This window comes from Aequorivita aquimaris (assembly GCF_001573155.1).
Lineage (GTDB): Bacteria > Bacteroidota > Bacteroidia > Flavobacteriales > Flavobacteriaceae > Aequorivita > Aequorivita aquimaris.
The window spans coordinates 57672-115342 of the sequence record NZ_JRWG01000002.1 but is presented as its reverse complement, the minus strand read 5'-3'; the positions used below and the strand labels follow the sequence as shown (position 1 = coordinate 115342).

Sequence of the window (57671 nt, the reverse complement as noted above, 5' to 3'; positions counted from 1 at the left end):
ATCTACTTTACAGCTTAAAGCCTTGAAAACTGTAGCAAAATTAATGCGCCTCCAACCAATTCTCACCCACACCCAAGTCAACATCCAATGGAACGCTCAGCGTATAAGCATTTTCCATTTCGTGCTTTACCATGATTTTTAGTTTTTCGAGTTCGGGCTTATAGGCATCAAAAACCAATTCATCATGCACTTGAAGCAGCATTTTGCTTTTGTAATTTTCTGCTTCCAACTTTTTGTGAATGTTGATCATCGCAATTTTAATAATGTCTGCCGCACTTCCCTGGATTGGAGCGTTCACGGCATTTCGCTCTGCGGCACCACGTACTACTTGGTTGCTTCCGTTGATGTCTTTTAAATAGCGTCTTCTTCCCAAAACGGTTTGTACATAGCCGTTTTCGCGGGCAAACTGAATTTGTTCACTTATAAAATTCCGAAGTTTTGGATAGGTTTTATAATAGGTGTCAATCAAATCCTTCGCCTTTGTTCGGGACAGGTCGGTTTGGTTGCTGAGGCCGAAAGCTGAAACGCCGTATATAATCCCAAAGTTTACGGTTTTGGCATTGCTTCGTTGCTCCCGTGTTACTTCACTTAAAGGTACATTGAACACTTTTGAAGCCGTGGAGGCGTGAATATCCTCGCCATTTTTAAAGGCTTCAATCATATTGTCCTCTTCGCTCAACGCGGCAATAATGCGGAGTTCTATCTGACTATAATCCGCTGCCATCAAAACGTAATCCTCGTTTCTTGGGATAAATGCCTTTCGCACCTCACGCCCGCGTTCGGTTCGGATTGGAATATTCTGCAAGTTCGGATTGTTGCTGCTCAAACGGCCCGTGGCCGCGACGGTCTGCATATAATCTGTGTGAACCCTCCCAGTGGATGGTTCCACCTGCCCCGGAAGCGCATCAACATAGGTGCTTTTCAGTTTGGTGAGCCCTCGGTATTCCAAAACATCGCGGATTATTTTATGGTCTTTCGCCAAATAGGAAAGCACATCTTCTGCAGTTGAATATTGCCCCGTTTTGGTTTTTTTCGGCTTGTCTATCAGCTTCATTTTTCCGAAGAGAATATCGCCCAACTGTTTTGGCGAAGCAATATTGAATTCTTCCCCGGCTTCTTCGTAAATGTTTTTTTCAAGCTGAAGAATATCTTTGTCCAATTCTTCGGAAAGTTTTTTTAGGAAATCTTCGTCCAAATTGATGCCCTCCAATTCCATAGCCGCCAAAACACGTAGTAACGGCACTTCAATTTCGTCAAACAATTTTTGGGTATTTGCCTCGCCCAGCTCTTTTTCAAAATGCTCTTTTAATTGAAAGGTTACATCAGCATCCTCAACGGCATACTCGGTTTGCTTTTCAATGGCAACGTCTCGCATATTCAATTGGTTTTTGCCTTTTTTGCCAATCAATTCCGTAATTGAAACAGGGGTGTAGTTGAGGTAGGTTTCGCTCAAAACGTCCATATTGTGCCGCATATCTGGATTTATAAGATAATGCGCGAGCATGGTGTCGAACAATTTTCCTTTTACCGAAATATTATATTTCGCCAAAACCTTGATGTCGTATTTCAAATTTTGACCAATCTTCTCAATGGATTCGTCTTCAAAAAACGGACGTAGTGCTTCCAAAAGCTGTTGCGCTTCTTCTTTATTTTCTGGAAACGGAATGTAAAACCCTTTTCCCTTTTCCCAAGAAAAAGCAATGCCGACAAGTTCTGCTTCCAACGGATTCAAACTTGTGGTTTCTGTATCAAAACACACACTCTTTTGCTTCATCAAATTCTGAAGAAACAACTTGGTGCCCATTCCCGCTTGTACGGTTTGGTAGAAATGTTCGGTATTTTCAATAGTAGCACGGGAATTATAGCTTTTTATTTCTTCGGCTGCTTCGCCATCGCCGCCAAAAAGTGAAAATTGACCACTGCCTGCGGACGAAGCGGTTGTTTTTTTCGCGGTTTCAGAATTTGAAATCTGCGTCACTTTTTCCGCAGCGCCTTCTTCTGAAAACAGTTTTAAAAACTGCTCTTTCAATCTTCGGAATTCCAGTTCCTCAAAAATCTGTTGCACTTTTTCGCCGTCGGGCATGGAGAGTTCATAATCTTTTTCATTGAAAGTAACATCGCAAGTGGTGCAGATTGTGGCGAGTTTTTTGGACAGAAGTCCCAACTCGGCATTTTCTTCCACCTTTTCCCGCATTTTGCCTTTCAGCTTATCGGTATTTGCTAAGAGGTTTTCCATTGAGCCGAATTCCGCAATGAATTTTTTTGCGGTCTTTTCGCCTACGCCCGGTAGGCCGGGAATGTTATCACTGGCATCGCCCATCATTCCCAGATAATCAATTACCTGTTCCGGTCGCTCTACGCCAAAACGTTTTTGAACTTCCGGAATGCCCCAAATTTCAATGGCGTTGCCCATACGCGCCGGACGGTACATAAAAATATTTTCGGTTACCAGTTGCCCAAAATCCTTATCGGGCGTAACCATAAAAACTTGGTAGCCCTGTTTTTCTGCCTGTTGCGCAAGGGTGCCGATAATATCATCAGCCTCCAAACCTGATAGTTCCACGCATGGAATGTGCATTGCCTTAATTATTTCTTGGATAATCGGGATGGATTGACGGATTACGTCAGGCGTTTCATCTCGGTTTGCTTTGTAATCCGCAAACATTTCGGTGCGTTCGGTGCTTCCGTCCTTGTCGAAACAAACGGCCAAATGGTCGGGGCGTTCGCGGCGGATAACATCAAAAAGCGAATTGAGAAACCCCATAATGGCAGAAGTGTCCTGCCCTTTTGAGTTAATAGTTGGATTTTTTATAAGTGCGTAATACCCGCGAAAAATAAGGGCGTAAGCATCGAGAAGGAAAAGGCGTTTTTGGGTGGACATTTTGGATTTTTTAGACGAATTCCAAAACTACAAAACTTCTTCAATGGTGCGAAATTAATTGAATTGCAATTCGTATTTTTCCGCCCTAAAATATTTCAGATGAAAAAATATTCCCTAGTAATCCACGGCGGCGCCGGAACACTTGTAAAGGGCTTGATGACCCCGGAAAAAGAGGAAGCGTATAAAATTGCCTTAAATGAAGCGCTTGAAAGGGGCTATGCAATTTTAGAAAATAACGGGTCGGCGATGGATGCGGTGGAAACTGCCGTAAACCATTTGGAGGATTCCCCCCTTTTCAACGCGGGAAAAGGCAGTGTTTTTACCAATGATGGCACCCACGAAATGGACGCCGCAATTATGGATGGAAAAACGCTGGATGCAGGTGCAGTTTCTTTAATTACGGGAATTAAAAACCCAATTTCCCTGGCGCGGGATATTATGGAAAAGACAGATCACGTTTTTTTGGCGGGCGAAGGCGCGATGCGTTTTGCGAAAAGTTTGGATTATAATTTAGAGGCTCCCGAATATTTCTATGATGAACACCGCTACCAGCAATGGCAAAATATAAAGGACAGCGACAAGTTTCAGTTGGACCACAGTATGAAAAAGGAAGGCAAGTTTGGCACCGTGGGCGCAGTGGCCTGTGATAAAAACGGGAATATTGCCGCCGCAACCTCAACCGGAGGGATGACCAACAAGCGTTGGGGCCGTGTAGGCGACAGCCCAATGGTTGGTGCCGGAACCTATGCTAACAATAAAACCTGTGCCGTTAGCTGTACGGGCAGTGGTGAATACTTTATCCGTGGCGTGGTGGCGTATGATGTTTCCTGCTTAATGGAATACAAAGGAATGTCCGTGGAAGAAGCCGCTTCCGAAGTAATCAACAAAAGAGTTTTGGAAATTGGCGGTGATGGCGGTTTGATTGCCGTTGATGCCGAAGGAAACATTGCGATGCCCTTCAATACCGAGGGAATGTACCGTGCTTTTAAGACCTCCGAGGAAAGAAAGGAGATTAGTATTTATAGAGATTGATACTTCTTTTTTATAACCGGTTATTTCAACAGACAATATATAGCTAATTGCTACAAGGTTTCAACGTCTGTCATTTCCAAATGGATGGGCGAAATATGCACACGCTTCTCTTTAATGTCCAGTTTATCGCCGTTGGCCAAAATATGTGTTTTCAAATTTGTTATTGACATAGGAGAGCCCTCCGGCACCACGTCACGATTATTGTGTATTAGCCTGCGGGGGTCAAAAAGAATGACCATCCCGGAGCCTATTACTTCGCAGTTGTTTCGGTTTTTGATGACCATCCCTGTGTCTTCGGCAAGGCCGATTCCAATTTTCATGGGAAAACGAGCTACTGCTTCTGCCAGCCTTCCGAAGCGGCCGCGGCGAATAAAGTGCGAATCAATTATGAAATTTGGAATGTAACCCATACCCTTGCCCATATTAACCGCGCCTTTAGTAAAGGCTTCCTGCACGCCACCGCCGGTAATCATTTCCTCGCTCATGCACATGGCGCCCGCGCTGGTTCCGGCAATTACGAATTCTTCATTTTCGTATTTTTCCTTTATAATTTGGTTCAGCGTAGTGCCGCCTATGTACTTCACTATTTTGGACTGATCACCACCTGAAAACATAACGCAGTTGGCTTCTTTCATCAAATTGAGGAATTCGGGATTTTCAGCTTCCTCGCGGCTTCTAATATCCATGATTTTCACATTCTTGCAACCCAATTTTTGGAATGCAGAAAGGTAGTTCTCGCTCACTTCCACCGGAATACTGGATGCTGTGGGAATTACGATTATATGTGCATCTATGCCGCCACTTTCACGTACCACGCGTGCCAAAATACCCCGCTGTATATATTCCAGCGTATATCTTTCATTTTCTCCATTTCCTTTGTCTTCATTTCCACCTATGGGGATCAGTGTGCCTTTTACGCTCATGAATTTATTTGATTTGCGGGCAAAAATACGGTAATTGTTATAAAAATTAATCATATATTTATCAAATTCGAACTAAACTAACAAATCCGTCAACTTATGCGAATTAGAGAAATCAACGCCATGCGGGGACCAAATTACTGGTCTATACGCCGTCATAAATTAATTGTAATGGTTCTGGATCTGGAAGAGATGGAAGAACTTCCTTCAAACAAGATTGACGGGTTTAATGATCGGCTTAAAATGATGTTTCCCAGCATGTACAGCCATCGTTGTAGCGTGGGTGAACCGGGCGGATTTTTTCAACGTGTGGAAGAAGGCACGTGGATGGGGCATGTTATTGAACATATTGCATTGGAAATACAGACTTTGGCCGATATGGATACGGGCTTTGGAAGAACACGCGGTTATGGCGAAAAGGGCGTGTACAATGTGGTCTTTAGTTATATTGAAGAAAACGTGGGGCGCTATGCCGCCAAAGCTGCGGTCGATATTTGCAAGGCACTCATCTCGGGTGATAGCTATGATTTGGAAGCCGATATACAACGAATGCGCGAAATTCGTGAAGACGAGCGCTTAGGGCCCAGTACAGGCTCCATTGTTGAAGAAGCCGAAGCCCGTGGCATTCCGTGGATTCGTTTGAATAAATACTCCCTTTGCCAATTGGGTTACGGCGCTAACCAAAAAAGAATTCAAGCAACGGTAACTTCGGAAACCAGCAGTATTGGAGTGGAATTGGCTTGCGACAAAGAAGACACAAAATATCTTTTGGAACAGGCCGAAGTGCTCGTTCCCCGGGGTGATATTATTGGTCGCGAAAGCAGTCTGGAGGCTGCCTGTAGATACGTTGGGTTTCCCTTGGTTGTAAAACCGGTGGGCGGAAACCACGGTCGCGGAATAACGGTAAACATTAAAAATTATGAAGATGCTTTAGTGGCATTCCACGCCGCAAAAAATGTTTCTTCAAAAGTAATTATTGAAAAATACATCACTGGCGAAGATTACCGCCTATTGGTTATAAACAACGTTTTGGTTGCCGCTGCCAAACGCACCCCGGCAAATGTAGTGGGAGATGGAAAATCGACAATAAAGGAATTGGTTGATGAGGTGAACAAAGATTCCCGTCGTGGTTACGGGCACGAAAATGTACTCACAAAAATCACTATTAATGATTTAACCAAAACCATTATTGCTGCAAAGGGATATACTGAAGATTCCGTTCCTGCAAAGGGTGAAACTGTAATCTTAAAAGATACGGCAAACTTGAGTACGGGCGGTACGGCAGAGGATGTAACGGATATAGTGCATCCTTCTAACGTTTCCATGGCGGAGCGCATTTCAAAAATAATAGACCTCGACATTTGTGGAATTGATATAATGACTACCGACATAAGTAAACCGTTGGAAGAAACCGGAGGTGCAGTACTGGAAGTGAATGCTGGTCCGGGCTTTAGAATGCATTTGGCACCAACGACTGGCTTGCCAAGAAACGTTGCAGCTCCTGTGGTAGATAAATTGTTTCCGCAGCAGGGAAATACGGGACGTATTCCTATTATTGCCACTACGGGTACCAATGGCAAAACTACCACCACGCGCCTTATAGCGCATATGGCAAAAATGAAGGGATACAGAGTAGGTTACACCACCAGTGATGGCGTTTATATTCAGAATAGATTGTTGATGAAGGGAGATTGCACTGGGCCCGCAAGTGCCGAATTCGTATTAAAAGATCCTACCGTGAATTTTGCGGTTCTGGAATGTGCCCGTGGGGGGTTGTTGCGTGCGGGACTTGGTTTTAAAAAGTGCGATGTGGGCATCGTTACAAATGTTGCGGCAGACCACTTAGGACTGAAGGGAATACATACCATAGAACAATTGGCAAAGGTAAAAGGGGTAATTCCCGAAACCGTTTTGCCGGACGGCTATGCCATTTTAAATGCTGATGACGATTTGGTTTATGAAATGCGAAGAAGTATCAACTGCAACTTGGCGCTTTTTTCTATGGATGAGGAAAATCCGCGGATAAAGGCACTTCAAAAATTAGGTGGCATAACTGCTATTTATGAAAATGGATACGTAACCCTGTGCAGGGGCACGTGGAAGATGCGTATTATGAAAGCGGAAAATATTCCGTTGACGTATGGAGGGAAAGCGACGTTTATGATTCAGAACATCCTTCCAGCTGTAATAGCCGCAAACGTGCGCGGAATAGGAATTGAGGATATGAAAGTGGCTTTGGAAACTTTCATTCCCTCCGCATCTCAAACCCCTGGTAGGTTGAATCTTTTTAAATTTGAAAATTTCAGTATTCTATTGGATTATGCCCACAATCCCGCCGGAATGCGCGCGCTACAGGATTTCACCAATAATTTGGAGGCAACCGTAAAAGTGGGCATCATCGCGGGTGTAGGCGATAGAAGGGAAGAGGATACCAATGAGCTTGGAAGCATTGCAGCCGAGATGTTTGACGAAATAATTATAAGGCAGGACAAAAACCTTCGTGGAAAATCTGAGGAAGATTTAATAAAAATGCTGGATGCGGGAATTAAAATGAGGGATCCTAATAAGAAAACGACCATTATCCCTTCAGAAAAAGAAGCCATAACCCACGCCGTAAAAAATGCAAAAAAGGGCTCGCTTATAATTTGCTGTAGCGATGTTATTCCAGATGCGTTGGAACTTGTTATGAAATTTAAGGAACAGGAAAGCCGTGGCGAAATGATTTTTGCGCAATAAAAAAGCAAAAGCCGCTTCTCCTCAAAAGCGACTTTACTTTTTTAACACTGAAAATTGAAAACAATTTGATCAGGATTGATTTCGAAACAAAACTAATAGCTAACTATTACCTTATCCTTAATTCAGTATTATCAAAAAAAATTTTTAAAAAGAAAGCCGCACCTCACAGCGGCTTTCTTTTTTGTAACAACTGAAAATTTCAATTGTGAATATTTTATAATGAAGTTTATATATCATTTTCAATTATATTCAAATAATACAACAGCCATAAGCCCTAGGCACAGGCCCGCTATTTCCTTATGCGAAAGTGCTTCACTGTAAACAAACCAATTAACCAGGGAAAGTAACACGACGTTGAAAATTAAAAACAATACGGAAGCAATTACGATGTTTTTAAACGTGAAACTATAGGCCAAAAAGCTGAGACCCACCACATAAAATAGCATCCCAAAAGCAAAGTATGTTTTACTGTTGTTGATGACCCAGTTCTTCATAAACAAATCGCCAAATGTATCAAACAGCGCCCCAATGGTAATGTAAAGTATTGCATTATTCATCTTAAAAAATTTTAATTTGAAATATTCTTGGGAATCTAAAACATCTCGAATTTAGATTGTTATTAAGACAATCCTCAAATTTTTTAGTGAATGGGCTGTTTTTTTTAGTGAAGTATAATTATGATTGTTGCAATAATTGCCTAAGCTGGTTTTTTTTGGAATTACTTACGGGGATTTCCACGTTGTTTATTAGCAGAGAATCTGTCTTTAAAGATTCAATCTTCAGAAGATTGACAAAATAGGACCGATGTGTTTTCGTGAATTTTTCCGAATTCAATTGAGAGGCAAGAAACTTTAGCGTTTTTGGAACCAAATATTCCCGTTCGGAAGTTATTACATAACAATAATTGTCAAATGCCTTTAAATAAAGTATTTGTGACTGTCTGATTTTATAAAGTTCACTGTTTGCTGAAAAGGAAAGATATTCCTCGTCGTTTTTATAATTGTTCCAAGCAATTTCAATATTGCTCCTTAGGCCATTTTCGGTAAATGGTTTAACGATATAGCCCAGCGGCCGTGTTTCTTTTACTCTTTTTATGGTATGTGGGTCGGTCTGCGAGGTTAGGTATAGGTACGGAATTTCAAGGCTGTCCAATTTTTCCGCGAGATGAACACCATCTTTTTTGCCGTCCAGTTGAATGTCAACCAGTACCAAATCTGGATTTTTTTGGTTTATTTCACTAAAAGCTTCCTCAAAATTGTCAGCAGTGCCACAAATTCCATAACCGTGCTTTTTTAAAGCGGTTTCTATGGTAAAGGAAATTAATGGATCGTCTTCTACTATGTAGATTTTCAATTGGCCCACAAGGTTTTTTCTTAAAGATACTAAAGTATTTCAAACTTTTTGATGTTTAAAACCACTTCGGTTCCGTTATTTTCTGAAGACTTGTAATTCAAGGTGGCCCTTAATTTTTTCGCAAGCGTGTTCATCAGTTTTATTCCAAAGGAAGTTTCCTTAATTTCACCATTAAACCCTTTCCCGTTATCGATAACTTTTAAAACCAGGGTGTCATCTTTCTTTTTAAAATCAATAGAAAGCAAACTTTCCGAAGTAATATCCTCAAAAGCATGTTTTAGTACGTTAATTATCAATTCGTTAAGAATAAGCCCGATGGGAGTTATGGTTTCAATGCTAAGCACGATGGGTTCAATATTTAGCACATACGGTAATTTTTCTTTTTTGAATTGATGCGTCTCAAAAATATCCTTGGTCAGGGCCTCCAAATATTCCTTGCTGTCAATGCCCACTAATTGGTCTTTGTTGTAAAGCCTTTGATGTATCAAAACCATGGATCGAACCCTGTTCTGGGCTTCGCGAAGGGCAATCTGCGCTTCTTTATCAACCATGTTTTCAGATTGCAGATAGAGCAAGGATGAAACTATTTGAAAGCTATTTTTTACACGATGGTGTGTTTCCTTTAAAAGTACATTTTTCTCATCTATGGTTGCTTCCAGCAGTTTTTTCTGTTTGGCGAGGAATAAATTCTTCTTTCTGTTTTTATAAAAGAAAAATCCTAAAAACGCAGCAAATAAAAACCCGATAATAGAAAGGATGGAATACAACCTGCTCTCTTTTTCGCTGGCAATAATTTCAGCATTCTTTAGCGCTGAGGTTTTGTTGAACTCAAACTCCATTTCCTGTTGGGTCTGCTTCTTTATGTTTTTTTCATTGAAAATAGTTTCCCTTGCATCCACATACAGCTCATAATTTGCAATAGCTTCTTTGTAGTTTCCCATAGCTTTATGGGCATTGTACAAACATTCACAGGCCCTTGAAAAAACCTGTAGATTTTCAGTTGAAGAAGTCATTTCCTTAGCTTTTTTGCAATCATTGATCGCCAGGTCATATTTTTCCTGTTTAAGATAGTGATCGCCCCTATACGTAAGTGATTCGGAGAGTTTTCCGGTAATATTGCTGCTTTCATAAAAGGAAATTGCTGTATTTAAATACGGCAAGCCTTCTTCAAAATTATTCAGGTTTGTATGGGCAATGCCAATATTCAAATCTGAATTTACCAGCAATAATGGCGGCGCTTTGCCTTTTTCCTTTAATTTCTTGCCTTCAAGAAACGCCTCTAAAGCCTTTTCATACTTTTGGGTGTTTAAATACAAATCTCCCTTGTTTGTCATAAAAACACCTGCCGCTATAAAAGAGCTGTCCTGCAATGCCGCTCTATAACCCTTGTCATAGTAATAGGTTGCCTTTTCATACTCCTCCATTTGGTTATAAAAATTGGCAATGCTATTGTCCAGGGCCAGACGCTCTTTTTTATAAATTAATTTTTCGTCGGCCCGCAGACTTGTGGTATCCACTTTATCCAGAAATTCCTGTGATTTTAAAGTAAGTGCAAGTGCCTTGGGCATATCTCCTTTAAGAACATATACCCCGCCTTCTGTATTTAAAACGGAAGACCTTAAAAATGGTAATTCTTCATCCCTGATAAAGTCTTTTGATTTTTGAATGTAATAAAGCGAAGAGTCTAAATTTGTGTTGTAGTAATAATAATTGGCATAGTAATAATATGTGGTTGCAAGCAATTTGGGAACATTTGTTTTTTTTGAAATTTCCTCCGATTTCTGTATCAAAGCTAAACTTCCCGCCCCATACCGCAGTTTGCTTGTCGCCCTGCTTAAGGAAGTTATTTTTTCATCGGCAGTGGGAATTTTTTCAGTAGCTTTTAAAATGGAATCAATAGCCGCAGAATTAACTTGCCGCTCATTTTGGGAAACGCAAGCAAAGGCAATTATAAATGCTAAAACTGAAAGTGAGGTTTTCAAATTTGTTTGCTAAACTTTTTCTAAAATACATTTTTAATCCCATAAAAGATAACAACTTGCAAATTATAAAATTATAGTGTTCTTTTTGCCTTTCAAAAAACCAAAAAATAAAATATATCCATAACAAGCTATTATTAAAAACAGCGCAAACTTAAACCCAATATTATCTGTTAAAAAACCATAGGCCGGTGGAATAACCGCACCACCTACAATGGCCATACAAAGCAATCCCGAGGCTTGCGGTTTTAAATCGCCCAAGCCATCAATCGTTAAAGCAAAAATGGTCGGGAACATTATGGAATTGAACAGTCCCACCGCCAAAATGGACCACATGGAAACCAACCCATACGTATGCATGGAGATGAGCAACATAAGCACGGCCATTGCGGCAAAAATAGAAAGCACCTTTGTGGGTTTTATTATTCGGGTAAGGTAAGCGCCCACAAATCTTCCCACCATCGCGCCGCTCCAATAGAAAACCACAAAAGCACCCACAATGGCTTTATTGTCTATTTTTCCTAAATCGGTATTTAAAAGGTTTTCGGCAAGGTATTTCATCGTTTCATTTTGAAGGATTATTTCAGAAATATTCATACTCATAAAATAATTCACCAAATAACTGCCGATGGCCACTTCGGCACCAACATACAGAAAAATGCCGAGCGCCCCGAGCATAACGATTTTGTTTTTCAGCAATTTTCCGTAACCGCCCACGGGGCTTTTTTCCAAAATCTTCGGAAGTTTTATAAAAACGAACATTAAGGCCAAAAACCCAATAAAAGCAGCAATAAAAAGAAAGGGCGTTTGTACTGCGGAAGCTTCGGAAACGTAATAAGCACTGCGGTCCACATCGGTCAAAACCGAAATCTCTTCTGAAGATTTAATCGTATCACTCAACAAAAAAGACGCGCCAATCAAAGGGGCAATTGCCGTTCCCAATGAATTGAAAGCCTGTGAAAGGTTTAAACGGCTTGAAGCGCCATCTTCGCTACCCAAAACCGAAACGTATGGATTGGCGGCCACTTGCAGTACGGTTATTCCGCCAGCGAGCGTGAAATAGGCCACCAAAAAAATCCAAAAAACCCTTTCGGATGCGGCTGGATAAAAAAGCAGGCAGCCCAAGGCCATAGTAACCAGGCCTACGATTATTCCTTTTTGATACCCGATTCGAGAAAGCAAAGCTCCCGCGGGAACTGAAATTACCAAATATGCCAAAAAGAAAGCAAATTGCACCAGTCCCGCCTGAAAATAACTGAGTTCAAAAACGTCTTTTAATCGTGGAATCAAACTATCTACCAAAACGGTGATAAACCCCCAAAGGAAAAAAAGTACGGTAACGGTAATAAAGGCTGAGCGGAAGGATTTTTTTTCGGTCATGGTTGAATGATGTTATTGATGCTGTGGATACTATTGTTTTCCCTTTGTACCCTCTCCTCTTTGTGGTAAACCTATCCACCACAGAGTCACAGAGAGCAAGGTTTTTTATTTTTTATCATAAAAATCCGAAGCTATATTTTCGTTTTTATCATTTTGGTATTTTGTTACCCAAAAACCATCATGAATGGCATAGTGGCCTGTTTCCCCTTTTTTGTTCACGGCAATATAACCCACTTGAAAATCTTTATAGTTCGGACTCTTTTTAATAATTCTTCCTATCGCTTCCTCGCAAGCTTGTTGCGGGGTTTTGCCTTGACGCATCAATTCCACAATCAAAAAACTGCCGACGGTTTTTAAAACTTCCTCACCAAGACCCGTTGCTGTCGCGCCGCCAATTTCATTATCGATAAAAAGCCCCGAACCAATTATTGGCGAGTCACCCACGCGTCCGGCCATTTTGTATGCCAAGCCGCTTGTGGTACAGCCGCCCGAAATATCACCGTTTTTGTCAATGGCGAGCATGCCGATGGTGTCGTGGTTTTCAATATTTATAATGGGTTTATATTGCGAGGTTTTTTTCCATTCCTTCCAGGCTTTATTTGAGGCTTCCGTAAGCAAATTTGTTTTTTCAAAACCTTTGGAATAGGCAAATTGTTCGGCCCCTTTTCCTGCTAAGATTACATGTGGCGTATCTTCCATCACTTTTCGCGCCACTGAAATTGGGTGCATAATATGCTGAAGATAGACCACTGCACCATAATTGCCTTTGCTGTCCATTATGCAGGCGTCCAGCGTAACGTTGCCATCGCGGTCGGGCAAGCCGCCGATGCCCACGGATTGTCCTTCGGCATTTGCTTCCTCAATATTGCAGCCTTTTTCCACGGCATCGAGTGCAGATTTTCCTTCCTGCAAAACGCGCCAGGCTTCGGCGGTGCTATCGTTTACATTCCAAGTGGCTATTACCATTGGGAATCCTGAAGCATTATTTTGAGAATCCTTTTCTTCTGAAATGGAAGTTTTAATTTCCGAAGCGAAAACATAGGGACCTACGGCAATTCCCAAAGTGGAAAGCGATGCATTTTGAATAAATTTTCTGCGTTTCATATAATTTTGGTTTCAGGTTTCAGGCTTTAATTTTTAAATTTAAGTGGTCATGATTCGTGTTTCCCATTAGTCCAGTTTCATTTAATTTCTATCTCATCCACAAAGAGCCAAGCCTTTCCGCCGTAACCCAAATGTCCTTTTGGTAGGTCGCCGAAGTTTTTAGCTGAAATTTTAATGAATTGGATATTTTTATCTACTTCAAATTCTATCGTTTTTATTTCAGTTTCTTCCGAAAGTTTTTCGGCATCTATTTTTTGAATCGGCAAGTTGGTAAAATCCGTTCCATTCTCCGAAACCGAGCAACTAATCTCGGTGGGATAAAAAATCCAGCTGCGTTGATCCTGCAGAAAATTTATTGAAACGGTTTGTACACCTTTTTTAGAACCTAAATCGACAGTGGCTTTTAAATCTGTATCGTGGTAGCCTTGCCACGTGCCAGTTCTAAAATCAATCGCACCGTGAACACCGTCAATTAAGGCATTCTCGCCTCCACCGTTGTATTGGTTTGCATATTCGGTTTCCAGTTTTATGCTGAGGTTTGGGTCTATTTTGTAAAAATGAGTGGAAAGAATTTTGCTTTCTTTTCCATATCCATTGGATGCGTAGGTTCTAAATTCAGTTTCTTCGGAAATTGTAAATGGTTTAGTATAAATTCTAAAGTCAGAATTGTTCAAACTGTATAAAATTTCAGATTCAGAAATAGGTATACCCAGCGAAATTTCAGTTTCATTTTTAAAAGCTACATCGCCTTTCGAGATAAATGGCGCTGGAAGAATTAAGTTTTCGGTGATTTCGGTTTTCGGAACTTCTTCATCTTTTGTGGCCCATTTAGAAGGTTTGTCGGTCATTTTAAAAACCAATTTTCCGCCCGCCATAATTTCAGAATGCTTTATAAAACTTCGCTTCAAGGGTTTTCCATTCAAAGTTGCCGATGCTATGTATTTGTGGGTGTCCGAAAGATTTTCTGCAGAAATTTCAAACTTTTTTCCGTCTTCCAAATTGATTGTAGCCATTTCAAACAAAGGCGTCCCGATAATGTATTGATTACTAACAGGCGTGACCGGATAAAAACCCATAGCACTGAAAACGTACCACGCACTCATCTGCCCGCAGTCTTCATTGCCCGAAATTCCGTCGGGGGCGTTTTGGTACATTTCATTTAGAATTTGATGGACTTTTTCTTGGGTTTTCGCAGGTTTGTTAACGAAATTGTAAAGATAGGCCATATGATGGCTCGGCTCATTTCCATGGGCGTATTGACCAATAAGTCCGGTAATATCGGCCTGTTGGCGACCCGAAGTTTCTTGTTTTGCCGTGAAAAGTTTATCGAGCTGTTTTTCAAATTCAGTCTTTCCGCCCATTAAATTTATAAGTCCCGAAATATCCTGCGGAGCGTAAAAACTGTACTGCCACGAATTTGCTTCAGTGTAATTGAAATTTACTTCGTACGGGTCAAAAGGCGCAAACCAAGTATTGCGGAAACGACCGCGCATAAACTTGGTTTCGGGGTCGAAAACGTTTTTGTAGTATTGCGCTCTTTCAGAAAAAATTTGATAATCTTCTGTTTTTCCCATCGCTTTCGCCATTTCCGCAATCGTCCAGTCGTCATAGGCATATTCCAAAGTTTTTGAAACCGATTCGCTCTCTTCTTCCACAGGAATAAAACCGAATTCCTTATAGCTTTTCAAACCCAATTTATCCTGCATCGCGCTGTGTTTCATAGCTTCAAAAGCTTTTTCGGCATCAAACCCGCGAATACCTTTTAAATAAGCATCGGCGATTACGGGAACGGCGTGATAGCCAATCATACAGCCAGTGTAATTGGCCGCCAATGGCCAAATGGGGAGGATTCCGCCTTCGTCGTGTTTCGCTAAAAGTGAATTTATAAAGTGATTGGTGCGTTCTTTTTCAATGATGGTATAAAGTGGATGTGCGGCGCGATAGGTGTCCCAAAGCGAAAAGACGGTGTAGTTTTCAAAATCGTTGCTTTGGTGAATTTCCAAATCCATTCCGCGGTAACGGCCATCAACGTCTTGATACAGATTTGGTGCAATCATCGTATGATAAAGCGCTGTGTAAAAAATGGTTCTTTGATTTTCGTTTTGGGTTTCGATTTCGATTTTGCCCAGCTGTTTTTCCCAAGCAGTTTCGGCTTCTTCTTTTATTTGCTGAAATGTTTTGTTACCAATTTCAGCTTCCAGATTTTTCTTTGCACCGGCTTCATTAACTGCTGAAATTGCTGCTTTAATTTCAAGTTCGTTTACTTCGGAAAGGTCGAATTCAAAGGCAGCTTTTACCATTTCGCCTTCAGTTTTATCGTTTAAAAAGGTTACTTTTTTATAGGGTCGGGAAAACTGAATGTTGAAGAACAATCGTTGGTCTTTTGCCCAAGCATCAGAATGGCGATGGCCAGTAATTTCGGTTTTTGAAAGAATTTTTATTTCAGAGCTCAATACTTTATCGCGATGAGCGAGATCGAGAATTACGATCTGTTTTGAATTCTTCGGAAAAGTGTACTGATGGATACCGCTACGTTTTGAAACCGTAAGTTCCACTTCAATATTCGTATCATCCAAAAGAACTTTGTAAAAACCCGGAGAAGCCGTTTCGTTTTCGTGTGAAAAATGTGCGCGATAGCCACTTTTTCCATCTGCGCCATTGTTGAAATTTACAGTATTTGTAGGCATCAAAAGCACATCGCCATAATCGCTCACGCCGGTTCCGCTAAGGTGGGTGTGCGAAAAACCGTAAATATATTCATCACTATAATGGTAGCCGCTGCAGCCATCCCAACCGTCCAAACGGGTGTCGGGGCTTAACTGCATCATTCCGAAAGGCATCGTTGCACCGGGATAGGTGTGGCCGTGACCGCCCGTGCCTATAAATGGATTTACAAAGGAAGTCAGTTTTTCAGAAGAAATTTGCTGTGAAAAACTGAAAGCAGAGCACACAAAAAGAAGTAGGGATAGGGTGTTTCGCATTTCAAAAAAATATTTCGAAAAGATACTAAAAACCGTTAAAATAAAGTGAAGTAGCATTTCAGTTTTTTGAAACTCACTACCTTTAAAAATTCTTTCTACTTTATGCGTTGGTTCATTTTTATAATCATTTACATTCTTGTTGATATTTATGCCTTTCAGGCCATAAAAACGATTACCAAAAATCCTTGGGTTCACGGTTTTTATGTTTTCATTTCTTTAGCGGTATTGGCTGGGCTTATTTATGAACTTTCCTTTTTGGGTTCCGCAAAAATGATGGAGCCTCCAAAAATGTATTTCTTCGGAATTTTCCTGGCTGTCTTTGTTCCAAAATTGATCATAATCGTGTTTATGTTTGGCGAAGACATAGCACGTTTTTTTGTCGGAATATTTATGAAAATAGCTGGCAGTGATAATTCACAATTTATGGCCTCCCGCAGAAAATTTGTGAGTACCATTGCTTTGGGGATTGCGGCAATCCCTTTTGCCTCGCTGCTTTACGGAATGATTCAGGGGAAGTATAATTACAAAGTGTTGAAATATGCTTTGGAATTTGACGATCTGCCAGATGCCTTTGACGGTTTTACACTCACACAAATTAGTGACATCCACAGCGGAAGTTTTGATAATCAAAATAAAGTGGAGTATGCTGTAAATCTTATTAATGAACAGCAAAGCGATGTAATACTTTTTACGGGCGATTTGGTAAACAATATCGCTGATGAGATGAACGATTGGAAAGTGCTATTTTCAACTTTGAAAGCTCCTGAGGGTGTTTTTTCGGTTTTGGGAAACCACGATTACGGCGATTATGTGAAGTGGGAAAGTGCTTCAGAAAAATTTGAAAACCTTCAGAATTTAAAAAATCTTCAAAAAGAAATGGGCTGGAATCTGTTGCTGAACGAAAATCGGTACCTTCAGCGAAGTGGTCAGAAAATAGCCTTAATAGGGGTTGAAAATTGGGGTGAGAACGGGTTTAAACAGGCTGGCGATCTGGATAAAGCCTGCGAAGGAATTTCAAAAGACGATTTCAAAATTTTGATGAGCCACGATCCATCACATTGGCAGGCAAAAGTAAAAGATGATCCCCGCCATTTTCACTTAACACTGAGCGGCCATACCCACGGGATGCAGTTTGGCATTGAAATACCGGGAATATTAAAATGGAGCCCCATAAAGTACAGATATAAAAACTGGGCAGGAATTTATGAGGAATTTGGAAGGTATATAAATGTGAATCGAGGTTTTGGGTTTTTGGGTTATCCGGGAAGGGTAGGGATCTGGCCGGAAATCACTGTTATCCAACTTAAAAAGAAACAGAATACCGTATAATAATCGGGAAATGTTATATTTGTAAATACAATTGTTCAACTAACACATTAGGCAAATGTCAAAATTTGGAGAATTAATTGAAACAAGAGTTCCGGTTCTGCTGGACTTTTATGCTGAATGGGACGACGCCTGCAAGGAAATGCACCCCGTGTTGAGAGATGTTGCGGCTGCACTTGGCGACAAAGCCCGCGTCATTAAAATTGACGTTGAAAAGAACAAAGAACTGGCCGAAGCACTTCGGGTTAAAGGACTTCCCACGTTAATGATCTATAAAAATGGCGAAATGAAATGGCGCCAAAGCGGGGAACAGGATGCCAATACGCTAATTGGTCTCGTAAACGAATATATTTAGACCCTCTAAACCCCTCATTTATTTATCAGTACATTCCTTTATTTCATAAAAAAATATGGAAAAAAGAGTATTTTGGTAAGTATTTTCTTCTTTTCCCCCTATTTCTTTTAGTTTATTGGATTTTCTACAATAAAAGTTAAAATTTAAAATTTTATCGTTAAAGTGATTGTAAATTCGGATTAAGTCTTTTAATTTGTCCGAAAAATTTTACATTATCCCCAACTGCTATGAAAAAATCCTACACTCCTTCTTCCTTAATTGGAGGAATCGTTCTTTTTGTTCTTTTATTTTCCGCATCGGCTATCCAAGCGCAGGTGGGAATTGGGACAACGAACCCCCATGCCTCTTCGGCACTTGATATTACATCAACAACCCAGGGTTTGTTATTGCCGCGAATGACAACTGCGCAACGTAACATATTAAGTGCTACTGCTGCTAATAGTCTAGTGGTTTACGACACTGACTTAAAGTCGTTTTATTATTTTGACGCAACGGCACTTCCTGCGCCGGGAACTTGGGTGAAAATAAATGCAGCTGCCAATCAAAGGGATAATTATAAGTTGGTGAAATCTGTGTCAGATTTTCCAACTCCATCAGGTGGTAAAATTACATTAGACGAAAATACCTTGTACGAAATAAATGGATTAATAACTTTAACTGATCCGATAGAACTAAACGATGCACAACTTTTAGGACGTGATGCGGGAGAAGACATATTATTTAAGGCTACAGGTAATGTATTTACTGGAACTACTGGAGGTAATATTAAAAATTTAACGATCACTGGGGGAGGAACTGTTTTTGCAATTACTGGTGGAACTGCACTTTTGTTTCAAAATTGTATTGTTTCTGGTATGGCTAGTGTTGGGACAATCTCAAATGTAGGACTTTATTTTGGAAATATTGTGCAATTTGTTGGTAATACAACAGGTATTACTTATACAAGTATAGGAAATTTACTTTTAAACAATCAGGCATGGCCGGATTCTAATAACGGAACCTTTGAAACATTCACGGGAACCTTTGGATTGATTGAAAAAGTGAGTGGTTTTAGTTCTGTCAATGGCTCAGATGTAGCATTGGACGTGAGTTCAAACCCGACTGTTGGAAGTGGGGTTTTACAAGGGACGGTTTTTTCTGGAACAACATCTGCTCCCAATGGATATATAAAAAAATATACTACAGGGTCTTATCCTGGTTATAGTTTTACAAATTCGTGGACGGTGAACTGTCCAGGAATACCGAGAGAATCTGATGATGTTTCATCAGGGAATATATATTATAATGGTACCATCACCACGGGCTTTGTACAGACTGTAACAAATGGCAATGAGTTCAATCTTTCGGGAACTTCGCCAAACTTAAACACAACAACTGCAGTAAATTTGTTTAGGGTCTCTTCTCCGCAAAATAATCGGTTGACCTATCTTGGAAAAAAAACCAGAACTTTTCAAATCAACGCTTCTCTTTCTGTAAGGGGTAATAGTGGGACTGGAGATTACTATGCATTTTTCATTAAAAAAAATGGGGCTACAGGAACATCATTAGTTGAAACTAATACATTGATGAGAGTAAATAATACTTCCGATATTTCAAGTAATTCTATTTCGGGTACCGTGGAATTGGCACCAAATGATTACATAGAAATTTGGGGGCAAAGGTTGACCGGAAACGGAACAACTAGTATCACTGTATTTTCATTAAATGTTAATTTAAAATAATTATCACACTAAAGAGGTGTACATAACCAGCCTTTCTTCCCAATAAATTCCAAGACCTTCGGCAACACATACCGAAGGTTTTTTTCTGCCTTTAAGCTATCGTGAAATACGATTACACTTCCGGGCTTTATGTTTTTCAGTACATTATGAAGGCATTTTTCTGGAGAAGTATTGGCGTCATAATCATAGCTAATAATATCCCACATCACAATTTTAAAACCTTTGCGCTGAAGAATTTTCGCTTGTTTTGAAGTGATTTTTCCATAGGGCGGTCTGAATAATCTTGAATCTTGAATCTTGAATTTTGAATTGTTTCCCATCCGTCTATCAGCTTTGTCAACATTTTCAATATATTCGGAAGTGGCTGTTTTCCAACCGTTCAAATGATTAAAGGTGTGATTGCCCACCGAATGGCCTTCGGAAAGAATTCTTTGGAAAATTTCGGAATGCTTTTGAACATTTTCGCCTATGCAGAAAAAGGTGGCTTTTGCATTGTACTTTTTTAACTCATCCAAAACCCAAGGGGTTACTTCAGGAATTGGGCCGTCGTCAAATGTGAGATAAACTGAATCTCTTTTATGTGGAAATGCCCAGATTCGTTCAGGGTATAACCGCTGGATAAATCTGGGCATTTTTACCAAATTGAATTTCAAAGTATTTTAATTTACGGGCACATCTTCGTTAACCTGATTGGTTGGCTCTAGCTCCATTTCCTCCAAAAGAGTTGAGTCCAGTGGGATTTCAATGGTGGAGTCTTTTTCTACGTCTTTGTCTAAGTCCATAGCCTCATCTGGAGAGTAAAAGTGGCGGAAGAGCTTTAAATAGTCGTTAAACTCCTTTGCCTCGGCTCTGCCATATTGTTCTTCGTCATACACAACCACCAGTTGTACTAGGCCGCGGTAACGCTCCATATCGCTAATTATATCTTCGGCGATGGCACGTTGTCTATTAAATTTCAAACTATTGTAATAAATTAAATTTTCTTGATATTTTTTGGAAACATCTTCATAAACCTTGCGAGCTTTTTCGGGTTTGTCAAGCTCGTAGTAACCAATAACAAATGGTTCCAAAAGGGAATAATATTCAAAATAATTTATTGGCATCTTCTCCATTGCAAGATCCAACACCTTTTCGGCCTTTTCATTCTTATCTTCATTTATAAGTGCTTCTGCAAGCCGTGCTAGATTACTTCTGTAAGTAATTCCGTTTCTTCTGGTCTCGGTATCGTGGTAAATGTCTGGGCTACCGCTATTGCCCCAATCCCAAGACATAACAATATCATACATTTTATCTGTATCAATTCTTCCCATATCAAAAGGACTTCTTTTGTTTAAAGGCGTTTTAATGGGAACTAATTTATAAACCACTCCGTCCAGCTGCAGATAATCTTTCATCCACAAATAATCATCATCACCAAAGCTTCCGCCGCTGAAATAAATAGGCCGTTCCCAATTATTGTTGGCGATAATGTCAAGCATCATCATTCTGTTTTTATAAATAATATCACCTTTAAGATTAATGTCTATATATGGAACAATCTTATCAGCATCTTTTTCATCAACTATACCATTACGTAATACCGCTTCTTTATCTACGGGTATTCTAATAATTTTTGAAGGAAAAGTGTTTACTTGTTGTCCACTAGGAAGCTCCATTTGGGTTGCCGGGCTGTCATTGGCCACAAAATTCATCCATGTTTTAATATCAATGGTATCTTGAGTGGTTTGTTGATATATTAAGAAATCGCGTGTTCCCCAACGGTATTTGTTATGCGCTAGTTGTGAGGGGATAGGGTCACTGGTAAAGGCCTTCTTCTTCATATCATCAATATACCAATCTGTCTGGAACAAGCTAGTGTTTACGATACGTACATCTTGCCTATAGCCTTCAATATTTTGGGCATACCAGAGTGCAAAGGTATCATTATCGCCAATGGTGAAGAGAATCGCGTTTTTATCGCAGGAGTCCAGATACATTTTGGCCATACTCTGCGCAGTATATCGGTTACTTCGGTCGTGGTCGTCCCAATTCTGGGTGGCGAGCAAAACTGGTGCTGCCAAAGTGGTAATGGCAAGTACCACAGGCAGTGCTATTTTCGGTTTTAAATAATCTTTTGCTAGGTCAAAAAGAGCATAGACACCATAGCCTATCCAAATTGCAAAAACATAGAAGCTTCCTACAAGCGCATAATCACGCTCCCGTGGCTCAAAAGGTCTTTCGTTTAGATAAACTTTAAGTGCCAATCCTGTGAAGAGAAAAAACACAAGCAAGACCCAAAAGCTCTTTTGGTCATTTTTAAAATGAAATACCAAGCCTATAATTCCTAAGATAAGTGGAAGGAAAAAGTAAGTATTGCGCGCCTTATTTTCTTTCATGTCTGTGGTAAGTTGGTCTTGATTGCCCAGACGTAGTTCATCTATAAATTTTATTCCGCTTATCCAATTTCCGTGAAGATCTGTGTATTGCCCCTGTACGTCGTCCTGTCTTCCCGCGAAATTCCACATAAAATAACGCCAGTACATATATCCAAACTGAAACTCGAACATAAACTTCATGTTTTGGAAAAAGGACGGTTTTTGGATGTCGAGATATTGTCCGAAATTTTTCAGAAACTTATCATAATCGCTTTTATCAACCAGGCCTTGATTATATGCCTGCTTAAATTTATTTACTTCATCAACAAGGCGGGGCTCACTCAAGTACTCGCTTTTTACCGAAAAATCCAATCCTCCCGTAAATTCCATGTAGTTGGCGTTGTGCTCTGTACTCCACATACGGGGCATAAAGGCCTTTTGCGAGTCCTCGGTATTTTGGCCGGCATTTTTGTAATTGTTTACGATGATGTATTTTCCCGTAGCTTCATCCTTTTCGTATTTTGGTTTTTCGTCTTTATAAGGGTTTTCTTCATCAAGCCCAACGTAGGTTTCAGTGAAAAGAGGTCCGTAAAAAAGATGGGTTTCTGGGTACTGTTCGCGGTTATAATATGCCAAGAGCTCACGTGCGTTGTTGGGGTTGTTCTCGTTAATTACCGTTCCCGCATTGGCGCGAATAGGCAGCATCAACCAACTTGAAAACCCAATGAATATAAAGAGTACGCACAATAAAAGCGTGTTTAGCTGTACAAATCCTTTTTTTCGGGTCAAACGAAGTCCGTAAATGAATAGCACGATAAAAAGAAGCGCGGCGAAAATGGTTCCGGAGTTAAAGGGAAGCCCGATGCTATTGACAAAGAATAGTTCCGAAGCACTGAAAAATTTCATCGTCATGGGCAATAAAAGCTTGAAGATGAATAAGAGTATGGCTACGGTAACAATATTTGCAATAATGAAGTTTTTTACCGTAACGGTTTTATAATGCTTGAAGAAATACAAAAACCCAATCGCCGGAATAGTAAGTAGGGCCATAAAGTGCACCCCGAAAGAAAGCCCAACGATAAAGGCGATTAAAATTACCCAGCGATTCCCGCGCGGTTCCAGCATTTCGCGCTCCCAGCGGAGGGCGGTGTAAAACAGAACCGACATTAAAAAGGCCGCACTGGCGTAAACTTCGGCCTCTACGGCATTGAACCAAAAGCTATCGGTAAACGCAAATGCCAACGAGCCCACGGCAGCACTTCCAATGATTGCAATGGCGCCAGTTTTTTCTATTTCATTATGTTTGGAAACCAAATTGGTTAACAGTATTGTTAACGACCAAAACATAAATAATATGGTAAATGCGCTGGCGAAAACAGACATTAAGTTAATGGTAAGCGCAATTTGCGAAGCTTCTGCGGCAAAAATGGAGAAAAAAGCGCCGAGCAATTGATAGAGTGGTGCTCCCGGAGGGTGGCCTACCTCTAAGTTACTGGCGGTGGTAATATATTCGCCCGCATCCCAAAAACTGGCGGTAGGCTCCACGGTTAACCAATATGTTGTCAGAGCAATGGCAAAGACAAGCCAACCCGTGATTTTATTCCATTTTGTAAAGTTAAAAGAACCCATAAGCACTTAAAAAATTTTATGGGACGAATTTACTAATAATATAGATAGCCCCAAGTATGTAATTGAGGTAACGTACAATCTGCTTTGATATTTTTGCCAAAGACACAGTTTGAAAAATTCGAATTATTTTTTGCGATAAAATATTTGCACAACACAAAGTTTGTATTAAATTTGCCCCTCATTATGGAATTGGCCCATGGTGTAACTGGCAACACGTCTGGTTTTGGTCCAGAAGAGTCTAGGTTCGAGCCCTAGTGGGCCAACAAAAGTCTCAGTCTTTTTTAGATTGGGACTTTTTTTATTCCAAAAGATTTAAGTAGAGAAGTTTACCCTGAGCGGAGCCGAAGGAAACTCTAGTGGGCCAACAGAAAAAATCTCAATTTTTCGAAATTGGGATTTTTCATTTTTAAACAACCGTTATTGATTTAATATCGGTGGTGGTAATTGTAGAATTAAGGCATGCTTTAATTCTACAATTACGACAATGCCCGTTCATTTTCCATATCAATAACCTTCGCAACCGTTTTTACAAGACGGTTGTGGTTTTTTACAAACGGATTTGTCTCATCCCAAACATAACCAGCAAGCACAGCGCAAATCTGTTCTTTGATCACAGGATTTTCGGGGCGGTGGAAAAATATTTTCTGAAGATTGCCGGTGTACCATTCGCTAACGTACGTTCTAAAAACATCAACGCCTTTCATAATATAGCCCGTGTAATCCTGTTCCCAATCCACTTTTTCGCCATTTAATTGTTTGGTTATTAGTTTGGCAGCTTTCACGCCCGATTCTGTTGCAAACGTAACGCCCGACGAAAATACGGGATCCAAAAATTCAGCGCTATTTCCCGTAAGGGCATAGCCTTTTCCGTAAAGTTGTTTTACGGCTTTTGAATAATTTTTGATAATATGTGGCTCAAAAAGGAAGTCCAAATCTTTTAGCCTATCGTAATAATAGTCGGAAATTTTCAGCATTTCCTTAAGCTTTTCAGCATTTGTCCCTTTAAAAGATTCAATAAACTCCGTTGGTCCTACAAAGCCAATGCTCGTATTTCCGTTTGAAAAAGGAATGACCCAAAGCCAAACTTCATCTTTCACCACATCAAAGGTAATAAGCGTTCCCTCTACACCTTCGGGGCGTTCGGTTTCTTTTACATGTGTGAAGATTGCGGAATTTGCTTCAAGGGTAGAAGGCTTGTCCAAATCCAGCAGTCGAGGCAAAACCCTGCCGTAACCACTACTATCAATAATAAACTTTGCGCGGATGTTATATTCGTTTCCTTCTTCGGTTTTAACGGTTGTTGTGGAATGGCCGTTTTCGTCAAATTCCACAGCAGTTACTTCGTGGCCGAAGGAAACATCCACACCTTTTTTCACTATTTCTTTGGCAAGCGTATGGTCAAAATCTGCCCGCGGAACCTGCCAAGTATAATCCCAGCCCGGGGTGTGTTTTTTCGAAAAATCGAAATTGCACACAATATCATCTTTCAAAAATCGAGCGCCTGCCTTAATTTCAAATTGCTGCTCCATCAAACAATCTAAAAGTCCAGTTTCTTCAAAATGGTCCATGCAGCGCGGCAATAAACTTTCGCCAATCACAAAGCGCGGAAATTTGCTTTTTTCAACCACTTTGGAGCTTATTCCGTTGTTTTTTAAATAGGAAGAAGCAACGCAGCCTGAAGGTCCTGCGCCAATAATTAACACATCAACAGCAATATCATTCATATTATTAAGATATAGATTGTTAAAAAATTCTAAATTTGCATTCTAAAGTTACCAAATTATTTTAGACCAAAACGTTAATAAATCAATTGATTCAACTATAAATGCCAACATTACAAGGAAAACTGGAAACAGCCGATTTTGATAAAATCATTTTCAAAAACGAATCCGTCCAACTTCACAAAGATATAATAGAAAGAGTTCAAAACAGTTTCGACTTTCTGAAAGAATTTTCTGAAAATAAAATTATTTATGGGGTCAATACAGGTTTCGGCCCGATGGCGCAGTACAAAATAAAGGACGACGAGCGCATACAGTTGCAGTATAATCTTATTCGTAGCCATGCTTCGGGAACCGGAAACCCAATTACGGCACAATACGTCCGTGCGGCCATGCTTGCGCGAATGAACACGCTAAGCCTTGGCAACAGTGGGGTTCACCCTTCCGTCATTAAATTGATGGGCGAATTGCTCAACAAAAATATTATTCCACTTATTTATGAACACGGTGGTGTGGGCGCTAGCGGCGATTTGGTGCAGCTTGCCCATTTGGCGTTGGTATTGATTGGTGAAGGCGAAGTTTTTTATAAAGGAGAACGCAGAAATACGGAAGAAGTCTTCAAAATAGAAAACCTTCAACCCATAAAAGTGGAGCTGCGCGAAGGATTGGCTTTAATGAACGGAACGTCAGTAATGACGGGAATTGGCGTGGTAAACGTGCTTTACACAAAACGAATTATGCAGTGGATGATTAAAGCTTCCTCTGCCATAAATGAAATTGTAAAAGCATATGACGACCATCTTTCTTTTGAATTGAACGAAACCAAAAGACATAAGGGGCAACGACAAATTGCCGAAATGATGCGCAGCCATTTAAAAGACAGCAATCTTACCCGCAAGCGTGAACACCATTTGTACAACGGTTCAAAAAACGAAGAGGTGTTTGTTGAAAAAGTACAGGAATATTATTCTCTTCGCTGCGTACCACAAATTTTGGGACCTGTTTTGGACACGCTCAATTCCGTTGAAAAAATATTGATTGAAGAAGTAAATTCAGCAAACGATAACCCGATCGTGGATGTTGAAAAACGAAATGTATATCACGGCGGAAACTTCCACGGCGATTATGTTTCTCTTGAAATGGACAAGCTGAAAATTGTAGTTGCAAAAATGACGATGCTTGCCGAACGTCAATTAAACTATTTATTGAATTCAAAATTGAACGACATACTGCCTCCGTTCGTGAATTTGGGCAAACTTGGATTGAATTTTGGAATGCAGGGCGTACAGTTTACTGCTACATCCACAACAGCCGAAAGCCAAATGCTGAGCAACCCAATGTATGTGCACAGTATCCCGAACAATAATGACAATCAGGATATAGTGAGTATGGGTACAAATGCTGCACTTATCACCAAAAAAGTGATTGAAAATGCTTTTGAAGTAGTAGCAATTGAACTCATAACCATTGTTCAAGCTATTGAATATCTAAAAGTTCAGGATAGCGTTTCTTCCGAAACCAAAAAAATGTATAATGAAATTCGGGGAATTGTACCTGTTTTTAAGGAAGACGTAGCAATGTATCCATATGTGAATAGCGTAAAAGAATTTTTGATGGATTCTATAAAATAAGAACAGAATAATTTTGTAAATTGTTCGTCTCTCCTCACTAACTTAAAACCAAGATAATTATGAAAACAATTTTTTCCTTTGCACTTATTTTAATTTTGGGGACAACCACAGTTTCTGCTCAGGAACTAGCTTTAGTTCGCGACAATGATCTTTTTGGCTACATCAACAAAAGTGGTGAATATGTTATCCAGCCGCAATTTGAAAAAGCAGATAGTTTTTCCGGAAAGCTCGCGGCCGCTATGAAAGATAAAAAATGGGGCTTTATCAATACCTCCGGCGAATGGGTTATACAACCGCAATATGATCGCGTAAAGGCATTCAATTCTGGTTATGCGGTGGTATTGGAGAACGATCAATGGAAATACATTAACGCTAAAAATGAAACCTTAAATACGCCTGCCACTGACAAGATTTATGATTTTGACGGTGGGGTAGCTGTTATCCGCAGCGGCGAAAAAATAGGTTTGATGGATACTAATGGAAAAACCATTTTAGAACCAAAATATGATGAAATAAAAAGTTTCAACAATGGCTACGCAAAATTTAAAAATGGTGAAACTTGGGGCTTGCTCAGCAAAAAGGGAGAAGAGTTTGTTCCCGCAGATTATAACGAGATTGGTGATTTCAGTAAAAACGGAATTTGGGCAAGAAAAGGTGAAAGTTTCGGTGTTTTGATTAATGGAACATTTACACCAATCAGCGGAGTGGATAAAATTTGGGATTTTACTAATGATTCCCCATTAACCTATGCTCGAAGCAATAAAATGATGGGCTTCATAAATGGAAAGGGAGAATGGGTAATACAGCCTGCTTATGATAAAGTACGTGCATTTAATGCTGGACTTGCTCCTGTAAATCTAGGGAAGGAATGGGGCTTTATTAATGAAAAAGGAGAAAAAGTTATCGACATAAAATTCAGAGATGCCGAAATATTTTCTGATAATGGCCTAGCTCCTGTAAAAGAAAAAAAACTATGGGGGTTTGTTGATAAAACCGGAAACTTAGTAATCCCGATGGAATACGATATTTCAATAGGAATGTTTGGATTCCTGCAAAGCGGATCTGATAAAGGGTTTATTGACGGTGTGGCTCGTGTAAAGAAAGATAAAAAATGGGGCTTTATTAATGAAAAAGGCCAAGTTATAGGCAAATGGTACCAGAATGCCGAAGCTTTTGTGGATACTTCAAAGTAGAAAATTAGTATTCAGTAGCAATTGGCAGTAAAAAGTTGTGATAAAAATTAAATGGAAGATAAAAAAACGAAACAGAAATACGCATTAGTAACAGGAGGTTCCCGAGGTATCGGCCGTGCAGTTTGTATTCAATTGGCGAAAGATTTGGAATATAACCTACTTATAAATTATAACGGCAACAAAGAAGCCGCCCAACAAACCTTGAAAGAGGTTGAGGCACTCGGCGGCAAGGGTGAAATAATCCAATTTGATGTTACCAATCCCGAATCCGTTAATAAGGCATTTGACGTATGGCACGAAGCCAATAAAGATGCTATCATTGAAGTCATAATTAACAATGCTGGAATTACCAAAGACGGCATGTTTATGTGGATGAAACCTGACGATTGGCACAGCGTAATAAACACCAGTTTGAATGGTTTTTACAATGTAACCAATGCCTTGATCCAAAAATTGCTTGTCAATAAATATGGCCGGGTTATCAACATGGTTTCGGTTTCAGGATTAAAAGGAACTCCCGGCCAGGTAAATTATTCCGCGGCAAAAGGAGCGGTTATTGGCGCCACTAAAGCACTGGCGCAGGAAGTCGCAAAACGGAACATAACCGTAAACGCAGTAGCCCCAGGATTTATAAAAAGTGATATGACCGCCGAACTTGACGAAAAGGAACTGAAAAAAATGATCCCGGCCAACCGTTTTGGCGAAGCCGAGGAAGTAGCCCACGTGGTGAGTTTTCTGGCATCACCAAAAGCTTCCTATATTACCGGGGAAATTATTAATATTAATGGAGGGATTTATTCTTAAAATGAAGGAGAAGTGAAAAGAGTAGTAATAACCGGAATGGGCATCTATTCCTGCATCGGCAAAAACCTGCAGAAAGTGAAGCAATCGCTTTATGAAGGAAAATCTGGAATTATTTGCGACGAAAAGCGGAAGGATTTCGGCTATCGTTCCTGTTTAACGGGTTGGGTGGAAGAACCCAATTTGAAAGAACAACTTTCCCGAAGAGAGCGTGTTAGTCTTGGTGAGGAAGGCGCTTACGCCTATGCCGCAACTATTGAAGCCTTGAAAAACGCTAAAATAGACCAGCAATTTCTGGACGAAAATGAAGTGGGCATTCTTTACGGAAATGACAGCACCGCAAAATCGGTCATAGAATCGGTTGATAAAATTCGTGAAAAGAAGGATACAACCTTGGTGGGTTCGGGCGCAATTTTTAAGGCGATGAACTCTTCCGTTACGATGAACCTTTCCACCATTTTTAAATTGCGAGGCATCAATTTTACCATCAGTGCGGCTTGTGCCAGTGGCTCACATTCCATCGGGATGGCCTATTTTCTTATAAAAAATGGCTTGCAGGATTGTATCATTTCCGGCGGAGCCCAAGAGATTAATGAACTGGCAATGGGCAGTTTTGACGGGCTCGGGGTTTTTTCAACACAAGCAGATCCCACAAAAGCCTGTCGTCCCTTCGATAAAGATAGGGATGGATTAGTGCCCAGCGGTGGTGCGGCAACTTTAATTATTGAGAGTTACGAAAGCGCTATAAAACGCGGAGCGCCAATTTTGGGCGAAATTATAGGCTACGGCTTTTCTTCAAACGGCGATCATATTTCAACGCCAAATGTTGACGGCCCTGCCCGAGCAATGAAAATGGCTCTTGAACAGGCAAATATCCAAGCTTCGGAAATTGATTACGTAAATGCACACGCAACTTCAACACCAGTTGGCGACGCAAATGAGGCGCTCGCAATTACGGATGTTTTTGGGGAAAACGGACCTTATGTGAGTTCCACAAAATCCATGACCGGCCACGAATGTTGGATGGCAGGCGCGAGCGAGGTTATTTATTCCATGCTTATGATGGAACACTCCTTCATAGCGCCAAATATCAATCTTGAAACGCCGGATGAGGCGGCTTCAAAATTAAACCTTGTTAACAAAACGTTAAATAGAAAAATTGATGTATTTTTGTCCAATTCTTTCGGGTTTGGGGGAACCAATTCCGCATTGATAATTAAAAAATGCACACATTAGAAATGAATAAAGAAGTTATAGTTGAGAAGATAAACTACTTTTTGGTAGATGAGTTTGAGGTAGAGACCGAAGACATTGAACCAAGGGCCAATCTAAAGGAAACTTTGGAGCTGGACAGCTTGGATTTTGTGGATTTGGTAGTTGCCATTGAGGCCAATTTTGGCGTGAAATTGACTGGTGAGGATTTCCTTAATGTTATTACACTTCAAGATTTTTACGACCTGATTGAAACAAAAATCAGCTGAAATTTGCAATAACTATTTATGGCGGGCGAGTGGGAAGGCAAAAGCAAAGGAACCGTTTTAGGGTATAAAATCTTTATATTTTTTATCAGAAAATTAGGTGTTCGCGCTGCATACGGACTGCTTTATTTCGTTGCTCTTTATTACGTATTCTTCGCCGGAAGAAGCACCCGATCCATATTTTACTACTTTCGTAAAAGATTGAAATATTCTTGGACTAAGAGTGTTTTCAGCATTTACAAAAGTTATTATGTTTTTGGCAAGACCATTATTGACAAGGCCGCAATCTCTTCTGGTCTGCAAAACAGATTTACCCATGAATGTGACGGAGTTGACAATATTATAGAGCTTCTCGACAAAAAGCAAGGTGGCATTATGATAAGTGCCCACGTTGGCAATTTTGAAATCGCCGAATTCTTTTTTGAGGAAATTGATACCCGATCGCAAATAAGCCTTGTAACCACCGATGTCGAACATAAAAACATCAAGGAATATATGGAAAAAGTAACCATGCGTTCCAATGTAAAGTTTATCTTGGTGAAAGAGGATATGTCGCATATTTTTGAAATAAACAATGCCCTCAGCAATGGCGAATTGGTCTGTTTTACAGGCGATAGATATATGAAAGGCCAAAAAGTATTGACGGAATCGTTGATGGGAAAAGAAGCAAATTTTCCCGCCGGCCCATTTTTATTGGCCAGTAGGCTGAACGTGCCTGTTTTGTTCGTTTATGTAATGAAGGAAACCAATAAGCACTATCATTTATACGCCCGTCAAGCAGAAGTAAAGAACCGCGATGCACAAGGATTGCTGAAAAAATATACCGAAAGTGTGGAATGGATGCTGAAAAAATATCCGTTGCAATGGTTCAACTATTTTGATTTTTGGGAAACGGACGATTAAGAAATGAAGGAAGTACTTATAATTTATTATTCCCAAACCGGGCAGCTTTTTGATATTCTGAAGAATATTGCTTCAACGATTTCAGTTGAAAAAGTTAACATATCCTATTGCGAAATAATTCCGAAGAAAAAATTCCCCTTTCCGTGGAAACAGGAAGAATTTTACGGCGCTTTCCCGGAAACCTTTCTCCAAATACCAACCCCTTTGGAAGCGATTCCATCAGAAATTCTTCAAAATAAATACGACTTGGTTATTTTAGGCTACACTACTTGGTACTTAACGCCTTCCATCCCAATCAATTCATTTTTAAAATCTGAAGAGGCAAAATTATTGCTCGCAAATACGCCCGTGGTAACCGTTTCCGCAAGCCGCAATATGTGGATAATGGCGCAGGAAAAAGTGAAAAAATTATTGATTGCGAACCATGCAAAATTGGTCGGAAATATTGCTTTGGTGGACCGTAACCTGAACCACATCAGCGTTATCACAATCGTGCATTGGCTTATGGGCGGTAAGAAAACCAGAATGCTCGGTATTTTTCCAAAACCGGGAGTGTCGGACAAAGATATTGAAGCAGCCTCCCGTTTTGGAGTTCCCATTAAAGAAGCTTTGCTTCAAAATGAATATTCAAATCTGCAGCAAAATCTTTTGGACGTGGGAGCCGTAAAAATTGATCCATCACTAATAGCCACCGATATTCGCGGAAATGTTGTTTTTACAAAATGGGCGAACCATTTAATCAAAAAAGAGGGCGAAGAAAGAAAGAAATGGCTCGTTTATTTTAAATATTATTTGTTATTTGCAATATGGCTAATAGCACCAATAGTATTTATTGTATTTTTGCTCACTTATATCCCAATGTATCGAAAAATACAGCGAGATAAAGCCTATTATTCATCAGTTGCATTAAAGCAGGATTAATGAAGAACGTATATATTACAAGGATTGCGAAGTTTTTGCCCAATGAGCCTGTAGAGAATGAGGCGATGGAGGAAAAACTTGGGGTTATTAATGGAAAAACCTCAAAAGCCCGCCGCATTATCCTTCGGAACAACCAAATAAAAACACGTTATTACGCCATCGACAAAGATGGAAACGTAACCCATAACAATGCACAACTTGCTGCGGAAGCGGTTGAGGCCTTGTGTGATGAAACTTTCCACAAAAACGATATTGAATTGCTGTCCTGCGGCACTTCCAGCCCAGACCAGATTTTGCCGAGCCACGCCGCCATGGTACACGGTTTTTTAAAGAACGGAAACTTGGAAGTAAATTCGCCCTCAGGCGCCTGCTGCAGCGGAATGAACGCCCTAAAATATGGCTACATGGCCGTAAAATCGGAGCAGGTAAAAAATGCAGTTTGCACGGGTTCTGAAAGAACTTCTTCTTGGATGAAAGCTGATATTTTTGAAGACGAAGTAGCCCATTTGCAGGAAATTGAAGAACATCCAATACTAGCTTTCAATAAAGAATTTTTACGTTGGATGCTGTCTGACGGCGCTGGCGCAATGCTTTTAGAAAGTGAGCCAAAGGGAGAATCACCATTGAAAATTGAATGGATGGAAGGCTACAGTTATGCCTTTGAACTCGATACGTGTATGTATGCCGGTGGCGACAAACTTGATGATGGCAGCCTAAAACCTTGGAGCGAATATCCCGCAGATGTTTGGGGAAAAATGTCGCTTTTTGCGATGAAGCAGGACGTGAAATTGTTGGGCGAAAATATCCTTCAAAAAGGTGTGGAAAGCATGAAAGATGCCATGGCAAAGCACAACATCACCGAGGACGATATTGATTACTACCTGCCGCATATTTCTTCCTATTATTTCAAGGAAAATTTGTACAACGAAATTGAGCGTCAAGGGCTGCATTTACCTTGGGAAAAATGGTTTTTGAACCTTCAAAAAGTTGGGAATGTGGGCGCTGGCTCCATCTATCTTATGTTGGAGGAATTGGTGCATTCCGGAAAACTGAAAAAGGGTGATAAAATATTTCTGCAAGTACCCGAAAGCGCGCGTTTTGCATATTCGTACGCCTATTTAACGGTTGTTTAAATGAATCAATTCACCGAAAAAATAACGGATAAGGATTTCATCGGAAAATTGATTCCGCAGAAAGCGCCGTTTGTGATGGTGGACAAACTGCTTCATTTTGAGGAAAAAAAAGTAATCGCGGGATTGACCATTTCCGAAGAAAACATTTTTACGCAGAACCATAAATTTACCGCTCCAGGCTTAATTGAGCATATGGCGCAGACCGTGGCACTTTATACAGGCTACCAATTTTTTCTAAAGGAAGAAGATGCTCCCGTGGGCTATATCGGGGCAATAAAAAAAGCTGAAATTTTTGACCTTCCTTCTGTTGGAAATGAACTGAAAACCACGGTAAATGTGCTGCACGATATAATGGGCGTAACTTTGGTAACCGCTGAAACCGAATGCAATGGAAAAGTAATCGCCTCCAGTGAAATGAAAACTGTATTGGCCAATTAATGAAAGCTGAGGACGTTTCAAATATTGACATTGCCAATTTTTTGCCGCATCGCGAGCCGATGTTGATGGTTACTTCGGTGCTCGAAATTGACGAAAATTCAGTTTCCACCCAATTCCACATTACAGAAGATTGCGTTTTTTTGGATAACGGAAAACTTTCTGAAACTGGTCTTATTGAAAATGTTGCCCAAGCTGCTTCGGGCGTTGTCGGGCAAACTTTTTTTGAAAAGGACGATTTGGAAGGAACAGGCAATAAATTGGTTGGCTACATAAGCGCCATCAAAAAAGTGGAGATTTTTCAGCTTCCAAACGTTGGCGAAACGATTGTTACAAGGGCAAAACTCCTTTCCAGATTTGATACAGGCGAAATGACAATGTGCAGCCTTGAGGCCGAAACCTTCCTCGATGAAAAATTAATTGTATCTTCTACCATGAATTTTTTAATCCATGAAGTCTGATTATGAAGAAAAAGGAAGTACCACAGGACAAAAGCAATCTGGAATCCGCCAATTTTCGCGAACTATGTTATGCCGTTAATGAAAATGGCGAATACACTACCGAAAACAGCACAGGCTGGGAACCAAAAACCGTAGCATTAAACAATGCAATCGAGGAAATAAAAGAGCGCATTGCCGATGCAAAAAGCCGTGTAATTGCGGGCGAAACCAGCCCCATAGAATATTATATGGAACTCCACAAAATGGACGTGGGCATTTTGGCAAGCTACGTTGGTTTTTGGCAATGGAAGGTAAAACGCCACTTTAAGCCTTCGGTTTTTAAAAAATTGAGCGATAAAACTTTGAACAAATATGCTGATGTCTTCGAGATTTCAATTGAAGAATTGAAGTCGATGGGTCGATGAGTCGATAAGTTTATGAGTTTAAAAGTTTATCAATTTCCATAGAATCCATAGAATCAAAAGTATCCACAGTATCAATAGAAAAACCAGAAACTTGAAACCAGAAACCATAATAGACTTCACCCACCACCAATCTGCACACTGCGAAAACGGCGTTGTTTCAAACTTGATGAAGCACAACGGTTTTAGCATTAGCGAACCCATGGTTTTTGGAATTGGGAGCGGTTTGTTGTTTTGTTATATTCCTTTACTGAAAGTGAACCATGCGCCCGTGATTACCTATCGCGCCTTGCCGGGACATATTTTTAAAAAATTCGCAAAGCGCACGGGCGTAAAAATGAAGCGCGAAAAATTCAGCAATCCAAAAGATGCAAAAGCGCGTTTGGATGAAAATCTTGAAAAAAACAATCCTGTTGGTTTACAAGTCGGCGTTTACAATTTGGTTTATTTTCCCGATGAATACCGTTTCCATTTCAACGCCCACAATATGGTAGTTTATGGAAAAGAGGGCAATCGTTATTTAATCAGTGACCCAGTTATGGAGGACGTTACTTCCCTTTCTGAAAAGGAACTTGAAAAAGTGCGTTTCGCCAAAGGAGCTTTTGCGCCAAAAGGGCATATGTATTACCCGATTTCCTTTCCCGAAAAACTGGAACTTGAAAAAGCAATCGTAAAAGGTATAAAAGATACTTGCAAAGCAATGTTAGCACCAGTTTCATTTGTTGGCGTAAAGGGAATCCACAAAATAGCTGGTTTAATCAGAAAATGGCCAAAGAAAAAAGGTATTAAAACCGCAAACCATTATTTAGGACAAGTAGTGCGGATGCAGGAAGAAATAGGAACTGGCGGAGGTGGCTTCCGTTATATTTACGCAGCATTTTTACAGGAAGCAGGTAAGCTTTTAGGAAATGAAAAGTTAATTGAGCTTTCAAAAGAAATGACCGAGATAGGCGATTTATGGCGCGATTTTGCACTTGAAGCTTCCAGAATCTACAAAAACCGTAGCGCCCAAACCGATAGTTACAACAAAGTGGCTGACCAATTAGACCATATTGCCGATTTGGAAAAGGTGTTTTTTAAGAAGTTGAAAAAGGCGGTGTGAAGAAGTCAATGTTAATAGGGGAAGGAAAGTAAAAGTAAAAAAAGATAAAAGTCCCTCTTTGGGGGATTTAGAGGGACAATGATTCAAATAAACCAACTTTCAAAAAAATACAAAGGTGCCGAATTCTTTTCGGTAAAAAACCTTGATTTGAAAGTTGAAGAAGGCGAAATATACGGCCTGCTCGGTCCAAATGGCGCTGGAAAAACCACGCTTATCTCCATGCTCACGTCTTTGCTGAAACCCACTTCGGGTACTTTCACAATAAATGGATTGAATTTTAAGGAACACAAAAACCAATTGAAACAGTTAATTGGCATCGTTCCGCAGGAATACGCACTTTACCCAACGCTCACCGCTTTTGAGAATTTAGAATACTTTGGAAGTATGTACGGAATTAAAGGCGAAATTTTAAAAAACTCCATTAACGAACATCTAAAAATAATGGGACTTTCAAAATTCGCAAATAAAAATACCGATACGTTTTCCGGTGGAATGAAGCGACGCGTAAACTTGATTGCCGGAATACTTCACCAACCAAAAGTTCTATTTCTTGACGAACCAACCGTAGGCGTGGACGTACAATCCAAAAATGTGATTATTGACCATTTAAAACTGCTGAACAAAAAAGGAACCACAATAGTTTACACCTCCCACCATTTAAACGAAGCCGAATTTTTCTGCACCCACGTCGCTATTATTGACCGCGGGGAGATTATTGTAAAAGGAGTTCCTTCGGAATTGATAAAAAACGAACCCGAAGCCAAAAATCTTGAAGAAGTATTTTTGGCAAAAACCGGCAAAGCGCTTCGCGACCATGCATAAACTCTGGGCTTCCACATATAAGGAAATGCTTTTGCTAATCCGCGATTTGGGCGGAATCGCGATTCTTTTTATAATGCCGTTACTGTTGTTGATTGTAATAACCTTGGTGCAGGACAGCACTTTCAAAACCATTAGCGATATAAAAATCCCCGTGCTCCTGGTGGATAATGACAAAGGCGAAGTTTCAAAAAATATCATTGAAAACCTTTCCGAATCCAATTCATTTGAAATTCTTCAGAAATCTTCGGAAGAAGAGGCAAAGGAGGCTGTATTCTCAGGAAAATATCAACTCGCCATCGTAATTCCCGAGAATCTTTCGGCCTCGCTTCAAAAGAAAGTGGATCAAAATGTGGAAGGCATTTTATCAAAATTCGGGTTGGAAGAAGATACTTTGGCAGTTGCAAAAGAAGCGATTCCGCAAAAGGAAGTCCGTTTGTATTTTGATCCCGCAACGCAGGTAAGTTTTAAATCTTCCGTGAAAAATGGCATCGACAAAATGATTTCGAAAATTGAAACGCAAAGTATTTACAAAGCGTTTCAAACGGAATTGGGCGAGGACGATGCCGAACCGATTTTCGAAACTGAAAACTTTATCGCCTTTAAGGAAATCCTGCCCACAAAAAACAATCAGGAAATCATCCCGAACTCAGCACAGCACAACGTTCCGGCGTGGACGCTGTTTGCCATTTTTTTCATAATTGTGCCACTTTCAATAAATCTTTTAAAAGAAAAAAACCAAGGCACTTTTGTCCGTTTGCGCACCACTCCGGTGAGTTATGCTGCCGTTCTGGGCGGAAAAACAATCGTTTATCTCGCGGTCTGTCTCGTTCAATTTACGTTGATGCTGCTCGTGGGAATTTTTCTTTTTCCCGCAATCGGCCTCCCGGGAGTTGACGTTTCCGGAAAGTTGCCGATGCTATATTTAGTTGCGCTTTTTTCTGGACTTGCCGCGATAGGATTGGGGTTGCTGATTGGCACCGTAGCAAAAACACAGGAACAGGCAGCACCGTTTGGCGCCACTTCGGTGGTTATTTTGGCGGCGCTCGGCGGCGTTTGGGTACCCGTTTTCGTAATGCCGAAATTTATGCAGTTTGTTTCCAAAATTTCCCCGATGAACTGGGGCTTGGAAGCGTTTTACGATGTATTTTTAAGAAATGTAAGTTTTGTTAAAATCCTTCCCGAAATTTCGTTATTATTGTTGTTCTTCCTCACCACAATCGTAATAGCTATAATTTATAATAGAAGAAAAAATGCCGTCTGACAACAAAAAGGAAATAAGTTTTACATCAGAAATTCGGGTGCGTTTCACCGAAACAGACCCTTTGGGAATTGTTTGGCACGGCAATTATATCCAGTATTTTGAGGATGGCCGCGAGGCTTTTGGGCGCGAACACGGCATTTCGTATTTGGAACAAAAGGCGAACGGCTATACTTCCCCAATCGTGAAGTCTTCCTGTGAACACAAGCTGCCGTTGCGCTACGGCGATGTGGCAACCATAAAGACCACTTTTATCGACTCGCCGGCGGCAAAAATGATTTTTCAATATCGCATTTTTGACCCAAAGGGAAGATTGGTCTGTTTGGGTGAGACCATTCAGGTTTTTTTGAACGAAAAGGGAGAGCTTTCTCTTACAAAGCCTGAATTTTTTGCAAAATGGAAGGAAAAAATGGGTTTGTAAAAATGGGTAAAACCTTTGTTTCATATAACAATATTTTAGGCAGTCTCGGTTTTGACAGCGAAACGGTAGTTGAAAATATTTCAAAAGGCATATCAGGCCTTGCAAAATTCGATGATGCTTCCCTTTTGCCCGAACCTTTTTGCGCCTCGATGATTTCTTCGGAAGTGATAAAAAGTGAATTCAATAAAATTGGCGATACTTCAAAATATACGAAACTGGAGCAAATGCTGATTCTTTCCTTAAAAAAAGTCATCGATGCGGCTGATATTCAGTTAAATGAAAAAGTTGGACTTATCATTTCGACAACAAAAGGAAATATTGATGTGCTCGAAAAAGGCAATAATTTTCTTGAAAGTCGCGCCTATTTAAGTGAATTGGGAAAAACAATTAAACTTTTTTTCGGCTTTAAAAATGAAGCAATTATTCTTTCAAACGCCTGTGTTTCGGGTATTTTGGCAATTTCTGCAGCAAAGCGTTTTATTTCCGAAGGCAAATACGACCACGTTTTTATAACAAGCGGCGATTTGGTGACGAAGTTTATTCTTTCGGGATTCAATTCGTTTCAGGCTTTATCGGCAGAACCTTGCAAACCCTATGATAAAAATAGGGTTGGAATAAATCTCGGCGAAGTTGCCGCAAGTTCTTTGGTTACTTCTTCCGAAGAAAATCTTCCAAAGGAAGCCGTTGAAATTTTGGGCGATGCAACCTGCAACGACGCAAACCATATTTCGGGTCCGTCGCGAACCGGCGAAGGACTTTTCCGAAGTGTAAATGCTGTACTGAAAGAGGCAAACTTGAATGCGAAAGAAATCGATTATATTTCCGCACACGGCACCGCCACACCTTTTAACGACGAAATGGAGGCCATCGCCTTCAGCCGTTTGAAAATGGAAAATGTGCCCCTCAATAGTTTAAAGGGCTATTTTGGCCACACTTTGGGCGCTTCGGGATTATTGGAAACCATTGTAGGAATGCATTCTATGAAAAAAAATATACTTTTTTCATCCAAAGGATTTGCCGAACTTGGCGTCTCAAAAAACATAAATATCATCAAGACAAATACGCCGAAAACGTTAAACACCTTCCTAAAAACCGCATCGGGTTTTGGGGGTTGCAACACAGCGGTAATTTTTGGAAAAATAAACAACTAACCAACCATAAAATGTCAAGTCCAATTAAAAAAATGAATGCCGTTGAAGCTTTGGAAGAAGCGCACCGCATTGCCTTTGCGCCCTTTGTTTTCCAAGCTTCTGTTTCCCTTCGGAAACTCGGGATTCTCGATTATATTTTTGACCAACGAATAACAGGCGGGCCAACAGCCGAAGAGATCTCGCAAAAACTTTCCCTTAGCCCTTACGGGGTTGGCGTGCTTTTGGAAATTGCGCAAACTTCGAATATTGTTAGTAAAAATGATGCCGAGCAATACGAACTGACCAAAGTGGGCTATTTCCTAAATTATAACGAAACGGCCAGTGTGAACCTTAATTTTGCGCACGATGTATGTTACAAGGGCTTGTTTCATTTAAACGAATCCATAAAAACCGGAAAACCGGAAGGTTTGAAAGAACTGGGGCAATGGCCAACTATTTACGAAGGACTTTCAAAGTTGAAACCTGCCGAACAAAAGTCGTGGTTTGATTTTGACCATCATTATTCCGACGATATTTTTGCGGAAGCCTTGGAAAAAATTTTTGAAAGAAAGCCGAAAACTCTCTTCGACATTGGCGGAAATACGGGCAAATTCTCTATTAAATGCTGTAATTTCAATGAAGAGGTACATGTGAAAATAGTCGATTTACCGGGCCAATTGAACATGGCTTTGGCCAATGCCGAAAGCAATGGTTTTAAAGATAGAATTTCTGGCCATCCCATTGATTGGCTTTCGAAAAACCCACAAATTCCAAGCGGGGCAGACTTAATTTGGATGTGCCAGTTTTTGGATTGTTTTTCTGAAGAAGAAATTGTAAAAGTGTTGAGCATTTGTGCAAACTCCATGGACGATGATGCCGAATTGGTGATTGTTGAAACCTTTACGGATAGACAGACCTTTCGCGCTTCACAATTTATATTGGAGGCCACTTCGCTGTATTTTACAGTACTTGCAAACGGAAACAGCAAAATGTATCCGGCCAGTGTTTTTATGAAATTGATTGACAAGGCTGGTTTAAAACTCAAAGAAGACATCCAATTGGGTGAATATCACACCATGTTGATTTGCGAAAAGAAATAGAATTTTGACTGAAACGTTTCACATAAAAAGCTATTGCCACATTAAGAACCAAATGGTTTCATTGAATGGAAATGTACTTTTTAGTGAGGTCCCGATAACTATCGGGACGGAAGATTTTTCAACTTTTATAAAAAACGCATACAAGTTTTTGCAAACGGATTATTCCAAGTTTTTCAAAATGGACAATCTCAGCAAGCTCGCATTTTTGGCGGCAGATGTTTTGCTGAAAAAGGAAAATTTAAACGAAGAAGAAGAAGAAAATAATATTGCCTTAATTTTTTCAAACAAAGCATCCAGTTTGGACACCGACCGAAAACACCAAGCAGCAATAGAAAACGATGCTGAATATTTTCCCAGTCCGGCGGTTTTTGTTTACACCTTGCCAAATATTTGTTTGGGCGAGATAAGTATCAAGCACAGGCTGTATTCTGAAAATAGTTTTTTTATCTTTGACCGCTTTAATGCGGAACACTTGCAACTGTACGCCAACAGTTTATTGCGAAGCGGAAAAGCAGAAAAAGTACTTTGTGGTTGGGTAGATTTAGACGAAAACAGCTACGAGGCTTTTTTATATTTAGTTGAAAAAGATGGCGAAATTGAACATAAAACTGAAGAAATAACCAGATTATACAACATATTATGAGTGAATTAAAAGAAGAATTGAAAGGAAAAATCATTGAACAATTAAATCTTGAAGATGTTTCAGTGGCAGACATAGCAGATGATGACGCACTTTTTGGCGACGGTCTCGGACTGGATTCAATCGATGCCCTGGAACTTATCGTGATGCTGGACAAAGATTACGGCATCCGTTTGAGCGACCCAAAAGAAGGCAGAAAGATTTTTGAATCTGTGCAGGTAATGGCAGATTATATTGAGGAACACCGCACAAAGTAATATTTTGAATGTTATGCGGAGCGCAGTCGAAGCATATTGAACCTTCACAAAATCCTTAATTTTTAAATGAGCAAAGGCGTAGCCATAACCGGAATGGGTATTATTTCTGCAATTGGCAACAATGTAGCGGAAAATTATGACGCGCTCATAAACCAAAGAAAAGGCATTACGCGCGTTGATAATATTGAGACCATTCAGCGAGATGAAATTATGGTTGGCGAAGTGAAATTCACCAACGATGAATTGATTGCCCAACTCAATCTTCCGCCGGAAAATAATTATTCGCGTACCGCAATGCTCGGTGTAATTGCCGCAAAAGAAGCGATTGCCAATTCAGGAATCACCAACATCAAAAAATACAAAACGGGTATCATTTCTGGCACAAGTGTGGGCGGGATGGATATGACCGAAAAATATTATTACGAATACCTTACCGATAAAGAAACCCAAAAATATATTGAAAGCCACCACGCGGGCGATTCCACCCAAAAAATCGCGGAGCAATTGGGAGTTGAGGAAAGTTTGGTAACAACAATTAGTACCGCTTGTTCTTCAGCAGCCAATGCTATTATGCTGGGTGCACGCTTGATTAAATCGGGAAAATTGGATCGCGTTGTGGTCGGCGGCGCAGACTGTCTTTCAAAGTTTACCATTAACGGTTTTAAGACTTTGATGATTTTAAGCGATACTTTTAATACGCCTTTCGATGAAAACCGAAAAGGATTAAATTTAGGCGAAGCTGCTGCATTCCTCGTTTTGGAAAGTGATGCAGTAGTAAAAGCCGAAAACAAAAAAGTGTTAGCCTACGTAAAAGGCTACGGCAATGCCAACGATGCTTTTCATCAAACAGCTTCTTCGGATAATGGCGATGGTGCAACTTTGGCGATGGAAAAAGCTTTGAGAGTTGCCGATTTAAAAGCTTCGGAAATAGATTACATCAACGCCCACGGAACAGCCACGGGAAATAATGACCTTTCGGAAGGACGGGCCATTCTTAGAATTTTTGGCGAAGAAATGCCGGAATTCAGTTCCACCAAAGCATATACGGGCCATACCTTGGCGGCAGCAGGAGCGATTGAGGCAGTTTATTCTGTTTTGGCACTTCAAAATAATATCATCTTTCCAAACCTAAATTTCAAAACCCCGATGAAGGAATTTTCAATGATTCCACAAACGGAATTAAAGAAAAAGGAATTGAACACGGTACTTTCAAACTCGCTTGGTTTTGGTGGGAATTGCTCTACGGTAATATTTTCAAAAGAAGCCTAATGAAGAAAGTTTACATAAATAGCATCGCTTCTATTTCGCCCCAAAAAACGTATGATAATTGTAATTTTTTGGACGAAATTACCGAATATAACGACACGGTAATTTTCGCCCAAGACCCCGATTACAAACAATACATTCCGCCAGCCGCTGCCCGCCGAATGGCAAAAGGTATAAAAATGGGAGTTGTTGCTTCCAAAATTGCGATGGACGAAGCAGGAATTGAAACCGTGGACGCCATCATCACGGGCACGGGAATGGGCTGTATGATTGATTCCGAAAAATTTGTGAGCGCCATAATTGACAACAACGAGCAGTATTTAACGCCAACCTCTTTCATTCAAAGCACCCATAACACGGTCGCCGGGCAGATTGCTTTGGGGATGGAATGCAAAGCTTATAATTTCACTTATGTGCATTCCGCAATTTCGTTTGAATCTGCGCTGCTGGACGCGAAAATGCAGCTCGAAAATAACGAAGCCGAACATATCTTAGTCGGCGGTGTAGAAGAATTGGGCGCGCATACCACAAAAGTGCATCGATTGATAAACCACATAAAACCCGAACCGGTTTCAATTTCGGAGGTTTTGCACTCGAAAACCGAGGGCGCCGTTTTCAGCGAAGGCACGAATTTCTTTGTCGTTTCAAATGAAAAGACAAAAAGCTGTTACGCCGAATTGGTTGCCGTGGAAACTTTTAACACCCTTCAAAAAGAGAAGGTTTCAGAAGCAATTGAAACTTTTTTAAAAGAAAATAATTTGAAGCTCGACGACATTGATTTGGTTGTTTTTGGGAACAACGGCGATGTAGATTTTGATGGATATTACAACAAACTTTCCGAAGGAATTTTCAGCAAAACCCAACAGGTTTTTTACAAACATTTGGTGGGCGAAAACAACACTGTTTCGGCGTTTGGAGTTTGGTTGGCTTCAAAAATTTTGAAAACCCAGACTGTCCCCGAAATCGTAAAAATCAACAAAATTAATTCTTCCGAAATTAAAACGGTTTTGTGCTACAACCAATACCGCGGCCAAAACCACAGTCTTGTTTTATTGAGAAAATGTTGAGGTTTTACACCATAAACGCCTTGGCTTTGGTAGTTTTTTTTGGACTACTGTTGGGAGGTTTTTTTGGTGATGTTCCAGCTTGGCTTTATGTGCTTTTTGTATTTATTTGGTTTTTGATTACCGCAATTGGTTCGTTTCAGATTAAACTGAACTATCATTTGCAATCTCTAAATCACAATTACAAAACTTCGGAAAATCATATTTCCATCACTTTTGACGATGGGCCAAATCCAGAATTCACGCCAAAAGTTTTAGCACTTCTGGAAGATTTCAACGCAAAAGCCACCTTTTTTTTAATAGGAAAAAATGCTGAAAAATATCCTGAAATTGTTCGTCAAATTATTGCGGAAGGCCATTCCGTTGGCAATCATTCCTATTCACATTCCAAAAATTTTGGATTTTTTTCTTCGGAAAAAGTTATTGCCGAGTTGAATAAAACTAATTCAGTTCTAAAGGAAATCACTGGCAAGGATCTGAAACTTTTTCGTCCACCCTTTGGTGTTACCAATCCGAACATTAAAAGAGCTTTGAAAGTTACGGGGCATTTTTCTATCGGCTGGAGCAAACGCAGCTTTGATACCACAAATATTTCCGAAGAAAAAATTTTAAAACGTATCACTTCCAACTTAAAAAAGGGCGATATCATTCTACTGCACGACAGCAACGCAAAATCTGTTGCCGTATTGGAACAGTTATTGTTAACTTTGCCACCGCACAAACTGCAGTCGGTTCCGGTGGATCGTTTGCTCGAAATTGAAGCCTATGCGTAATTATTTTCTAATGTTATTTTTTATTGCTTTTAGCAGCTCGATCCAGGCGCAGGAAACTGCGATGAGTGCTTCGGAAATTGTGGCTTTTAAGGGGAAAGTGATCGCTTCGGCCAAAACCACCAAAACCATCAAAACCGATTTTGTGCAGTACAAACACCTCGATTTTTTGGCCGATGACGTAAAAACTTCGGGAAAAATGGTTTTTAAGGCGCCCAATCTGGTAAAATGGGAATACACCAATCCGTACCAATACAGCGTGATTTTTAAGGAAGACCAACTGCTCATCAACGACGGCGGCACCAAAAGCAAGGTGGATATTGGCAACAGCAAACTCTTCAAAAAACTGAACCAACTGATTGTAAATAGCGTAAAAGGAAATATGTTCAACGATGCCGATTTTACGGTCTCGTTCTTTAAATCTCCAAAATATAACAAAGCCGTTTTTATTCCCAAGGACAAAAAAATTGCGGGTTACATAGCTTCTTTCGAACTGCTTTTCAATAAAGACGACGCCCAGGTTTTCGAAGTGAAAATGGTGGAGCCATCGCAGGATTTTACCCGAATTGTTTTTAGCAATCGCACGTTAAACAGCACTATTAATGATTCGGTTTTTAGCAATTAGCTTCTTGGCAATTGTCACTTTGGCATCGTGTTCGTTAAAGACTACGGAAGGCTTGCGACAAGTGCACTTCAATAAAGAAGCGGTTGGAAATCCTTATTTTTCAAACCCTGAAATTGATTATGTTTACAAGGCGAAAATTGAGGTTTACAAAAAGAATTTTGGCGGGATTTTGATCATAAAAAAGACGGGGCCCGAAAGTCACAGAGTGGTTTTTACGACCGAATTTGGCAGCAAACTGTTTGATTTTCAATTTGAAGGCGATACTTTTACGAAGCATTTTATAGTGGACGATTTGGATAAGAAATTTATCGTCAACATTTTAAAGGATGATTTTAGGTTGTTGGTAAACGAAAAAGCTCAGGTTTTGGCGGTTTATGAATCTGAAAATCATCGAATTTATAAAACCACAAGTGGCGACCGATTTAATTTTTATTTTTTGGAAGATGAAACGGAACAGCTTCAAAAAATCGTAAACACCACAAAAACAAAGGAGAAAGTGGAGATTGATTTTACTTCCCACGAAGGAAATATCGCAGATTTTATTTCCATAAAACACAAGAATATCAAGCTGTCGATAAACTTGGAAAAATTTAAAAATGAATAATATGCTTATCGAAGGATTATATAAAGTTACCGCCACGGAAAACACAGCCGAAGGAATTTTGGCAAAAGTCCATTTAAACAAGGATCACACTATTTTTAAAGGTCATTTCCCCGGAAACCCAGTGATGCCGGGCGTTTGTATGATTCAGATTATAAAGGAATTGACGGAGGAAACAACCGGGAAAAATTTGTTTTTGGCCGTTTCGTCGAACATAAAATTTATGGCGATTATCAATCCTGAGAAAACCCCCGATTTGCAGCTGTCCATTGATATTGCTCAGGAAAATGGCGAAGTGAAAGTGAAAAACACAACTTCTTTTGAAGATACGGTTGCGTTGAAGCTCAGCGCGACTTTTAAAGTTATTGACTGATGAAATATTTAATAATTATAGTTTTTTTAATTTCTGCAGCTGGAACTGCCCAAGACTTGAACGGAATCCGGTCAGCTTACCCAAAAGCTGTGGAAAGTGCTGAAATTGCAACAAAACTTGACGGCGAACTTACAACTGTAAACTCCTCCAGCAAACCCGTTTTAGTTGCGTATAAAGGTGCTGTTTCAACGTTGAAGGCAAAATTTGCAAAAAAGAAAAGCGATAAAAAGGATTTTTTCAAAGAAGGAATTTCCCAGATTGAAAGCGCCGTAAAAGCGGAATCTTCAAACATTGAAATACGCTACATCCGTTTGAGCGTGCAGGAAAATTCCCCAAATTTTTTGGGGTATCATAAAAATATTGAAGAAGATAAAGACTTTATTTTGAAAAACTTTGCAACTGTTTCGTCAAAGGAATTGCGGGAAGTGATACAAGATTTTATTGTGAAATCTAAAAATTTTACTACAATTGAGAAATAATTTATAACTTCAAAAAAATATGAAACAAATCTACTTTATAATATTGGTTTTTTCCATTTCAAAAATGTTTGGGCAGGATATAATCTTGACTAATGAAAATGAAATGATTCGTGCTAAAATAACAAAGATTACCAATGATATTGTTCAGTATAACAGATATGACAATTTGGAAGGCCCGATTTATGAACTGCCAATTTCATTGCTACGAAAAATTGATTTTGAAAATGGTACTACTCAAAATTTTGAGATTAAACATATGGAGATGATTACCTCAAAAGTGCCAAAATTTTCATTGGCTGAGACGAAAGATTTTATAATTAAAACAATCAACGAGCACGGTTTTGAGGAAGATACATTTAAGCGGAAATATAGGGCAAGTTTTGAAGGAGACTTTTTAAGACTCAAAGTGATGAAAAAAGACGAAAGTAAACCTGTGAATGATGGAATTCTCTTTGATTTTTCAAATGTATATAAATTCCAAAATATTTCTAAACGGTCTGATAAATTGGCATTTTTAAACATTTGGGTTTCTATTGTAAAAGATGAAAAAAAGATGAAATTCGACAAGCATAAATTAATCATGCGCATTGATGACCCCAATAAAGCTGAATCTATTTTAAATGCTCTCAAGTATTATAATTCCTTACTTTTGGGAAAAAGTAAATCAGATGATAAGTTCTAATTCCTAAAACTTATATTTGCTTTGCGCCTTCTGTGTCTTTGCGGTGTAAAGTTAACCACAGAGACACAGAGTTCACAGAGATCAAAATTCCCAAATGGACCAAAAACTACTTTCAGAAAAATTCAAAAGCCTGAAATGTTGCGTAATTATTCCTACCTATAATAATTACAAAACGTTGCAAAAGGTTATTGAGGGCGTTTTGGTTTATACCGAAGATGTGATTGTAGTAAACGATGGTTCCACGGATGCTACTTCTGAAATTTTAGTTCGATTTCCGCAGATTCAGCAAATCCACCTTTTACAAAACAAGGGGAAAGGCAACGCGCTGCGCCAAGGGTTTAAACATGCCGAAAGTTTGGGCTATCGCTATGCAATAACTATCGATAGCGACGGGCAGCATTTTCCGGAAGATATTCCAACTTTTATTGAAGCCTTGGAAAACGAAACGAACAAAGAAGTTTTGCTTATCGGTTCGCGAAATATGACCCAACACGGCGTGCCGAAAAAAAGCAGCTTTGGCAACAAATTCTCCAATTTTTGGTTTTGGGTAGAAACGGGCATTCGCTTGCAGGATACACAATCCGGCTTTCGATTGTATCCACTTTTCGCGATGAAAAAGCTGAAATTTTACACCAAAAAGTTCGAGTTTGAAATAGAGGCCATCGTAAAAGCAGCGTGGAGTGGAATTGAAGTGAAAAACATCCCAATCCAAATTCACTACGAATTGGAAAATCGCGTTTCACATTTCAGGCCTTTCAAGGATTTTACGCGGATAAGCATTCTAAATACATGGTTTGTACTCATTACATTCCTGTATATAAAACCACGAAATATCCTCAGGAAATTAAAAAAAAAAGGTCTCAAACGGTTTATAATGGAAGACTTTTTGGGCAGTGACGATTCTGCCGAAAAAAAAGCATTTTCCATCGCACTTGGCGTATTTATTGGACTTTCGCCACTTTGGGGATTTCACACGATTGTGGTTATTTTTTTGGCACTCCTCTTCAATCTGAACAAAGTGATTGCCTTTGCATTTTCAAACGTGAGCCTGCCGCCGTTCATTCCGTTGATACTCTATTTTAGCTTAAAATTGGGCAGTTGGCTTTTGGGCGAAAATTTTGTGCTTTCCATGAGCGAAATTGACCCCAGTTTGGAGTTGGTAAAATATTTAAAATCCTATATTGTCGGCAGTTTTGTACTTTCAGTTTCAGCGGCGCTTTTTTGCGGCCTGCTGGGTTATTTGTTTTTAACGCTATTTGAAAGGAAAAAGATTCTCGACAATGGGTAAGTGGTTTTTCAGAACATTTCAATTTTTGCAAAAGAACCGAATTGGCAGTGCCTTGCTGCTGCTTTTGGTGCTTTTTGGTTTGGTGTTTTTGGTTTCCAAAATCCGTTTTGAGGAAGATATTTCGAAATTGATTCCAATCAACGAAGATGCCCAAGAGCTTCAAAAGGTTCTAAAGACCGTCAACTTCACCGACAAGATTATCGTAAACATCCAACGCAGCGATTCTTCTGAAATTGAGAATTTAACGGAATATGCTTCGGAATTTATTGACAGTCTGCAAGCCAATTCCAAGGATTACATTAAAAACATCCGCGGAAAAGTAAACGAAGACGATTTGCAGCGAACGATGGATTTTGTATATGAAAACCTGCCGTTGTTTTTGGAGAGGGAAGATTACAAAACCATTGCTGAAAAACTTCAAAAAGACAGTATTGCCGCCAGAACCGAAGCCAATTACCGCACGCTCATTTCCCCGTCGGGCATTGTTTCAAAAGACATTATTTTAAAAGACCCGCTCGGACTTTCGTTTATCGCTTTGAAGAAATTGCGCCAACTCGGCGTTACCGACGACTTTGTTTTGAAGGATGGTTTTTTGGTGAGCAAGGATGAAAAAAATATCCTGCTCTTTATCACTCCAAAATTCGGCAGCAGTGAGACTGCGGACAATAGTAGGTTTGCCGAGCAACTTTATGCGCTTCAAAATTCCCTCGATAAAAAATTTGCAGGCAAAGCGAAGAGTGAATATTTTGGGGCTGCGCTTATCGCCGTTGCAAATGCGAAGCAGATTAAAAGCGACATCCAGTTTACCGTCGGAATTGCGATGACGCTGCTTATCTTGATTTTCATCGTTTTCTATCGAAAACTTTACGTGCCCATCATTCTTTTTGTGCCAACCATTTTCGGAGGGTTGATGGCGGTGGCATTATTGTATCTGATTCGCGGGGAAATTTCAGCTATTTCCCTCGGAATTGGTTCGGTTTTGCTGGGCGTAACGCTGGATTATTCGCTGCATATTTTAACGCACATCCGCAATAACGAAACGCTCCAAAGTCTTTACAAAGACGTAACCGAACCTATTTTGATGAGTAGTTTAACTACTTCATTGGCATTTTTATGTTTACTGTTTTTAGATTCGCAAGCCTTACAGGATTTGGGCATTTTTGCCGCCGTAAGTGTGTTGGGAGCTTCGGTTTTTGCGCTTTTCTTTATTCCGTTGGTCTATAAAAATCCGCTTTCGCGAAAGCAGCAAATCAACGTTTTGGACAAAGTTGCGGATTATCCTTTTCACAAAAACAAATGGTTGCTGATTGGTTTGGGCTTGGTGTTGATAGTAAGCATTTTCACGTATCACAAAGTAGAATTCAACAAAGATATTTCCAAACTGAATTACGAACCTGCGAAAATAAAGACCGCGATGCAACATTTGGACGAACTGACTGATATTTCCTCAAAATCGGTCTATCTCGCCACCTACGGAAAATCGGTTGAAGGCACGCTGCAGTTGAACGATTCCATCCACGAAACCTTGGAATTGCTGAAAGAGGAGGGCAAAATTAGCAGTTTCAGTTCCATTGGCGCTTTGGTGCATTCGCAACGCGACCAACGGAAGAAAATAGCGCAATGGCAGCAATTTTGGAGTGAAGGTCGGAAAGATAGTTTGGAAACCAATTTGATTGAGAGCGGGGAAGAACGAGGTTTCAAACCCACGACTTTTAATAGGTTTTACACATTTTTGGATGAAGATTTTGAAACGTTGAAACCCGAGGATTATCAGCAAATCCCTTCCGTGCTTTTGGAAGATTACATTACCACCGAAGCAGATTTCACAACGATTACCACTTTGATAAAGCTTGAAAATGAGAACGCTTCCGAAATAAAAAGCGCTTTTAAGAAAATTCCGAATACCATCGTCATTGACCGGCAGGAAATGAACGAGACCTTTTTGGGGAATTTGAAAAACGATTTCAACAGCTTGATTGGCTATTGTTTGCTGGCCGTACTTTTTATACTTTTTCTCTTTTTCCGAAGTTTTTCACTCACGCTGGTTACCGCCGTTCCTATTTTTCTCACGTGGTTTTTAACCCTCGGGATTATGGGGCTTTTCCATATTCAGTTCAACATTTTCAACATCATTATTTCCACGTTTATCTTTGGTTTGGGTATTGATTACAGCATTTTTATGACCAAAGGTTTGCTAAAGGAATTGCGAACCGGTGAAAAGGTAATGGCCACGCACAAAACCTCGATTATGCTTTCGGTTTTGACAACTATTTTGGGTGTTGGGGTTCTGATTTTTGCGAAACATCCTGCGCTTTATTCCATCTCCATCGTTTCAATCATTGGAATTTTTTCGGCAATGGTTACCGCATTTACGGTCCAGCCGTTGCTTTTTAAACTTTTTATCGGCAGCTCCAAAAAACGTCCAATCACGCCGCGAATGTTTGTGCATTCCCTCTTTTCCTTTGGGTATTTCGGACTGGGCGGAATTTGTTTATCACTTTACAGCATCACTTTGATGCCGCTGCTTCCCATCAGCAAAAAAATTAAAATGGGCTGGTTTCACAAAGTGATTGCAAAATTTTTCAAGTCGGTGCTTTATACCAATCCGTTTGTGAAGAAAAAAGTAATCAACGAAGTTGGCGAAGATTTCTCGAAACCTGCCGTAATCATTGCAAACCATACATCGTTTCTCGATATTTTGGCGGTAGGCATGTTGCATCCAAAAATCTGTTTTTTGGTAAACGATTGGGTTTATAATTCGCCAGTTTTTGGAAAGGCCGTGCAACGCGCCGATTTCTATCCGGTTTCCAGCGGCATCGAAAACAGTTTGGAGCCACTTCAGAAAAAAATAAAACAAGGCTATTCGCTGATGGCTTTTCCCGAGGGAACCCGCAGCTTGAGCAACAAAATAAAGCGTTTTCACAAAGGTGCCTTTTATTTGGCGAATGAGTTCAATTTAGACATTCTCCCCGTTTTGATTCACGGCAACAGCGAGGTAAACCCAAAGGGAAGTTTTATCATAAAGGATGGAAGCATTACGGTTGAAATTTTGCCGAGGATTAAGGCCGAAGACACTTCCTTTGGCGAAAACCATACACAGCAAGCAAAAAAAATAGGCGCGTATTTTAAAAGTGAATTTTTAAAACTTCGTGAAAAGATGGAAGGCCCGAGCTATTTCCACGGAATCGTTTTGGAGGATTACCGCTATAAAGGCGATGCGCTTTACCGAATGGTGAAAAAGGATTTAAGGGAAAATGCTGAAATTTATTTTGAAGTGATGCGTCGTTTGGATAAAAGCGGAACCATTGCCCACATTTCGGAAGATTCCGGGCAGCTCGATTTTCTGTTGGCGCTCGATGGTTCTGACCATAAGATTTTCAGTTTTATTGAAGATTCCGAAACGCGAACGATACTTCAAAATAGTTACATAACCCAAAAATACGGAAGGCTTCATTTTACTGATTCTGTTTCGGAAACCTTGCTTTCAAACGTTGAAACTTTAATTATTTCTTCAGAAAAAAGGGCTGCTGAAGCTATTTCACAATTGCCAAATCTTTCAATTAAAAAAATTGTTTTATTAAAAGAATGTGTTTCTTCGCAAACCGAAAATATTAGTACCTTAGGCTATCAAAACGTGTACGGGAATACTAATATTAGTATCTTTAAACCATCGGGAAACACAGCGAAATGAGTGAAAAATATGATGTAGTTATCATCGGTAGTGGCCTTGGCGGGCTGGTTTCGGCGATTATTCTCGCGAGGGAAGGCTACAGCGTTTGCGTGCTTGAAAAAAACCAACAGTTTGGCGGCAATCTCCAAACCTTTGTGCGCGACAAGACCATTTTTGACACTGGCGTCCACTATATTGGCGGTCTTTCCGAAGGGCAAAATCTTTACAGATATTTTAAGTATTTGGATATTTTGGATGACATTACCCTCAAAAAAATGGACGAGGATGGCTTTGACAGGATCACTTTTGACAACGATCCAAAGGAATATTGCCACGCCCAGGGGTATGAGAATTTCAAAAAAACACTACTCGAAGAGTTTCCCGAAGAGGAAAAAGCAATCGACGCCTATTGCCAAAAAATGCAGGAAACGTGCAGTTTTTTTCCGCTTTACGGCCTAAAACTTGGAAAACCTTATTATGAAAACACTTCCCTCTTTGAGGTAAAGGCCAAGGAGTTTATAGATTCCATAACCGAAAATGAGAAGCTCCGCGCCGTTTTGGGCGGCAGCAATCTGCTGTATGCGGGCGAGGGCGAGCGAACGCCTTTTTATATGCACGCACTTTCGGTGAACTCGTATATTGAAAGTTCATATCGCTGTATTAACGGCGGCAGCCAAATTACAAAAGCATTATTGGCACGGTTACGTGAAAAAGGTGGAAAGGCTTACAAACGCCACGAGGTAACAAAGTTTGAAACGGAGGATGGCGTGGTTACAGCTGTGCAGACTGCAAATGGGAAAACTATTTACGGTGATATTTTTATCTCAAACGTGGATCCGAAGATGACGCTGGAAATGATTGGGCAGGAAAATTTCAGAAAATCCTACACCAGCCGCATTGAGAATATTGAGAGTACCATCGCCGCGTTCAGTCTTTATTTGGTGCTAAAACCAAATTGCTTTAAATATCTGAACCATAACTACTACCATTTTAAGGATTATAAATCCATTTGGGACGTTCACAATTATACGGAGGAAAGTTGGCCCGAAGCCTATATGATTTCTATGGGAATCAAAAAAGATATGGCCGAATATGGCGATAATATTACGGTGATGACCTATATGCGTTTTGAGGAAATGGAACCGTGGATTGACACCTTCAACACGGCCGCACAAAAGAATGACCGTGGACAGACCTATGAGGAGTTCAAGGCCTACAAGTCTGAAATCATCATTAAGGAGTTGGAGAAAAAGTTCCCCAATCTCCGCGATTGTATTGAAGCAGTTTATTCGTCCACACCTTTATCATACCGCGATTATATTGGCTGCAACAGGGGTTCGATGTATGGCTACGTGAAAGATGCCAACAATCCTTTAAAATCCTTTATTTCGCCGCGGACCAAAATCAAAAACCTATATTTTACGGGGCAGAGTTTGAATATGCACGGTATTTTGGGCGTTACCATCAGTGGCGTGGTTACGTGTTCGGAAATTTTGGGGGGCGAATATTTGCTGAACAAAATCCTAAAAGCCACAAGGGAAGAAGAAATTACTTAATATTTTTTGAAGATGGGACATATCAAAACAACACCGATTGAACGGGTCCGGAATATTTCAAAAGAGGATTTCATCAAGAATTACTTCAAACCCCAAAAACCTGTGCTTATTGAGGGCTTGACGGAAAACTGGGCGGCTTTCCAAAAATGGAATTTGGATTACATCCAGCAACACGCCGGCGACCAAATCGTGCCGCTTTACAATAACGAGCCCACCAAAGGCAAACAAAATTCCGCAGAACCTGCCACGGAAATGAAAATGGCAGATTACATCGAACTTATAAAAACCAAACCCACCGACCTGCGCATTTTCTTTTACGATTTAAAAGTGAAGCTTCCCGAACTGCTGAAAGACTTTGAATATCCCGATATTGGCCTAAAATTCTTCAAAAGGCTTCCGGTGCTTTTCTTTGGCGGCGAGGGTTCCAAAGTACTGCCGCATTACGATATGGATTTGGCAGATTTGGTGCATTTTCACTTTCAGGGTACGAAAAGCGTGACGCTGTTTTCACCCAAACAGACAAAGTATCTGTATAAAATTCCATTCGCCGTGCACAATTTGGAAAGCATCGATTTGGACAATCCCGATTTTGAAAAATATCCCGCCCTGCAATATCTGGAAGGCCTGCACGCAATTATGAAACACGGCGATGCGCTTTATATGCCCAGCGGGTATTGGCACTACATAAAATATTTGGACGGCGGTTTCTCGATGACGCTTCGGGCGTTTCCACGGCATTTGGGGCGTTTTGGCAATATGCTTTACAACGTGTTCTTTATGCGCCATTTTGAAAATGTGATGCGTAAATCCTTCGGACAAAAATGGATTGATTATAAAGAAGGCCGCACATTTTCAAAAACCAACAAGCGCGCTGCAAAACTGAAAAAACAAGCCAGTTAAGATGAAATATTTGGAAAAAATATTCGCGTGTTTGCTATTATTATTTTTTCTGAATTCATGCGGGGTTTCCAAATCTATCCACAATCGGCCCGATGTAAGTGGTTACGATGCAACAATTCCCGAAAAAGTAAAAATCAATGATTCCACTTTTGTTGCTGGAGACAATTTCCTCTTAAAAAATAAACAGGGCCAATGGGAACTTTACGTGGAAGGCAACCCGTTGCAAATTGGCAAAATTACTGGCAGCCTCACGCAGGAATTGATGCAGAAACAGGAAGCCATTTTCTTCAATAAAGTGGAAGATTTGGTGCCTTCAAAAACGCAACAATATTTGTTGCGGAAATTTTTGGCGTGGTACAACCGCAAAATGTATCTGCACATTTCCGAGGAATACAAAGCCGAAATTTATGGGCTTTCGCAGTTTTCGTCTTCAGATTTCAGTGAGATTGGCGCGCCTTATTTGCGGTTGCTCTATCTGCACGGCGCCCACGATATTGGCCATGCTTTGCAGGATTTGATGCTTGTGGGCTGTTCCTCATTTGCCGTTTGGGGTGATAAAACAGTGGATGGCGAATTGCTGATCGGCAGAAATTTCGACTTTTACGCAGGCGACGATTTTGCGAAGGAAAAGATAATTGCTTTCGTAAACCCTTCCGAAGGCCACAAATTTATGTCGGTTACTTGGGGCGGAATGATGGGCGTGGTTTCCGGGATGAACGACCAAGGGTTGACGGTAACGATAAACGCTGGAAAATCTGAAATTCCGCTGGTTGCGAAAACGCCCATTTCCATAGTAACACGAGAGATTTTGCAATATGCCTCAAACATTGATGAAGCAATTGCCATTGCAAAAAAGCGCGAAGTTTTTGTTTCCGAAGCTATTTTTGTGGGCAGCGCAAAAGACAAGAAAGCGGCGATTATTGAAGTGGCACCGGATAATTTTGGCGTTTATGAAGTTGAAAACACGGATGAACTGATCTGCAGCAACCACTTTCAAAGTGAGGCTTATAAAAACGACGAACGAAATTTGAAATGGATTGAAGAAAGCCACTCGATGTACCGTTTTGAAAGGATGGAAGAATTGATTTCAGAAAACAAAAAACTGAATGTTGCAGATGCCGTTGCCATTCTTCGGAACAAAAAAGGATTGGACGACAAAGAAATTGGTTTTGGGAATGAAAAGGCTTTAAACCAACTTTTGGCGCACCACGGCATCGTTTTCAAACCTGAAAGTTTGGAAGTTTGGGTTTCTTCCAATCCGTATCAATTGGGCGAATTTGTGGAGTATGATTTGGATGAAGTTTTTGCAAATAGACAAGGAAATCCGGCAACCAAAACCATTTCAAACCCAAAGGGAAATATAGCTGAAGATACTTTTGTGCATTCAAAGCAATACAAAGATTATGAGGAATACCGAATTTTGGAGCGGGAAGTGGAAGCGGCAATTGAAAATAAGGAAACTATTTCAGCAGAAAAACTTGCCGCATTGCAACAAAAAAATCCCGAGTATTGGAAAGCCTATTATTTAACGGGAAAGTATTACTTTGAAAAAAATTATGATGCCGCCGCGAAAATCGCTTTTGAAAAGGCATTGACCAAGGAGATTACAACCGTTCCAGATAGAGAGAAGATCGAAAAATTTCTTCAAAAATTGAAAAACTAACTCTGTGTTCCCTGTGCCTCTGTGGTTAACTTTACACCACAAAGACACAGAGGGCACAAAGAAAAACTCAAAATGATTCCAGAGATAGAGAAAGCTTCAGCAGCAGAAATTAAAGCATTTCAAGAAGAAAAATTGAAAGAGACTCTTCAATATTTGGATGAAAACTCTCCTTTTTATAAACGCTTTTTCAAAGAGAACAACATTCAGATTTCAGAAATAAAAACGTTGGAAGATATTCAAAGGATTCCCGTTACTACCAAAGACCATCTTCAGCAATTCAACAATGATTTTATCTGCGTTCCAAAAGCTGAAATCATAGATTATGTAACTACTTCGGGCACATTGGGCGATCCCGTAACCTTTGCTTTGACCGATGCAGATTTGGAGCGTTTGGCTTATAACGAAGCGATTTCCTTCGCGTGTTGCGGGGTAGGAAAAGAAGATACGCTACAATTAATGACTACGATGGACCGCCGTTTTATGGCCGGATTGGCGTATTTTTTGGGCGCGCGAAAGCTAGGTTCGGGCATTATCCGCGTGGGTTCGGGCATCCCGGAATTGCAGTGGGATTCCATTTTGAAATTTAAACCCACCTATTTAATTACCGTTCCTTCCTTTCTCTTAAAATTGATTGAATACGCCCAACAGCACGAAATTGATTTGCAGAACACGGGCATTAAAGCCGCAATCTGCATAGGCGAACCCATCCGCGAACAGGATTTTTCACTGAACATTTTGGCGAAAAAAATAAAAAAGGACTGGGATATCGAACTTTTTTCAACCTACGCCTCCACCGAAATGAGCACGGCTTTCAACGAATGTGAAATGCACAACGGCGGCCACCACCATCCCGAACTTATTATTGCAGAAATTCTTGATGACAATAATTTGCCAGTTTCCGAAGGGGAAGTGGGCGAGTTGACCATCACAACTTTGGGCGTTCAGGCTATGCCCTTGCTGCGTTTTAAAACAGGCGATATGGTCCAAAGCTATAATGAACCGTGCGAATGTGGGAGAAAAACCATGCGGTTGGGGCCGGTTGTAGGCCGAAAAAAGCAGATGATAAAATATAAGGGAACAACGCTTTATCCGCCTGCGATGTATAATATTCTAAATGATTTTTCGGGAATAGAAAGCTATGTGATTGAAATTTTCCACAACGAACTGGGCACCGA

Annotated in this window: 49 protein-coding genes and 1 tRNA gene (1 of these 50 only partly in view); 39 read left to right on the top strand and 11 right to left on the bottom strand. The window is 40.2% G+C overall.

Translation table 11 applies throughout. The annotated features are described in order from the left end of the window. Window positions 1-40: 40 nt before the first annotated feature. Entirely contained in the window at window positions 41-2881 is a 2841-nt protein-coding gene (gene polA, locus LS48_RS03265) for a DNA polymerase I (protein WP_062619956.1), read from the bottom strand. Between the two features lie 99 nt (window positions 2882-2980). Between polA and LS48_RS03260 the strand changes: the two genes are divergently transcribed. After that, entirely contained in the window at window positions 2981-3913 is a 933-nt protein-coding gene (locus LS48_RS03260) for an isoaspartyl peptidase/L-asparaginase family protein (RefSeq protein ID WP_062619954.1), read from the top strand. A gap of 50 nt (window positions 3914-3963) precedes the next feature. On the opposite strand, the gene LS48_RS03255 is transcribed toward LS48_RS03260, so the two are convergent. Further along, window positions 3964-4836, bottom strand: coding sequence for a cyanophycinase (locus LS48_RS03255; RefSeq protein ID WP_045079316.1), 873 nt, complete (start codon window positions 4834-4836; stop codon window positions 3964-3966). A gap of 96 nt (window positions 4837-4932) precedes the next feature. Here LS48_RS03255 and cphA point away from each other — a divergent pair, with 96 nt between their 5' ends. After that, window positions 4933-7569, top strand: a complete 2637-nt coding sequence (gene cphA / locus LS48_RS03250) for a cyanophycin synthetase (protein ID WP_062619952.1) — start codon at window positions 4933-4935, stop codon at window positions 7567-7569. Window positions 7570-7808: 239 nt separating this feature from the next. Here the strand turns inward: cphA and LS48_RS03245 are convergent, their stop codons facing one another. The 6 genes from LS48_RS03245 to LS48_RS03220 all read right to left on the bottom strand — a co-directional run bounded on the left by LS48_RS03245 (window position 7809) and on the right by LS48_RS03220 (window position 16366). Then, window positions 7809-8126 (bottom strand): hypothetical protein, encoded by a 318-nt coding sequence (locus LS48_RS03245; protein WP_062619950.1) that lies wholly within the window; start codon window positions 8124-8126, stop codon window positions 7809-7811. 118 nt (window positions 8127-8244) lie between these two features. Beyond that, window positions 8245-8922 (bottom strand): LytR/AlgR family response regulator transcription factor, encoded by a 678-nt coding sequence (locus tag LS48_RS03240; protein ID WP_162266491.1) that lies wholly within the window; start codon window positions 8920-8922, stop codon window positions 8245-8247. A 29-nt stretch (window positions 8923-8951) separates the two neighbouring features. Continuing rightward, window positions 8952-10904, bottom strand: a complete 1953-nt coding sequence (locus tag LS48_RS03235; RefSeq protein ID WP_062619946.1) for a tetratricopeptide repeat-containing sensor histidine kinase — start codon at window positions 10902-10904, stop codon at window positions 8952-8954. A gap of 63 nt (window positions 10905-10967) precedes the next feature. After that, a complete protein-coding gene (locus LS48_RS03230) occupies window positions 10968-12281 on the bottom strand; it encodes a sugar MFS transporter (protein WP_062619943.1) in 1314 nt (437 codons plus the stop codon). 105 nt (window positions 12282-12386) lie between these two features. Then, the gene (locus LS48_RS03225; protein WP_062619941.1) at window positions 12387-13385 is read right to left on the bottom strand and encodes an isoaspartyl peptidase/L-asparaginase family protein; all 999 of its coding nucleotides are present in this window, start codon (window positions 13383-13385) and stop codon (window positions 12387-12389) included. A 77-nt stretch (window positions 13386-13462) separates the two neighbouring features. Then, window positions 13463-16366 carry a GH92 family glycosyl hydrolase gene (locus tag LS48_RS03220; RefSeq protein WP_062620662.1) on the bottom strand — a complete coding sequence of 968 codons (2904 nt, stop codon included), beginning with the start codon at window positions 16364-16366 and terminating at the stop codon, window positions 13463-13465. Between the two features lie 102 nt (window positions 16367-16468). Between LS48_RS03220 and LS48_RS03215 the strand changes: the two genes are divergently transcribed. The 3 genes from LS48_RS03215 to LS48_RS03205 all read left to right on the top strand — a co-directional run bounded on the left by LS48_RS03215 (window position 16469) and on the right by LS48_RS03205 (window position 19768). Then, window positions 16469-17695, top strand: a complete 1227-nt coding sequence (locus LS48_RS03215) for a metallophosphoesterase (RefSeq protein WP_062619939.1) — start codon at window positions 16469-16471, stop codon at window positions 17693-17695. A gap of 55 nt (window positions 17696-17750) precedes the next feature. Beyond that, entirely contained in the window at window positions 17751-18047 is a 297-nt protein-coding gene (locus LS48_RS03210) for a thioredoxin family protein (protein WP_062619937.1), read from the top strand. A gap of 227 nt (window positions 18048-18274) precedes the next feature. Beyond that, window positions 18275-19768 (top strand): phage tail-like protein, encoded by a 1494-nt coding sequence (locus LS48_RS03205; protein ID WP_076692406.1) that lies wholly within the window; start codon window positions 18275-18277, stop codon window positions 19766-19768. Between the two features lie 8 nt (window positions 19769-19776). On the opposite strand, the gene LS48_RS03200 is transcribed toward LS48_RS03205, so the two are convergent. Both LS48_RS03200 and LS48_RS03195 read right to left on the bottom strand, forming a co-directional pair. Next, window positions 19777-20400, bottom strand: a complete 624-nt coding sequence (locus LS48_RS03200) for a polysaccharide deacetylase family protein (protein WP_062619935.1) — start codon at window positions 20398-20400, stop codon at window positions 19777-19779. Between the two features lie 27 nt (window positions 20401-20427). Further along, window positions 20428-23751, bottom strand: coding sequence for a glycosyltransferase family 117 protein (locus LS48_RS03195; RefSeq protein WP_062619933.1), 3324 nt, complete (start codon window positions 23749-23751; stop codon window positions 20428-20430). Between the two features lie 190 nt (window positions 23752-23941). Between LS48_RS03195 and LS48_RS03190 the strand changes: the two genes are divergently transcribed. Next, a tRNA-Gln gene (locus LS48_RS03190) sits at window positions 23942-24014 on the top strand. Window positions 24015-24227: 213 nt separating this feature from the next. Here the strand turns inward: LS48_RS03190 and LS48_RS03185 are convergent. Continuing rightward, complete coding sequence (locus tag LS48_RS03185; RefSeq protein ID WP_062619931.1) at window positions 24228-25475, bottom strand: NAD(P)/FAD-dependent oxidoreductase; 1248 nt, start codon at window positions 25473-25475, stop codon at window positions 24228-24230. Between the two features lie 101 nt (window positions 25476-25576). On the opposite strand from LS48_RS03185, the gene flxA reads away from it, so the two are divergent. The 33 genes from flxA to flxY form a co-directional block, all read left to right on the top strand. After that, on the top strand, window positions 25577-27103 hold the full coding sequence (gene flxA / locus LS48_RS03180; protein WP_062619929.1) for a flexirubin biosynthesis tyrosine ammonia-lyase FlxA: 1527 nt from the start codon (window positions 25577-25579) through the stop codon (window positions 27101-27103). A 59-nt stretch (window positions 27104-27162) separates the two neighbouring features. After that, window positions 27163-28296 carry a WG repeat-containing protein gene (locus tag LS48_RS03175; protein ID WP_062619927.1) on the top strand — a complete coding sequence of 378 codons (1134 nt, stop codon included), beginning with the start codon at window positions 27163-27165 and terminating at the stop codon, window positions 28294-28296. A 51-nt stretch (window positions 28297-28347) separates the two neighbouring features. Next, on the top strand, window positions 28348-29100 hold the full coding sequence (flxB, locus tag LS48_RS03170) for a flexirubin biosynthesis SDR family reductase FlxB (RefSeq protein ID WP_062619925.1): 753 nt from the start codon (window positions 28348-28350) through the stop codon (window positions 29098-29100). A 12-nt stretch (window positions 29101-29112) separates the two neighbouring features. Beyond that, window positions 29113-30333: a beta-ketoacyl-[acyl-carrier-protein] synthase family protein gene (locus tag LS48_RS03165; RefSeq protein WP_076692405.1), complete on the top strand. Its 1221-nt coding sequence runs from the start codon at window positions 29113-29115 to the stop codon at window positions 30331-30333. A 2-nt stretch (window positions 30334-30335) separates the two neighbouring features. Continuing rightward, entirely contained in the window at window positions 30336-30578 is a 243-nt protein-coding gene (locus tag LS48_RS03160; RefSeq protein ID WP_045079317.1) for an acyl carrier protein, read from the top strand. An 18-nt stretch (window positions 30579-30596) separates the two neighbouring features. Next, window positions 30597-31478 (top strand): lysophospholipid acyltransferase family protein, encoded by an 882-nt coding sequence (locus LS48_RS03155; RefSeq protein ID WP_062619923.1) that lies wholly within the window; start codon window positions 30597-30599, stop codon window positions 31476-31478. A gap of 3 nt (window positions 31479-31481) precedes the next feature. After that, window positions 31482-32399 (top strand): flavodoxin family protein, encoded by a 918-nt coding sequence (locus tag LS48_RS03150; RefSeq protein ID WP_062619921.1) that lies wholly within the window; start codon window positions 31482-31484, stop codon window positions 32397-32399. After that, window positions 32399-33532 (top strand): dialkylresorcinol biosynthesis protein DarB, encoded by a 1134-nt coding sequence (gene darB, locus LS48_RS03145; RefSeq protein ID WP_062619919.1) that lies wholly within the window; start codon window positions 32399-32401, stop codon window positions 33530-33532. The genes LS48_RS03150 and darB overlap by 1 nt, the downstream gene beginning before the upstream one ends. Continuing rightward, window positions 33533-33970, top strand: a complete 438-nt coding sequence (locus LS48_RS03140) for a hotdog family protein (protein ID WP_062619917.1) — start codon at window positions 33533-33535, stop codon at window positions 33968-33970. It begins immediately after the preceding gene. Beyond that, window positions 33970-34428, top strand: coding sequence for a hotdog family protein (locus tag LS48_RS03135; RefSeq protein WP_062619915.1), 459 nt, complete (start codon window positions 33970-33972; stop codon window positions 34426-34428). Before LS48_RS03140 ends, LS48_RS03135 begins: the two co-directional genes overlap by 1 nt. A gap of 2 nt (window positions 34429-34430) precedes the next feature. Next, the gene (DarG, locus tag LS48_RS03130) at window positions 34431-34832 is read left to right on the top strand and encodes a flexirubin biosynthesis protein DarG (RefSeq protein ID WP_062619913.1); all 402 of its coding nucleotides are present in this window, start codon (window positions 34431-34433) and stop codon (window positions 34830-34832) included. A 91-nt stretch (window positions 34833-34923) separates the two neighbouring features. Further along, entirely contained in the window at window positions 34924-35931 is a 1008-nt protein-coding gene (gene darH, locus LS48_RS03125; RefSeq protein WP_235811006.1) for a BtrH-related acyltransferase DarH, read from the top strand. A gap of 78 nt (window positions 35932-36009) precedes the next feature. Next, window positions 36010-36753: an ABC transporter ATP-binding protein gene (locus tag LS48_RS03120; RefSeq protein ID WP_062619911.1), complete on the top strand. Its 744-nt coding sequence runs from the start codon at window positions 36010-36012 to the stop codon at window positions 36751-36753. After that, window positions 36746-38014 carry an ABC transporter permease gene (locus tag LS48_RS03115; RefSeq protein ID WP_062619908.1) on the top strand — a complete coding sequence of 423 codons (1269 nt, stop codon included), beginning with the start codon at window positions 36746-36748 and terminating at the stop codon, window positions 38012-38014. Before LS48_RS03120 ends, LS48_RS03115 begins: the two co-directional genes overlap by 8 nt. After that, window positions 38004-38432, top strand: a complete 429-nt coding sequence (locus LS48_RS03110) for an acyl-CoA thioesterase (RefSeq protein ID WP_062619907.1) — start codon at window positions 38004-38006, stop codon at window positions 38430-38432. The genes LS48_RS03115 and LS48_RS03110 overlap by 11 nt, the downstream gene beginning before the upstream one ends. 2 nt (window positions 38433-38434) lie before the next feature. Continuing rightward, window positions 38435-39583, top strand: a complete 1149-nt coding sequence (locus LS48_RS03105) for a beta-ketoacyl-[acyl-carrier-protein] synthase family protein (protein WP_062620649.1) — start codon at window positions 38435-38437, stop codon at window positions 39581-39583. A gap of 32 nt (window positions 39584-39615) precedes the next feature. Further along, window positions 39616-40662, top strand: a complete 1047-nt coding sequence (locus tag LS48_RS03100) for a methyltransferase (RefSeq protein WP_235811005.1) — start codon at window positions 39616-39618, stop codon at window positions 40660-40662. Window positions 40663-40666: 4 nt separating this feature from the next. Then, window positions 40667-41305 (top strand): 3-oxoacyl-ACP synthase, encoded by a 639-nt coding sequence (locus LS48_RS03095; protein ID WP_117590210.1) that lies wholly within the window; start codon window positions 40667-40669, stop codon window positions 41303-41305. After that, window positions 41302-41559, top strand: coding sequence for a phosphopantetheine-binding protein (locus tag LS48_RS03090; protein WP_062619903.1), 258 nt, complete (start codon window positions 41302-41304; stop codon window positions 41557-41559). The genes LS48_RS03095 and LS48_RS03090 overlap by 4 nt, the downstream gene beginning before the upstream one ends. Window positions 41560-41625: 66 nt before the next feature. Continuing rightward, a complete protein-coding gene (locus tag LS48_RS03085) occupies window positions 41626-42828 on the top strand; it encodes a beta-ketoacyl-[acyl-carrier-protein] synthase family protein (RefSeq protein WP_062619901.1) in 1203 nt (400 codons plus the stop codon). Further along, window positions 42828-43892, top strand: a complete 1065-nt coding sequence (locus tag LS48_RS03080; RefSeq protein WP_062619899.1) for a beta-ketoacyl synthase N-terminal-like domain-containing protein — start codon at window positions 42828-42830, stop codon at window positions 43890-43892. The genes LS48_RS03085 and LS48_RS03080 overlap by 1 nt, the downstream gene beginning before the upstream one ends. Then, the gene (locus LS48_RS03075) at window positions 43886-44662 is read left to right on the top strand and encodes a polysaccharide deacetylase family protein (protein ID WP_062619898.1); all 777 of its coding nucleotides are present in this window, start codon (window positions 43886-43888) and stop codon (window positions 44660-44662) included. Before LS48_RS03080 ends, LS48_RS03075 begins: the two co-directional genes overlap by 7 nt. Further along, window positions 44655-45284: a flexirubin biosynthesis/transport protein LolA2 gene (gene lolA2, locus LS48_RS03070; protein WP_062619895.1), complete on the top strand. Its 630-nt coding sequence runs from the start codon at window positions 44655-44657 to the stop codon at window positions 45282-45284. The genes LS48_RS03075 and lolA2 overlap by 8 nt, the downstream gene beginning before the upstream one ends. After that, window positions 45262-45888: a flexirubin biosynthesis protein LolB2 gene (gene lolB2 / locus LS48_RS03065; RefSeq protein ID WP_062619893.1), complete on the top strand. Its 627-nt coding sequence runs from the start codon at window positions 45262-45264 to the stop codon at window positions 45886-45888. Before lolA2 ends, lolB2 begins: the two co-directional genes overlap by 23 nt. Window position 45889: 1 nt before the next feature. Beyond that, window positions 45890-46258 carry an ApeI family dehydratase gene (locus tag LS48_RS03060; protein ID WP_062620645.1) on the top strand — a complete coding sequence of 123 codons (369 nt, stop codon included), beginning with the start codon at window positions 45890-45892 and terminating at the stop codon, window positions 46256-46258. Beyond that, window positions 46258-46737 carry a hypothetical protein gene (locus tag LS48_RS03055; RefSeq protein ID WP_062619891.1) on the top strand — a complete coding sequence of 160 codons (480 nt, stop codon included), beginning with the start codon at window positions 46258-46260 and terminating at the stop codon, window positions 46735-46737. Before LS48_RS03060 ends, LS48_RS03055 begins: the two co-directional genes overlap by 1 nt. Before the next feature lie 19 nt (window positions 46738-46756). Continuing rightward, a complete protein-coding gene (locus LS48_RS03050) occupies window positions 46757-47419 on the top strand; it encodes a hypothetical protein (protein WP_062619889.1) in 663 nt (220 codons plus the stop codon). Between the two features lie 94 nt (window positions 47420-47513). Next, window positions 47514-48707, top strand: a complete 1194-nt coding sequence (locus tag LS48_RS03045; RefSeq protein WP_062619886.1) for a DUF2062 domain-containing protein — start codon at window positions 47514-47516, stop codon at window positions 48705-48707. Beyond that, window positions 48700-52398 (top strand): MMPL family transporter, encoded by a 3699-nt coding sequence (locus LS48_RS03040; RefSeq protein ID WP_062619884.1) that lies wholly within the window; start codon window positions 48700-48702, stop codon window positions 52396-52398. Before LS48_RS03045 ends, LS48_RS03040 begins: the two co-directional genes overlap by 8 nt. Continuing rightward, on the top strand, window positions 52395-53933 hold the full coding sequence (locus LS48_RS03035) for a phytoene desaturase family protein (protein WP_062619882.1): 1539 nt from the start codon (window positions 52395-52397) through the stop codon (window positions 53931-53933). Before LS48_RS03040 ends, LS48_RS03035 begins: the two co-directional genes overlap by 4 nt. Window positions 53934-53945: 12 nt before the next feature. Next, window positions 53946-54833 (top strand): cupin-like domain-containing protein, encoded by an 888-nt coding sequence (locus LS48_RS03030; protein WP_062619880.1) that lies wholly within the window; start codon window positions 53946-53948, stop codon window positions 54831-54833. Between the two features lies 1 nt (window position 54834). Continuing rightward, window positions 54835-56496 (top strand): C45 family autoproteolytic acyltransferase/hydrolase, encoded by a 1662-nt coding sequence (locus LS48_RS03025; protein ID WP_062619877.1) that lies wholly within the window; start codon window positions 54835-54837, stop codon window positions 56494-56496. 72 nt (window positions 56497-56568) lie between these two features. Then, window positions 56569-57671, top strand: the 5' portion of a protein-coding gene (gene flxY, locus LS48_RS03020) for a flexirubin biosynthesis putative acyl-CoA ligase FlxY (RefSeq protein ID WP_062620642.1). Its footprint extends 187 nt past the window's final position; the window shows 1103 of its 1290 coding nt (coding positions 1-1103); the start codon lies at window positions 56569-56571; its stop codon lies off the right edge, out of view.

Excerpts from the sequence above, each read along its gene's own strand:
- polA (WP_062619956.1), bottom strand. The coding sequence starts at position 2,881 with ATGTCCACCCAAAAACGCCTTTTCCTTCTCGATGCTTACGCCCTTATT.
- LS48_RS03260 (WP_062619954.1), top strand. The coding sequence starts at position 2,981 with ATGAAAAAATATTCCCTAGTAATCCACGGCGGCGCCGGAACACTTGTA.
- LS48_RS03255 (WP_045079316.1), bottom strand. The coding sequence starts at position 4,836 with ATGAGCGTAAAAGGCACACTGATCCCCATAGGTGGAAATGAAGACAAA.
- cphA (WP_062619952.1), top strand. The coding sequence starts at position 4,933 with ATGCGAATTAGAGAAATCAACGCCATGCGGGGACCAAATTACTGGTCT.
- LS48_RS03245 (WP_062619950.1), bottom strand. The coding sequence starts at position 8,126 with ATGAATAATGCAATACTTTACATTACCATTGGGGCGCTGTTTGATACA.
- LS48_RS03230 (WP_062619943.1), bottom strand. The coding sequence starts at position 12,281 with ATGACCGAAAAAAAATCCTTCCGCTCAGCCTTTATTACCGTTACCGTA.
- LS48_RS03225 (WP_062619941.1), bottom strand. The coding sequence starts at position 13,385 with ATGAAACGCAGAAAATTTATTCAAAATGCATCGCTTTCCACTTTGGGA.
- LS48_RS03220 (WP_062620662.1), bottom strand. The coding sequence starts at position 16,366 with ATGCGAAACACCCTATCCCTACTTCTTTTTGTGTGCTCTGCTTTCAGT.
- LS48_RS03215 (WP_062619939.1), top strand. The coding sequence starts at position 16,469 with ATGCGTTGGTTCATTTTTATAATCATTTACATTCTTGTTGATATTTAT.
- LS48_RS03210 (WP_062619937.1), top strand. The coding sequence starts at position 17,751 with ATGTCAAAATTTGGAGAATTAATTGAAACAAGAGTTCCGGTTCTGCTG.
- LS48_RS03205 (WP_076692406.1), top strand. The coding sequence starts at position 18,275 with ATGAAAAAATCCTACACTCCTTCTTCCTTAATTGGAGGAATCGTTCTT.
- LS48_RS03200 (WP_062619935.1), bottom strand. The coding sequence starts at position 20,400 with ATGCCCAGATTTATCCAGCGGTTATACCCTGAACGAATCTGGGCATTT.
- LS48_RS03195 (WP_062619933.1), bottom strand. The coding sequence starts at position 23,751 with ATGGGTTCTTTTAACTTTACAAAATGGAATAAAATCACGGGTTGGCTT.
- LS48_RS03185 (WP_062619931.1), bottom strand. The coding sequence starts at position 25,475 with ATGAATGATATTGCTGTTGATGTGTTAATTATTGGCGCAGGACCTTCA.
- flxA (WP_062619929.1), top strand. The coding sequence starts at position 25,577 with ATGCCAACATTACAAGGAAAACTGGAAACAGCCGATTTTGATAAAATC.
- LS48_RS03175 (WP_062619927.1), top strand. The coding sequence starts at position 27,163 with ATGAAAACAATTTTTTCCTTTGCACTTATTTTAATTTTGGGGACAACC.
- flxB (WP_062619925.1), top strand. The coding sequence starts at position 28,348 with ATGGAAGATAAAAAAACGAAACAGAAATACGCATTAGTAACAGGAGGT.
- LS48_RS03160 (WP_045079317.1), top strand. The coding sequence starts at position 30,336 with ATGAATAAAGAAGTTATAGTTGAGAAGATAAACTACTTTTTGGTAGAT.
- LS48_RS03155 (WP_062619923.1), top strand. The coding sequence starts at position 30,597 with ATGGCGGGCGAGTGGGAAGGCAAAAGCAAAGGAACCGTTTTAGGGTAT.
- LS48_RS03150 (WP_062619921.1), top strand. The coding sequence starts at position 31,482 with ATGAAGGAAGTACTTATAATTTATTATTCCCAAACCGGGCAGCTTTTT.
- darB (WP_062619919.1), top strand. The coding sequence starts at position 32,399 with ATGAAGAACGTATATATTACAAGGATTGCGAAGTTTTTGCCCAATGAG.
- LS48_RS03140 (WP_062619917.1), top strand. The coding sequence starts at position 33,533 with ATGAATCAATTCACCGAAAAAATAACGGATAAGGATTTCATCGGAAAA.
- LS48_RS03135 (WP_062619915.1), top strand. The coding sequence starts at position 33,970 with ATGAAAGCTGAGGACGTTTCAAATATTGACATTGCCAATTTTTTGCCG.
- DarG (WP_062619913.1), top strand. The coding sequence starts at position 34,431 with ATGAAGAAAAAGGAAGTACCACAGGACAAAAGCAATCTGGAATCCGCC.
- LS48_RS03120 (WP_062619911.1), top strand. The coding sequence starts at position 36,010 with ATGATTCAAATAAACCAACTTTCAAAAAAATACAAAGGTGCCGAATTC.
- LS48_RS03115 (WP_062619908.1), top strand. The coding sequence starts at position 36,746 with ATGCATAAACTCTGGGCTTCCACATATAAGGAAATGCTTTTGCTAATC.
- LS48_RS03110 (WP_062619907.1), top strand. The coding sequence starts at position 38,004 with ATGCCGTCTGACAACAAAAAGGAAATAAGTTTTACATCAGAAATTCGG.
- LS48_RS03105 (WP_062620649.1), top strand. The coding sequence starts at position 38,435 with ATGGGTAAAACCTTTGTTTCATATAACAATATTTTAGGCAGTCTCGGT.
- LS48_RS03100 (WP_235811005.1), top strand. The coding sequence starts at position 39,616 with ATGAATGCCGTTGAAGCTTTGGAAGAAGCGCACCGCATTGCCTTTGCG.
- LS48_RS03090 (WP_062619903.1), top strand. The coding sequence starts at position 41,302 with ATGAGTGAATTAAAAGAAGAATTGAAAGGAAAAATCATTGAACAATTA.
- LS48_RS03085 (WP_062619901.1), top strand. The coding sequence starts at position 41,626 with ATGAGCAAAGGCGTAGCCATAACCGGAATGGGTATTATTTCTGCAATT.
- LS48_RS03080 (WP_062619899.1), top strand. The coding sequence starts at position 42,828 with ATGAAGAAAGTTTACATAAATAGCATCGCTTCTATTTCGCCCCAAAAA.
- LS48_RS03075 (WP_062619898.1), top strand. The coding sequence starts at position 43,886 with ATGTTGAGGTTTTACACCATAAACGCCTTGGCTTTGGTAGTTTTTTTT.
- lolA2 (WP_062619895.1), top strand. The coding sequence starts at position 44,655 with ATGCGTAATTATTTTCTAATGTTATTTTTTATTGCTTTTAGCAGCTCG.
- lolB2 (WP_062619893.1), top strand. The coding sequence starts at position 45,262 with ATGATTCGGTTTTTAGCAATTAGCTTCTTGGCAATTGTCACTTTGGCA.
- LS48_RS03060 (WP_062620645.1), top strand. The coding sequence starts at position 45,890 with ATGCTTATCGAAGGATTATATAAAGTTACCGCCACGGAAAACACAGCC.
- LS48_RS03055 (WP_062619891.1), top strand. The coding sequence starts at position 46,258 with ATGAAATATTTAATAATTATAGTTTTTTTAATTTCTGCAGCTGGAACT.
- LS48_RS03050 (WP_062619889.1), top strand. The coding sequence starts at position 46,757 with ATGAAACAAATCTACTTTATAATATTGGTTTTTTCCATTTCAAAAATG.
- LS48_RS03045 (WP_062619886.1), top strand. The coding sequence starts at position 47,514 with ATGGACCAAAAACTACTTTCAGAAAAATTCAAAAGCCTGAAATGTTGC.
- LS48_RS03040 (WP_062619884.1), top strand. The coding sequence starts at position 48,700 with ATGGGTAAGTGGTTTTTCAGAACATTTCAATTTTTGCAAAAGAACCGA.
- LS48_RS03035 (WP_062619882.1), top strand. The coding sequence starts at position 52,395 with ATGAGTGAAAAATATGATGTAGTTATCATCGGTAGTGGCCTTGGCGGG.
- LS48_RS03030 (WP_062619880.1), top strand. The coding sequence starts at position 53,946 with ATGGGACATATCAAAACAACACCGATTGAACGGGTCCGGAATATTTCA.
- LS48_RS03025 (WP_062619877.1), top strand. The coding sequence starts at position 54,835 with ATGAAATATTTGGAAAAAATATTCGCGTGTTTGCTATTATTATTTTTT.